50 protein-coding genes, 2 rRNA genes, 2 pseudogenes and 1 riboswitch (2 of these 55 only partly in view) are annotated in these 46058 nt (G+C 34.3%); of the genes and pseudogenes, 46 read left to right on the top strand and 8 right to left on the bottom strand.

Annotation, left to right across the window (positions count from 1 at the left end):
• Both THEWI_RS07355 and rrf read left to right on the top strand, forming a co-directional pair.
• Positions 1-703, top strand: a 23S ribosomal RNA gene (locus THEWI_RS07355) (it extends 2179 nt beyond the left edge of the window).
• A gap of 32 nt (positions 704-735) precedes the next feature.
• A 5S ribosomal RNA gene (rrf, locus tag THEWI_RS07350) occupies positions 736-844 on the top strand.
• Between the two features lie 106 nt (positions 845-950).
• On the opposite strand, the gene THEWI_RS07345 is transcribed toward rrf, so the two are convergent.
• From THEWI_RS07345 to THEWI_RS07330, 4 genes are read right to left on the bottom strand one after another with little or no spacing between them, the layout of a single operon-like run.
• On the bottom strand, positions 951-1601 hold the full coding sequence (locus THEWI_RS07345) for an aspartate/glutamate racemase family protein (RefSeq protein WP_003869565.1): 651 nt from the start codon (positions 1599-1601) through the stop codon (positions 951-953).
• 16 nt (positions 1602-1617) lie between these two features.
• Positions 1618-2442: a MetQ/NlpA family ABC transporter substrate-binding protein gene (locus THEWI_RS07340; protein ID WP_003869564.1), complete on the bottom strand. Its 825-nt coding sequence runs from the start codon at positions 2440-2442 to the stop codon at positions 1618-1620.
• A 27-nt stretch (positions 2443-2469) separates the two neighbouring features.
• Positions 2470-3123, bottom strand: coding sequence for a methionine ABC transporter permease (locus tag THEWI_RS07335; protein WP_014062968.1), 654 nt, complete (start codon positions 3121-3123; stop codon positions 2470-2472).
• Positions 3116-4150 (bottom strand): methionine ABC transporter ATP-binding protein, encoded by a 1035-nt coding sequence (locus tag THEWI_RS07330; RefSeq protein WP_014062967.1) that lies wholly within the window; start codon positions 4148-4150, stop codon positions 3116-3118. Before THEWI_RS07330 ends, THEWI_RS07335 begins: the two co-directional genes overlap by 8 nt.
• Before the next feature lie 70 nt (positions 4151-4220).
• A riboswitch (SAM riboswitch) is annotated at positions 4221-4343 on the bottom strand.
• Positions 4344-4627: 284 nt separating this feature from the next.
• On the opposite strand from THEWI_RS07330, the gene THEWI_RS07325 reads away from it, so the two are divergent.
• Together THEWI_RS07325 and thpR are read left to right on the top strand one after the other, a co-directional pair.
• On the top strand, positions 4628-5197 hold the full coding sequence (locus THEWI_RS07325) for a GNAT family N-acetyltransferase (protein WP_014062966.1): 570 nt from the start codon (positions 4628-4630) through the stop codon (positions 5195-5197).
• A gap of 15 nt (positions 5198-5212) precedes the next feature.
• Positions 5213-5761, top strand: coding sequence for an RNA 2',3'-cyclic phosphodiesterase (gene thpR, locus THEWI_RS07320; protein ID WP_014062965.1), 549 nt, complete (start codon positions 5213-5215; stop codon positions 5759-5761).
• A 24-nt stretch (positions 5762-5785) separates the two neighbouring features.
• Here thpR and THEWI_RS07315 read toward each other — a convergent pair whose 3' ends face one another.
• Positions 5786-7498, bottom strand: coding sequence for an Rqc2 family fibronectin-binding protein (locus THEWI_RS07315; RefSeq protein ID WP_014062964.1), 1713 nt, complete (start codon positions 7496-7498; stop codon positions 5786-5788).
• A gap of 198 nt (positions 7499-7696) precedes the next feature.
• On the opposite strand from THEWI_RS07315, the gene THEWI_RS07310 reads away from it, so the two are divergent.
• The 21 genes and pseudogenes from THEWI_RS07310 (at position 7697) to THEWI_RS07210 (ending at position 26137) form a co-directional block, all read left to right on the top strand.
• Complete coding sequence (locus THEWI_RS07310) at positions 7697-8224, top strand: Chromate resistance protein ChrB (protein WP_004396143.1); 528 nt, start codon at positions 7697-7699, stop codon at positions 8222-8224.
• A 15-nt stretch (positions 8225-8239) separates the two neighbouring features.
• Entirely contained in the window at positions 8240-9370 is a 1131-nt protein-coding gene (locus THEWI_RS07305; protein WP_014062963.1) for an MFS transporter, read from the top strand.
• A gap of 91 nt (positions 9371-9461) precedes the next feature.
• The gene (gene dapF, locus THEWI_RS07300; RefSeq protein ID WP_014062962.1) at positions 9462-10286 is read left to right on the top strand and encodes a diaminopimelate epimerase; all 825 of its coding nucleotides are present in this window, start codon (positions 9462-9464) and stop codon (positions 10284-10286) included.
• 45 nt (positions 10287-10331) lie between these two features.
• Positions 10332-11204, top strand: a complete 873-nt coding sequence (locus THEWI_RS07295; protein ID WP_014062961.1) for a YicC/YloC family endoribonuclease — start codon at positions 10332-10334, stop codon at positions 11202-11204.
• Positions 11205-11216: 12 nt separating this feature from the next.
• Positions 11217-11510, top strand: a complete 294-nt coding sequence (gene remA / locus THEWI_RS07290; RefSeq protein ID WP_003869230.1) for an extracellular matrix/biofilm regulator RemA — start codon at positions 11217-11219, stop codon at positions 11508-11510.
• A 9-nt stretch (positions 11511-11519) separates the two neighbouring features.
• Positions 11520-12143: a guanylate kinase gene (gmk, locus tag THEWI_RS07285; RefSeq protein ID WP_014062960.1), complete on the top strand. Its 624-nt coding sequence runs from the start codon at positions 11520-11522 to the stop codon at positions 12141-12143.
• Positions 12140-12352, top strand: a complete 213-nt coding sequence (gene rpoZ / locus THEWI_RS07280) for a DNA-directed RNA polymerase subunit omega (protein WP_014062959.1) — start codon at positions 12140-12142, stop codon at positions 12350-12352. Before gmk ends, rpoZ begins: the two co-directional genes overlap by 4 nt.
• A gap of 11 nt (positions 12353-12363) precedes the next feature.
• Positions 12364-13563 (top strand): bifunctional phosphopantothenoylcysteine decarboxylase/phosphopantothenate--cysteine ligase CoaBC, encoded by a 1200-nt coding sequence (gene coaBC / locus THEWI_RS07275; RefSeq protein WP_014062958.1) that lies wholly within the window; start codon positions 12364-12366, stop codon positions 13561-13563.
• A 50-nt stretch (positions 13564-13613) separates the two neighbouring features.
• Positions 13614-15812, top strand: a complete 2199-nt coding sequence (priA, locus tag THEWI_RS07270) for a primosomal protein N' (RefSeq protein ID WP_014062957.1) — start codon at positions 13614-13616, stop codon at positions 15810-15812.
• Positions 15813-15831: 19 nt separating this feature from the next.
• On the top strand, positions 15832-16311 hold the full coding sequence (gene def / locus THEWI_RS07265; protein ID WP_014062956.1) for a peptide deformylase: 480 nt from the start codon (positions 15832-15834) through the stop codon (positions 16309-16311).
• Positions 16312-16314: 3 nt separating this feature from the next.
• Positions 16315-17244 (top strand): methionyl-tRNA formyltransferase, encoded by a 930-nt coding sequence (gene fmt / locus THEWI_RS07260; protein WP_041589327.1) that lies wholly within the window; start codon positions 16315-16317, stop codon positions 17242-17244.
• A gap of 20 nt (positions 17245-17264) precedes the next feature.
• The gene (locus THEWI_RS07255; protein ID WP_014062954.1) at positions 17265-18017 is read left to right on the top strand and encodes a DUF116 domain-containing protein; all 753 of its coding nucleotides are present in this window, start codon (positions 17265-17267) and stop codon (positions 18015-18017) included.
• Between the two features lie 5 nt (positions 18018-18022).
• Positions 18023-18706, top strand: coding sequence for a zinc metallopeptidase (locus THEWI_RS07250; RefSeq protein WP_014062953.1), 684 nt, complete (start codon positions 18023-18025; stop codon positions 18704-18706).
• 18 nt (positions 18707-18724) lie between these two features.
• Positions 18725-20059: a 16S rRNA (cytosine(967)-C(5))-methyltransferase RsmB gene (gene rsmB, locus THEWI_RS07245; RefSeq protein ID WP_014062952.1), complete on the top strand. Its 1335-nt coding sequence runs from the start codon at positions 18725-18727 to the stop codon at positions 20057-20059.
• A gap of 15 nt (positions 20060-20074) precedes the next feature.
• Positions 20075-21103, top strand: coding sequence for a dual-specificity RNA methyltransferase RlmN (rlmN, locus tag THEWI_RS07240; RefSeq protein ID WP_014062951.1), 1029 nt, complete (start codon positions 20075-20077; stop codon positions 21101-21103).
• A gap of 7 nt (positions 21104-21110) precedes the next feature.
• Positions 21111-21854 (top strand): Stp1/IreP family PP2C-type Ser/Thr phosphatase, encoded by a 744-nt coding sequence (locus THEWI_RS07235; RefSeq protein WP_014062950.1) that lies wholly within the window; start codon positions 21111-21113, stop codon positions 21852-21854.
• Complete coding sequence (gene pknB, locus THEWI_RS07230; RefSeq protein ID WP_014062949.1) at positions 21851-23728, top strand: Stk1 family PASTA domain-containing Ser/Thr kinase; 1878 nt, start codon at positions 21851-21853, stop codon at positions 23726-23728. Before THEWI_RS07235 ends, pknB begins: the two co-directional genes overlap by 4 nt.
• Positions 23729-24610 (top strand): ribosome small subunit-dependent GTPase A, encoded by an 882-nt coding sequence (gene rsgA / locus THEWI_RS07225; protein ID WP_014062948.1) that lies wholly within the window; start codon positions 23729-23731, stop codon positions 24608-24610.
• Between the two features lie 3 nt (positions 24611-24613).
• Positions 24614-25263: pseudogene (gene rpe, locus THEWI_RS07220) on the top strand (ribulose-phosphate 3-epimerase).
• The gene (locus THEWI_RS07215) at positions 25260-25895 is read left to right on the top strand and encodes a thiamine diphosphokinase (RefSeq protein ID WP_014062947.1); all 636 of its coding nucleotides are present in this window, start codon (positions 25260-25262) and stop codon (positions 25893-25895) included. The pseudogene rpe and the gene THEWI_RS07215 overlap by 4 nt, the downstream one beginning before the upstream one ends.
• A 59-nt stretch (positions 25896-25954) precedes the next feature.
• Complete coding sequence (locus tag THEWI_RS07210; RefSeq protein ID WP_003869214.1) at positions 25955-26137, top strand: hypothetical protein; 183 nt, start codon at positions 25955-25957, stop codon at positions 26135-26137.
• A gap of 36 nt (positions 26138-26173) precedes the next feature.
• Here the strand turns inward: THEWI_RS07210 and rpmB are convergent, their stop codons facing one another.
• A complete protein-coding gene (gene rpmB / locus THEWI_RS07205) occupies positions 26174-26362 on the bottom strand; it encodes a 50S ribosomal protein L28 (protein ID WP_003868220.1) in 189 nt (62 codons plus the stop codon).
• 189 nt (positions 26363-26551) lie between these two features.
• Between rpmB and THEWI_RS07200 the strand changes: the two genes are divergently transcribed.
• From THEWI_RS07200 to THEWI_RS07160, 9 genes are all read left to right on the top strand, one after another.
• Positions 26552-26902 carry an Asp23/Gls24 family envelope stress response protein gene (locus THEWI_RS07200; RefSeq protein ID WP_014062946.1) on the top strand — a complete coding sequence of 117 codons (351 nt, stop codon included), beginning with the start codon at positions 26552-26554 and terminating at the stop codon, positions 26900-26902.
• Positions 26903-26912: 10 nt separating this feature from the next.
• Complete coding sequence (locus tag THEWI_RS07195) at positions 26913-28493, top strand: DAK2 domain-containing protein (protein ID WP_014062945.1); 1581 nt, start codon at positions 26913-26915, stop codon at positions 28491-28493.
• A 12-nt stretch (positions 28494-28505) separates the two neighbouring features.
• Positions 28506-30551, top strand: coding sequence for an ATP-dependent DNA helicase RecG (recG, locus tag THEWI_RS07190; protein ID WP_014062944.1), 2046 nt, complete (start codon positions 28506-28508; stop codon positions 30549-30551).
• A 17-nt stretch (positions 30552-30568) separates the two neighbouring features.
• Positions 30569-31411: a DegV family protein gene (locus THEWI_RS07185; RefSeq protein ID WP_014062943.1), complete on the top strand. Its 843-nt coding sequence runs from the start codon at positions 30569-30571 to the stop codon at positions 31409-31411.
• A gap of 115 nt (positions 31412-31526) precedes the next feature.
• Positions 31527-31754 (top strand): alpha/beta-type small acid-soluble spore protein, encoded by a 228-nt coding sequence (locus THEWI_RS07180; RefSeq protein ID WP_003869210.1) that lies wholly within the window; start codon positions 31527-31529, stop codon positions 31752-31754.
• Between the two features lie 145 nt (positions 31755-31899).
• Complete coding sequence (locus THEWI_RS07175) at positions 31900-32127, top strand: alpha/beta-type small acid-soluble spore protein (RefSeq protein WP_003869209.1); 228 nt, start codon at positions 31900-31902, stop codon at positions 32125-32127.
• Positions 32128-32344: 217 nt separating this feature from the next.
• A complete protein-coding gene (gene rsmD, locus THEWI_RS07170) occupies positions 32345-32905 on the top strand; it encodes a 16S rRNA (guanine(966)-N(2))-methyltransferase RsmD (RefSeq protein WP_279625584.1) in 561 nt (186 codons plus the stop codon).
• Positions 32902-33384 (top strand): pantetheine-phosphate adenylyltransferase, encoded by a 483-nt coding sequence (coaD, locus tag THEWI_RS07165; protein WP_014062941.1) that lies wholly within the window; start codon positions 32902-32904, stop codon positions 33382-33384. The genes rsmD and coaD overlap by 4 nt, the downstream gene beginning before the upstream one ends.
• A 14-nt stretch (positions 33385-33398) precedes the next feature.
• Positions 33399-33863, top strand: a complete 465-nt coding sequence (locus THEWI_RS07160; RefSeq protein ID WP_003868230.1) for an ATPase — start codon at positions 33399-33401, stop codon at positions 33861-33863.
• On the opposite strand, the gene ylbJ is transcribed toward THEWI_RS07160, so the two are convergent.
• A complete protein-coding gene (gene ylbJ / locus THEWI_RS07155) occupies positions 33864-35045 on the bottom strand; it encodes a sporulation integral membrane protein YlbJ (RefSeq protein WP_014062940.1) in 1182 nt (393 codons plus the stop codon).
• A 74-nt stretch (positions 35046-35119) separates the two neighbouring features.
• Positions 35120-36324, bottom strand: a pseudogene (locus THEWI_RS07150) (nucleotidyltransferase).
• A gap of 132 nt (positions 36325-36456) precedes the next feature.
• Here THEWI_RS07150 and pta point away from each other — a divergent pair.
• From pta to fabF, 12 genes are all read left to right on the top strand, one after another.
• Positions 36457-37455 carry a phosphate acetyltransferase gene (pta, locus tag THEWI_RS07145; protein WP_014062938.1) on the top strand — a complete coding sequence of 333 codons (999 nt, stop codon included), beginning with the start codon at positions 36457-36459 and terminating at the stop codon, positions 37453-37455.
• Between the two features lie 19 nt (positions 37456-37474).
• On the top strand, positions 37475-38680 hold the full coding sequence (locus THEWI_RS07140) for an acetate kinase (protein ID WP_014062937.1): 1206 nt from the start codon (positions 37475-37477) through the stop codon (positions 38678-38680).
• A gap of 71 nt (positions 38681-38751) precedes the next feature.
• Positions 38752-39237: a YceD family protein gene (locus THEWI_RS07135; RefSeq protein ID WP_014062936.1), complete on the top strand. Its 486-nt coding sequence runs from the start codon at positions 38752-38754 to the stop codon at positions 39235-39237.
• Between the two features lie 17 nt (positions 39238-39254).
• Positions 39255-39437, top strand: a complete 183-nt coding sequence (gene rpmF, locus THEWI_RS07130; RefSeq protein ID WP_014062935.1) for a 50S ribosomal protein L32 — start codon at positions 39255-39257, stop codon at positions 39435-39437.
• A 120-nt stretch (positions 39438-39557) separates the two neighbouring features.
• A complete protein-coding gene (fapR, locus tag THEWI_RS07125; RefSeq protein WP_014062934.1) occupies positions 39558-40160 on the top strand; it encodes a transcription factor FapR in 603 nt (200 codons plus the stop codon).
• On the top strand, positions 40144-41142 hold the full coding sequence (gene plsX / locus THEWI_RS07120; RefSeq protein ID WP_014062933.1) for a phosphate acyltransferase PlsX: 999 nt from the start codon (positions 40144-40146) through the stop codon (positions 41140-41142). Before fapR ends, plsX begins: the two co-directional genes overlap by 17 nt.
• Entirely contained in the window at positions 41135-42130 is a 996-nt protein-coding gene (locus tag THEWI_RS07115) for a beta-ketoacyl-ACP synthase III (protein ID WP_014062932.1), read from the top strand. The genes plsX and THEWI_RS07115 overlap by 8 nt, the downstream gene beginning before the upstream one ends.
• A 12-nt stretch (positions 42131-42142) precedes the next feature.
• Positions 42143-43084 carry an enoyl-[acyl-carrier-protein] reductase FabK gene (gene fabK / locus THEWI_RS07110; protein WP_014062931.1) on the top strand — a complete coding sequence of 314 codons (942 nt, stop codon included), beginning with the start codon at positions 42143-42145 and terminating at the stop codon, positions 43082-43084.
• A gap of 4 nt (positions 43085-43088) precedes the next feature.
• Positions 43089-44018 carry an ACP S-malonyltransferase gene (fabD, locus tag THEWI_RS07105; RefSeq protein WP_014062930.1) on the top strand — a complete coding sequence of 310 codons (930 nt, stop codon included), beginning with the start codon at positions 43089-43091 and terminating at the stop codon, positions 44016-44018.
• A 2-nt stretch (positions 44019-44020) separates the two neighbouring features.
• Complete coding sequence (gene fabG / locus THEWI_RS07100) at positions 44021-44764, top strand: 3-oxoacyl-[acyl-carrier-protein] reductase (RefSeq protein WP_014062929.1); 744 nt, start codon at positions 44021-44023, stop codon at positions 44762-44764.
• Positions 44765-44806: 42 nt separating this feature from the next.
• On the top strand, positions 44807-45034 hold the full coding sequence (gene acpP / locus THEWI_RS07095; RefSeq protein WP_003866668.1) for an acyl carrier protein: 228 nt from the start codon (positions 44807-44809) through the stop codon (positions 45032-45034).
• 66 nt (positions 45035-45100) lie between these two features.
• Positions 45101-46058, top strand: the 5' portion of a protein-coding gene (fabF, locus tag THEWI_RS07090; protein ID WP_014062928.1) for a beta-ketoacyl-ACP synthase II. 272 nt of this gene lie beyond the right edge of the window; 958 of the gene's 1230 nt are visible here — the first part of the coding sequence; its start codon is at positions 45101-45103; its stop codon lies off the right edge, out of view.

Below are 46058 nucleotides of genomic sequence, written 5' to 3'. Positions count from 1 at the left end.
TAACCTATAGCCGTGGAGCCGGCGTAGGGACAATGGCAGGTGGGCAGTTTGACTGGGGCGGTCGCCTCCTAAAGGGTAACGGAGGCGCCCAAAGGTTACCTCAGCGCGGACGGGAATCGCGCGAGAGAGTGCAAAGGCAGAAGGTAGCCTGACTGCGAGAGAGACATCTCGAGCAGGGACGAAAGTCGGGCTTAGTGATCCGGCGGCAGTGAGTGGGAACGCCGTCGCTCAACGGATAAAAGCTACCCCGGGGATAACAGGCTGATCTCCCCCAAGAGTCCACATCGACGGGGAGGTTTGGCACCTCGATGTCGGCTCATCGCATCCTGGGGCTGAAGTAGGTCCCAAGGGTTGGGCTGTTCGCCCATTAAAGCGGTACGCGAGCTGGGTTCAGAACGTCGTGAGACAGTTCGGTCCCTATCCGTCGCGGGCGAAGGAAACTTGAGAGGCACTGCCCCTAGTACGAGAGGACCGGGGTGGACGAACCGATGGTGTACCAGTTGCACCGCCAGGTGCACAGCTGGGTAGCCAAGTTCGGAGGGGATAAACGCTGAAAGCATCTAAGCGTGAAGCCCGCCTCAAGATTAGGTTTCCCACCCGTAAGGGGTAAGACACCTCGAAGACCACGAGGTAGATAGGCCGGGGGTGTAAGAGTGGAAACACTCTTAGCTGACCGGTACTAATCAGTCGAGGACTTGACCGAGAAGGCTTTGTGCAGTTTTGAAGGTCTAGATTTCCGGTGGCGATAGCGGAGGGGAAACACCCGTTCCCATTCCGAACACGGAAGTTAAGCCCTCCAGCGCCGATGGTACTGCTTTCGCGGAAGAGTAGGTCGCTGCCGGTAAAATTTTATACATATTTAAAAAGAGGTAGTCTGTTTTTAAAATGGACTACCTCTTTTCTAGTTTTTGTTTTTTATGTGGTGGAATTAGTAACTGCAATTAGTTTAACTAAAGGAGTTCAAGTAGCATTTCTTCTGCAGGGTCAATAATATGCATATTTAATTTTTCTGCAAGCTTTTCTTTCAAATAAGGTAAGTGGGTGCAACCTAGTACTATACCATCTGCATTAAAATTTTTAGGTACTAAATCAGCGAGACTAAATTTCTCGATGATAACTTCTGGAATTTCAAAATTTTCAATTGCCCTTATTATAGGAAGCATAGTTATTCCGATAATTTGAACTAACGGGTTATTTTCATAAAATATCTTTTCTATGGCCTCTAAGGATTGACTATTAGCAGCCCAAATTACCAGCCGATTGTACTTTGAAGCTACACTATGGTATACTTGAAGAGGTGTTACAATATTAGTATCTGGGTATTTTTGTTTTACGAGTTCAAGGTCTATTGCAGCTGAAAGAGAATTGCAGTAAATCATTATCTTCTTTATGTTTTCTTTTTTAAAATCCCCGATGATAGAGATTACTTTTTGTGTGAGGACATCAGGTTTTAAAAATTGGAGGATGTTTTGTTCATCCGGGGTTGAAGCCGTGGAAATTCCCAATGCTTCAATCCCGTTTTTTTTCACAAAATCAACTCCCATTTGAGTATCTACTGGAGTACCAGCGATAACCCCAATAATTTTATGAGATTGTGACAATAAGATCGCCTCCTGTTTAGAAAGCAGGTACTACGGCACCTTTATAATTGTCCTCGATAAATTTTTTAACTTCTGGAGAATTTAAGGCTTCGGCTAACTTCTTAAGTTCAGGCCTTGATTCATCACCTTTGCGAACTACCAGTACATTGACATAAGGGGAATTTGCTGATTCGATAAAGAGAGCATCCTTAGTGGGTACAAGTCCAGCTTCCAACGCATAGTTGGTATTTATTACTGCTGCGTCTACATCTGATAATACTCTTGGCAGAGTAGCTGCTTCCAACTCGGAAATCTTAATTTTTTTAGGATTTTCGACAATGTCATTTACTGTTGCTTTAATACCTGCATCTGGTTTTAATTTTATTATTCCAGCTGATTGCAGCAGTAGCAAAGCTCTTCCGCCATTGGTAGCATCATTTGGTATGGCAATAGTAGCACCTTCTTTTAATTCACTGAGATTTTTAATTTTTTGTGAGTATATTCCCATAGGTTCGATATGAACTTTAGCAATGTATGTTAAATTGAGATTATGTTCCTTTGAAAAATCTTCAAGATAAGGAATATGCTGAAAGTAATTAGCATCTAATTCTTTTTCAGCAAGTTTTAGATTAGGTTGCACATAATCTGTAAACTCTACAATTTCTAAATTAATTCCCTCTTTCGCAAGTATAGGTTTTACGACGTTTAAAATTTGGGCGTGGGGCACTGGAGTAGCTCCTACTTTGATGGTTATCTTTGATGTGTCCTGTGTTTGGGATTGGGATGTTTGTTTTGCTCCACATCCTGAGATAAAAAGTGTTATAAGACTAAATAGTAAAACTACGGTTAAAATTTTTTTCACTTTAATTTCCTCCTTTTTAAATATAATTTACCGGTTCCTTGACAGATGTTTTACTAATATATCTCCTAGAAATTGAATTAGTTGTACCATAGCTACCAAAATTACTACGGTATAAAGCATAATGTCAAGCATAAATCGCTGATATCCATATCTTACTGCTAAATCTCCTAGCCCACCACCTCCTATAACACCTGCCATTGCAGAATATCCTACTAAATTTATAGTAGTTATAGTAACCCCTGCTGCTATGGAAGGTAGAGCCTCAGGGATTAACACCTTAGTTATAATTTGAAAAGGCGAAGCTCCCATAGACTGGGCTGCTTCAATGACACCGCGGTCTACCTCTCTCAATGCTGTTTCGGTAAGCCTTCCCATAAAAGGGATAGCTGCTACAGAAAGTGGAACAATAGCAGCAGTGGTTCCTATAGCCTTTCCTACAAGCAACCGGGTGAAAGGTATAAGTACAATTAAAAGTATTACAAAGGGTACAGAACGGAAAATATTTACAATAGTACCTAGTATTTTGTTTAAAGGTTCGTTATGCAGTATCTGATCTTTGTCAGTTACCATTAACAGCACACCAAGTGGTACACCAAAAATTGTTGCTATGAGCGTTGATACCACTACCATGTATATAGTTTGCCACGTTCCGACCAGCAATAAGTTTATAGTTTCAGACATTTTCAATCACCTCCACGTCGAGTCCCAAATCTTTTAGATATTTTAAAGCAGCGTCTGTTTCACCGTTTTTGCCTCTTAGCTCAATTATAAGAGTACCGTAGGGCATACCCTGGATGTGGTCAATGTTTCCATAGAGAATATTGGTGTCAACATCAAATTTTCTTATAATGCTTGATATGACAGGTTCTGTTGTAATTTCGCCGAAAAAGGCAATTTTAATAATTTTGCCTTCCAAGTGTTCGTGGGACAAGTTTTCAATCCTATCTTTTAATTCCTTAGGTATTTCTGATAAAGTTACAGATTTTAAAAAATTTCGTGCGGTTTCTGTTTGAGGTTTTTTAAATACTTCAATAAGAGGTCCCTGTTCTACCACACGACTTTTTTCAATAACTGCTACTTTATTGCAAATTTGTTTAATGACATTCATTTCATGAGTTATGAGAACTATGGTGATTCCCAGCTCCCTATTTATATCTTTTAAAAGATTTAAAATAGAAAGAGTTGTTTCTGGATCCAGCGCTGAAGTAGGTTCGTCACAAAGAAGAACTTTCGGATCATTAGCCAGGGCTCGTGCTATGCCTACCCGCTGTTTTTGACCGCCTGAAAGCTGAGAAGGATAGTTGTCGGCCTTGTCGGAAAGCCCCACGAGCTCTAAAAGATTTTCTACTTTTTTATCGATTGTCCTTTTGTCCAGCCCGGCAATCTCCAAAGGAAAAGCCACATTGCCTCTGACAGTTCTGGATGATAACAGATTAAAATGCTGGAATATCATGCCTATTTTTTTTCGCATTTCTTTTAATTCAGAGGGAGAAAGCCGAGTCATTTCAACACCATCTATCTCAATTGAACCGGAAGTTGGCTTTTCAAGCATATTTATGCAGCGCAGGAGAGTACTCTTTCCAGCACCGCTCAGACCTATAATTCCAAAAATATCGCCTTTTTCTATGTTGAGGTTGACGTCTTCCAAAGCCCTAACATTTCCTGAAGCTGAATGATAAACTTTTGTAAGATTTCTAATATAGATCAAAGAAAAGCCTCCTTTCCCAAAATAAAAATAAAAAATCCTCTTCTGACAGTACGAAGAGGTTTTTTAAATCCTCTTATCTGCCAGAACTCAACGTTCTGCAGGAATTAGCACCGTGCAGCCGCATGTTTAAAACTTTCGGCCACCGGTTGCCGGGTTTCATCGGGCCAGTCCCTCCACCTGCTCTCGATAAGAGTTTTTATTTTATTATTCACTTCAGCAATTTAATTAGATAATAACATCAACATAAACTTTTGTCAATAGGCTAAAAAGCAATTTGTCAATAACCAGCGAAAATGTCATTGTTATCGCAATAATTAATCCAAGAGTGTCTACAATAATATACTAACACCAGTTATGCAAGCCTATGAAATGTTAAATAAACTTAGTGAAAAGCACACTGAACTTTTTAAAAAGGATCACTTTTCTTCTGATTTTTGTGCTATAATAAATTAAAAATTTCTTTGGAGGGTTTTGGTCATGTTAAAAAGTAATAGAATTGAACTTGTTCCATTTGAGAGCAAATATTTTGAAAAATTTGTAGAGTTTCGGAATAGTGATGATAGTAGAAATTTAACGATGCCGGGTATACCATATCCTGTTACAGTAGAAACTGTTGCAGAAAGGTGGAAAACAAAAAAAGATCCAAAAGAAAATGGAGAATTCGCTATAATACTTAGGAGCACAGGTGAATATATAGGAAATGTTTCATATAATAATGTCGACTGGAAAAATAGAAACTGTGAGATTGCGATAATGATTGGGGAAGAAAAACACAGAAATAAAGGCTATGGTACGGAAGCTTTAAATTTACTACTGGATTTTATTTTTAATGAATTAAATTTACATCGAGTAGAGTTAAGGGTTTATGATTTTAATGAAAGGGCAATAAAGAGTTATGAAAAATGTGGTTTTAAAAAAGAAGGGCTATTGAGAAAAGTAGTATATAAGCACAGTAAGTACATAAATGAATATGTAATGGGAATTTTAAAAGAGGAGTTTATTAATAGAAACAATTATTACCAGGAAAATAATAACAATAATAAGTGAACAAGGAGGATAATTATGAGAGCTTTTATTGGAATTGATATAGGCGAAAAAGCTATAGAGCAGATAGTGAGATTTCAGGAAACATTGAAAAATTATACTGTAAAAGGGAGATGGACTTATAAAGATAATTTCCACATCACATTAAAATTCTTAGGAGAAATAGAAGTAGAGGCTATTTCTAAAATAGAAGAAGCGGCAAAAGTTGCAGTAAAAGGCATCAGCCCTTTTTACATACGACTTTCAGAAGTAGGATTTTTTAAAGGTGATAAGGAGATGAGAGTTTTGTGGATAGGAACAGAAGAAAGTGAATTTCTAAATAAATTGCATCACAATATAGATAAAGAATTATATAAAATAGGATTTGCAAAAGATGAAAGAAAATTTACTTCCCACATTACTATTGCCAGAGACATACGTTTAAGCATTGACATAGAAGAAGTAAAGAATCTTTTTGAAAAACAAGAGAAAGAGGCTATTTTAGTAGATACAATTTTTTTGTATGAGAGCGTTATACAAGAAAATAGAAGAAAATATATTCCTATATTTAGTGTGCCTTTAAAATAAGAAATAAGATGCCTAAAAAGCATCTTACTCTGGATTTACATAAAGGGTCTTTTGGTTTGTATATATTACAAAACCTGGTTTTGCGCCAGAAGGTTTTTTTACGTATTTTTTTAAGGTATAATCAACAGGTACATTTGAAGAATTTTTCGCTTTGCTATATTTGGCGGCTAATTTTGCAGCTTCAATAAGAGTTATTTCAGGCACAGATTTGTTATTTGTCTTTATTATGACGTGGGACCCTGGTATATCTTTTGTGTGAAGCCATATATCGTTAGGATTTGCGAATTTTAACGTTAGATAATCGTTTTGAGTGTTATTTTTCCCTATATATATGTCGAAACCGTCTGAAGATACTACATGTAACGGTTGAGAAAGAGTTTGCCGTGATATTTTTTTCTTTTGCTGCTTATGTATATACCCTTGTTCAGACAGTTCATTTTTTATTTCCTCTATTTCTGATGGTAATGTACAATTTTCCAAGTTCACTAGTTGACCTTCTAAATAAGTTATTTCCTCAAGAGTATCGGATATTTGTTTTTCTATTATTTTATTGGCATTTTTTAACTTGCTGTATTTTTTAAAGTATCTTTGGGCATTTTCTGAAGGGGAATATTTTTTGTCAATGGGTATTTCAATTTCTTCGCCAGTGTAATAGTTCATGGTTTTGAAGCTTTCCATTCCTTTTTTTAGAAGGTGCATATTTGCTGTTATAAGTTCGCCGTAAAGTCTAAAAGTGTCAGCATTTTTTGCTTCGTTTAATTCTTGTTGAAGTTTATCTAATTTGTTATAAAGCTTTTCTAAATTGTTGTTGATGATTTTTCTTAAATCCGATGACCTTGCTTGCAAATTTACTATATTTGCTTTTTCACTGAAAAATTTACAAGCAGCTTGGTTTACTGTAGGGAAAAAAGTTTTTGTAATATATTGAGTCAAATCAATACAAGAAAAGTCAATTACTTCATTTTCCTGAAAGGCAATGCAAGGTTTTAAATTTAAGCTTAAAACATCTTCATATATTTTTTTTATGTTTTGATATAGATTTTCAATTTGCTCATCTTCTATTGATTCTACAAATCTGTCAGATACATTACATCTAAAAGCAACTTCTCTTGCTAAAGTGGGGCTAAATCCTTGTAGAATATCTATTAAGGCTTTTTCAATTTTTTTTGATTTGTAGTTGTTAAGTACTTCCTTGAAAGAGGCTAAAAAGAGATTATTTATATTTAACTTTTCTTGCAGTGGTGGGCAGACATATTGCCTTCCCGGTAGTACTTCTCTTACTTTACTCATATCGGAATATACTCTTTTTATGCTATCTATTATCGTTTGAGTAGCTTTGTCAATTAATATGATATTGCTGTGTCTTCCCATTATTTCAATAATTAGAGTTTTAATTGTTTGATTTTCTAATTCATCTTTTGTTTCTATATCGATTTTTACTATTCTGTCAAATTCTACTTGTTTTATATCTATTATCCTGCCGTTTTGAAGAAATTTTCTCAAAAGCATGCAAAACATTGGAGGCTCAGCAGGATTTTCTTTATTTTCTTCTGTAAGATATATTCTTGGATAATTTGCATTAGCAGACAATAGCAGTTTATAGTTTTTACCTTTATTTCGTATTATAAAGATTAATTCTTCTTTTTCAGGCTGATATATTTTATCAATTCTTCCACCAATAATTTCTTCTTTTAATTCTTTTGTTATTGCATGTAAAGTTATGCCGTCCAAAGCCATAGTTATAACCTCCAGATTTTATTGTATATAAAAAGTATACCATGAAATCGAAGGGTTTAATAGTGAAAAATTGATTGTGTTGATTTTAGTTGTAACATTTGTTACAATAAGATAAGATGTAAAAATAGGAATTAAAGTTTAATTGCCATAAGTAGAAAATTGAAAAGCAAGAGAAAGAAAGATAGAGGAGGTGGAAAGTTGAAGTGGTTACTTTTTGTGTATAAGGTCCCAAGTGATTCGTCAACAGCTAGGGTTACTATATGGAGAAGAATAAAAAAAATTGGCGCTTTGTATTTACAACAGTCTGTATGTATTGTGCCTTACATGGAAAGGCTTGTAAAAGAAATAGAAAAGTTAAAGGATGAAATTAAAGGCTTTGGAGGAGATTTTAAAGCCTTTGAAGTAGTGGCCCTTGATGAAGAAATAGAGAAGGATGTGATAGAACAATTTAATCATCAAAGGAGGGAAGAATATAGTGAAATAAAGGAACAATGTGAAGAGTTTTTTAAAGAGATTGAAAAAGAGATAGCAAGAAAAAATTTTACTTTTGCAGAATTAGAGGAAAATGAAGATGAGTTGAATAAGTTATATAAGTGGTTTGAAAAAGTAGCCCAAAGAGATGTGTTTGAGTGTGAAATGAAAAAAGAGGTTAAGGAATTATTAGAAAAAGCCAGTCGAGACTTTGAATATTTTGCTTCATTGGTTTATGAAAATAATAAAGAGTGAAGGGAGGCATTTTAATTGTTAAATGTAATTATTTTGGGGTTGACAAGTCTTCTTACAGATATATCTACTGAAATGGTATATCCTTTGATTCCACTTTTTCTCACTTCTCGACTTGGGGCAAGCCCGGCAATAGTAGGGATTATTGAAGGGTTTGCAGAAAGTCTAGCTAGTATACTTAAGGTTTTTTCAGGGTGCATATCTGATAAAGTAGGTAAAAGAAAACCTTTAGCTATAGCTGGATATTCTTTTTCTACTATAGGAAAAATGTTTTTGTATTTTGCTACTTCATGGGGATGGGTTTTTTGGGGTAGAACTGCTGACAGGTTTGGAAAAGGAATACGAACAGCTCCAAGAGATGCTTTGATTGCTGAAGCTGTAGATAAAGAAAACATTGGGAGAGCATATGGACTTCATAGAGCATTGGATACTTTAGGCGCAACGATTGGAATTGCTTTAGCGTATTATTTTTTGACTTCTTATAAAGGAGATTATAAAGCAGTTTTTATGTATTCTCTAATACCAGCTTTTTTAGGAGTTATTGTGCTGTTTTTTGCTAAGGAAAGCACAATAAAACATGAACTTTCAAAAAAACTTTCATTTTCTTGGAAAAGTCTTGATAGACGTCTTCAAATGTTTTTAATAGTTATTTTAATTTTTGCCTTAGGTAATTCTTCTAATCAGTTTTTACTTTTGAGAGCAAAAAGTGTGGGCTTTAGTGATTCGGATGTTATACTTTTGTACTTGGTGTATAATATTGTTTACATGATATTTTCATATCCAATGGGAAGATTATCTGATAAGATAGGGAGAAAAAAGCTTCTCATTATGGGTTATTTCTTTTATGGAATAGTGTATTTAGGATTTGCTGTTTTTGGCTTTAAAAGTGCTATGTGGATATTATTTTCTGTTTATGGTTTGTACATCGCTTTGACTGAGGGTGTTGAAAAAGCTTTAGTAGCGGAAATTTCTCCACCTCATTTAAAAGGTACAGTTATAGGGCTTCATGCTACTTTTACAGGCATTGGCCTTTTACCGGCTTCTTTTATAGCGGGAGTACTTTGGGATACATTGGGAGTAACTGCACCTTTTTATTTTGGCGGAATTATGGGAGTTTTGGCTGCTATTGGCCTTATGATCGTTTTATGATTGTTTTCCTCATATTTTCTTAAAATATCTAACCAAATTAGCCTTTTTTGTGTTATAATATCCTTGAAGATTAGAAAATGGAGTGATATAGGTGAAATTTACTAAAATGCATGGATTGGGAAATGACTTTATAGTAATTGAGGCTCTAGAAAATGTAGATTATAGTGAATTAGCTATTAAACTTTGTGATAGGCATTTTGGTATAGGGGCGGATGGTCTTTTAGTTGTTGAGCCTTCAGGAATTGCGGATATTAGGATGAGGATTTTTAATGCAGATGGTAGCGAAGCAGAAATGTGCGGTAATGGTTCTAGATGTTTTGCAAAATATGTTTATGAAAGAGGGATAGTAAAAAAAGAGAAAATGGCAGTGGAAACCTTAGCGGGAGTGATTATGCCAGAAGTTTTTGTAGAAAATGGGGAAGTAGAAAGTGTAAAGGTTTATATGAGCAATCCCATTTTTGAAGCTAGCAAAATACCTATAAAAAGTGACAAGCAAAAATTTATAAATGAGCCAGTAAAAATAGATGGGAAAGTTTATAAATTAACTTCTCTAAGGGTAGGAGTGCCTCATACTATTGTTTTTGTAGAATCCTTAGATGAAAATATGATTAAAGAATTAGGTCCTAAAATTGAAAAATCTTCCCTTTTCCCTCAAGGCACAAATGTAGATTTTGTAAAAGTAGAAGATAAAGAAAATATTTCTGTAAGGACTTGGGAAAGAGGTGTGGGGCTTACTCTTGCTTGTGGAAGTGGTGCCTGTGCGTCTGCAGTAGCTTCAGCAGTTTTAGGCAAGACGGAGCGAAATGTCAATGTCCATTTTAAAGCTGGAAAACTTTTAGTAGAATGGCTGGAGGACAATAGTATTTATTTATCAGGAAGTGTGGAAGAAGTCTTTAGAGGTGAGATAGAGCTTTAGTTTAATACAGAGAGAATTTGACTATAATAAGAAAAAGGTGATATGATGATAAAAAGCATGACCGGTTATGGAAGAGGTGAGATTAAGGAAAAAGGCTATTATATAACTGTGGAAATTAAATCTTTAAACCACAGATTTTTAGACATAAATTGCAGAATGAATAAGCTTTTAAGTGGACTTGAAGAAAAAGTAAGAGAATTTGTTTCGCAGCATGTTGCGAGAGGGAGAATAGAATTAAATATTGGCTTTGAAGTGTATGAAAGAAGTATTAATGTTATAGAAATTGATGAGAATCTTTTGTCAGAATATCTTAGAGTTTTTACTGATGTAAAGTCTAAATTTGAATTAGAAGGATTTATAAAGGTAAGTGATTTGGTGTATTTGCCGGAGGTTATCAAAGTAAAGAATGATGATCTGGATTTAGAAGAAATATGGGAGTTATTAAAACTGCCATTGAGTGAAGCTATTAATAACCTCATTGACATGAGAAACAAAGAAGGTATAAAATTATACGATGATGTAGTCAATAGGATAGACAAAATCTCAGATATAGTAAAAGAGATTGAAGATTTGAGTTTTGTAATGGTAGAAGATTATAGAAAAAGATTGGAACAGCGTATAAGAGAATTGGGGGTAGATATAGACCCTAATAGGATGGCAATGGAAATAGCAATTATTGCTGACAAGTCATGTATTGCTGAAGAAATAACAAGGCTTAAAAGCCATATTATTCAATTTAAAGATTCTTTAAAAGAAGAAGGTTCTATAGGCAAAAAATTAGATTTTATAGTTCAGGAGATGAATCGTGAAGCGAATACGATTGCTTCAAAGTCAATAGACTATAGAATTTCTAACAAAGTCATTGACTTGAAAAATGAGATTGAAAAAATTAGAGAACAAGTTCAAAATATTGAGTAGGGAGGAAAAAGTATGTCGATTAAATTAATAAATATTGGTTTTGGCAATATAATTTCGGCGAATAGATTGGTGGCAATAGTCAGTCCAGAATCAGCACCTATAAAAAGAATAATTCAAGAGGCAAAAAATAGAGGTATGCTTATTGATGCTACATATGGTAGAAGAACAAGAGCAGTTATAATAACTGATAGTGACCACATAATACTTTCTGCTGTTCAACCAGAGACCGTAGCTAATCGTCTCAATTCAAATAAAGAGATATTAGAGGACACTTTAGAAGAAGACGAAGAAGAAGAGGAAGAGTAGGGGGAATTTGTGTTGTCGAAAAAGAAAAAAGGGTTACTTATTGTGCTTTCTGGGCCTTCAGGGGCAGGAAAAGGAACTATATGCAAAGCCTTGATGGAAAAAGAGAAAAATTTAAAATTGAGTATATCTGCCACCACCCGTCAGCCAAGAAGCGGGGAAATAGAAGGGAAAAACTATTTTTTTAAATCGGAAGAGGAATTTGAGAAAATGATAGAAAATGATTCTTTTTTAGAATGGGCAAAGGTATATGGCCACTACTACGGTACACCAAAGGATTTCGTGTTAAAAAATTTAGAAGAAGGAAATGATGTAGTTTTAGAGATAGATATTCAAGGAGCTTTAAAAATAAAAGAGAAGTTTCCAGAAGGAGTGTTTATTTTCATATTGCCTCCTTCAATGGAAGAATTAAAAAATAGGATTAAAAAACGGGGGACAGAGACAGAAGAGGAGATAATAAAAAGATTTAAAAGTGCTTATGAGGAATTAAACTATGTTTCCAGGTACAATTATGTAGTTATAAATGATAGTGTAGAAGAAGCGGTTGAAAAAATTAGAGCTATAATTATTGCAGAGAAATGCAGAGTTGATAGAAATAAGGATTTGTACTTAGAAATCAAGGAGGGGTTGGCATGATTTTATATCCATCAATTGTAGATTTAATGGAAAAAGTAGATAGCAAATATACTTTGTGTTCTTTAGTTGCAAAAAGAGCAAGACAGCTTATTGCTGGTGACACTAAATTAGTAGACATAGATTCTGATAAACCTGTAACAGTTGCTACAGAAGAAGTAAATAAAGGACTTATTACTTATGAAAGACCGCAAAAATATGGAATAAAATAGAGGGTGTTGAAATGAATACAAGCAAAAAAAATGTAGTATTAGGGGTTACAGGAGGTATAGCAGCTTATAAAGCTGCAGACCTTACATCTCGACTAGTAAAAAAAGACATAAATGTGGATGTCATAATGACAAAGGAAGCTACAAATTTTATAAGCCCTCTCACTTTTGAGGCTTTAACTAACAATAAAGTAGTTGTTGACATGTTTACAGACAGGAAATATTGGGAAATTGAACATATTTCTTTAGCAAAAAAAGCTGATGTATTTGCAATAGTTCCTGCAACCGCAAATATTATTGCTAAGATTGCTCATGGCATTGCAGACGATATGTTAACTACTACTATTCTTGCTACAAAGAGTCCTGTATTAATTGCTCCCGCCATGAATACAAACATGTATACCAATCCTGTAACTCAAAAGAATATTAAAATTTTAAAAGAATATGGTTTTTTATTTGTGGAGCCAGCTGCCGGAAGGCTTGCTTGTGGAACTTATGGTGCAGGAAGATTGGCTGATGTAGAGGAGATTGAAAAAGCTATTTTAGAATTATTGTACAAAGAGAAAAAAAGAGATTTTGAAGGGAAAAAGGTATTAGTAACAGCAGGGCCTACTCGAGAGCCTCTTGACCCTGTAAGATACATTACAAATCGCTCTTCGGGTAAAATGGGCTATGAGATTGCGAAAGCTTTAATAGAAAGAGGAGCACAAGTGATTTTAGTTTCTGGCCCTACTTATATAGAGGTACCTAAAGACGTGACTTTTATCCCTGTAGAAACAGCGGTAGATATGTACAATGCTGTCATGATGCACCTTAATGAAGTAGACATTGTCATAGGGGCTGCAGCTGTTTCTGACTACAGACCTAAAGAGATGAAAAAAGAAAAGATAAAAAAAGATGATGAGAAATTAACTATTGAGTTGGTTAAAAATCCAGACATAATGTATGAAGTAGGACAGAAAAAAGGAAACCAGATTTTGATAGGCTTTGCTGCTGAAACTACTAATTTAGTAGAATATGCAAAAAGAAAGTTAAAGGAGAAAAATATGGATTTAATAGTTGCAAATGATGTATCTCAAGAAGGAGCAGGTTTTGAAGTAGACACTAATATAATAAAAATCATAGACAGAGATTTAAACGTAAAGGAGTATCCTTTGATGACAAAGATAGAAGCTTCTCATGTGATATTAGATGAAATAGCTAAATTGTTGTAAGGCCTTTCGGCTTTTTTTATTTGGTAAATATTTAATAGGCGGAGGTTGCCATGTTTGCCGAGGTCGTTGTAGATATTAAATCTTCTAATACTGACAGGGTATATACTTATCGGATTCCTGAAGGAATGGATATAAAAGTTGGAATGAGGGTATCTGTTCCTTTTAATAATAGGTTTATAGAGGGTTATGTAATAAGTACTACTGACAAGGCGTCTTATTCAGTGGATAAAATAAAGGATATCCATAGGATTTTAGACAGCTATAGCATATTTGATGAAAAAATGATTGAACTGGCTAAGTGGATGAAGGAATATTATAAATGTTATTTTTCTGAAGCTCTCCAGACTATAATGCCTGTAGGGATAAAGCAAGGGGAAAAGAAAGTAAAGGTTGTGAAAATAAATATTGATGAGATACCTTTCCAACTTTCTAAAAGAGCCCCTAAGCAATATGAGATTTTACAATATTTAAAAAATAGAAGTCCTATTAGGCTTTCTGAGCTTGTCAAGGTGCTCAATATAGACTATGGAGTTATAAGAAGTTTACAAAATAAAGGGTATATAGAAATTTATGAGGAAGAAGTTTTGAGATTTAATATAAAAGATATTGAAAGGACTAAACCTTTATCTTTGACAGAGGAACAAAAAAGAGCTGTAGAAGAAGTTAAAAAATCTATCTTGACAGGTACTTTTGATAAATATTTGCTTTTTGGAGTTACGGGAAGTGGCAAAACTGAAGTTTATCTTCAATTAATAGATGAAGCTATAAAAATAGGCAAAAGCGCTATAGTTTTAGTACCAGAAATCTCATTGACGCCTCAGACTATTGAAAGGTTTGTGGGTCGATTTGGCAATAGAGTGGCTGTAATTCACAGTGGCCTTTCACCGGGAGAGCGTTTTGATGAATGGCGAAAAGTAAAAAATGGTTTAGTGGACGTAGTAGTTGGTGTGAGAAATGCAGTTTTTGCCCCTTTTAATAATCTTGGACTTATTATAATTGACGAGGAGCATGAGACTACCTACAAACAATCAGACTTAAGACCTAAATATAATGCTAAAGAAGTGGCAGAAAAGCGGTGTGAAATAGAAAAAGCAGTTCTGGTTATGGCCAGTGCTACTCCTTCTTTAGAGACCTATTATAAAGCTAATAAAGGAGAATATAAACTTATAAGACTTACAAAAAGGATTAATGTTTCTATGCCGCAGATAGAAGTTGTCAATATGAGTGAGGAATTGGCAAGCGGAAATACTTCAATATTCAGTCGTAAATTATTTTCCTATATAAAAGAAAATCTTAAAAGGAAAGAGCAAACTATTCTTTTTTTAAACAGAAGAGGATACTCTTCATTTGTTTCCTGCAGAGATTGCGGTTATGTGCCTAAATGTCCTAATTGTGATATTTCTTTAACTTATCATTTTGAAGATAAAAAATTGGTTTGCCATTATTGTGGTTATGAGGAGACTATGAAAGAAACATGCCCTAAATGTGGAAGTAAAAGGATTAGGTATTTAGGCATAGGGACCGAAAGGGTAGAAAACGACATAAAAAAGTTTTTTCCTAATGCAAGAGTTTTGAGGATGGATGTAGATACCACAAGAAAAAAAGGGTCTCATGAGAAAATTTTTTATGACTTTAGAAATGGTAAGGCAGACATTCTAATCGGTACGCAAATGATATCTAAAGGCTTTGACATTCCAAATGTTACGTTGGTGGGAGTAATACTTGCGGATATAACTTTAAATCTTCCTGATTTTAGGTCCAGTGAGAGGACTTTTCAGCTGCTTACTCAGGTAGCTGGAAGGGCAGGAAGAGGTGAAAAGCCTGGAAGAGTAGTAATACAGACCTATGAAGATGACCACTACAGTATAGTTACTGCAAAACAGCAAAATTATGTGAAGTTTTACAACGAAGAGATAAAATACAGAGAAATTTTTAGATATCCTCCCTTTTCACATCTAATGAATATAGTGATATCAGGAGAAGAGGAAGAAGAAGTTAAAAACACTGCTGCAAACACTTATTTAACTTGTCAAAAGCTTATTAACAAACTTCAAAATAAGAGTTATAATAAAATACTAGGACCTGCTCCAGCTCCTATAAGTAAAATAAACAACCGATATAGATGGCAGGTCATTTTAAAAAGTGAAGATAGAAATATCTTGACAGAGATAGCAGAAGAAATTCAAAAGATGAAATATCCTAAGGATATAAGGATAGCTGTAGACATTGACCCTTTGAATATCATGTAAATTTAAGGAGGTATTTATTTTGGCAATAAGGTATATTAGAAAAAATGGAGATGAGGTCTTAAAGAAAAAAGCAAAACCTGTTACAGAGATAAATCCTCATATTCTCACTATATTAGAGGATATGGCACAAACTATGTATCTCAATGATGGAGTTGGATTAGCTGCTAATCAAATAGGAGTTTTGAGAAGGTTAGTTGTCATAGATGTGGGAGAAGGACTTTTAGAGCTTATAAACCCTGAGATTGTGTATGAAGAAGGAGAACAGGTAGGGGCCGAAGGCTGTTTAAGTATTCCGGGAGTAGTAGGAGAGGTTAAAAGGCCTAAAAAAGTAAAAGTAAAATATTTGGATAGAGAAGGTAAAGAGAGAGAAATTGAAGGAGAGGATTTACTGGCAAGAGCTTTATGCCATGAAATAGACCATTTAAACGGGGTTCTGTTTATAGATAAGGCTATAAGATTTTTAGATGAAGAAGAGAAAGAAAATGTCAAGGAGGTATGATTGTTGAAAATTGTCTTTATGGGGACGCCTGACTTTGCCGTCCCCTCTTTGCAAAAACTTTTTGAAGAAGGGTATGATGTGGCTGCAGTGGTTACGCAGCCAGATAAACAGAAAGGAAGAGGAATGAAACTTAGTTTTTCCCCTGTCAAAGAAGTGGCATTGCAAAAAGGAGTAGAAATTTTACAGCCGGAGAAAATAAAAAACAACCCAGAGTTTTTAAACAGATTAAAAGAGATAAATCCCGATGTCATAGTTGTTGCAGCTTATGGAAAGATTTTGCCTGAAGAGGTTTTGACACTGCCCAAATACGGCTGCATAAATGTCCATGCTTCTCTTTTGCCAAAATACAGAGGAGCTGCTCCGATTAATTGGGCTATAATCAATGGTGAAAAAGAAACGGGTATTACTACAATGCTTATGGATAAGGGATTGGATACAGGAGATATGCTTATCAAAAAATCTATTCCTATTTTAGATAAAGATGATGCGGAAACACTTCATTATAAGCTTTCTCGATTAGGAGCAGAGGTTTTGATAGAAACCTTAAAGGCGTTAGAACAAGGTACTTTGCTTCCTGTGAAACAGCGGGAAGAGGAGGCTTCTTATTCACCAATACTTACTAAAGAAATGGGACATATAGATTGGAATAAAACGGCAGAAGAAATACGAAATTTGATAAGGGGAATGAAGCCTTGGCCTGGTTGTTATACTTTCTATGGGGATAAAATGCTAAAAATCTGGAAAGGCGAAATAGTTGAATACAATGGGAATGAAGAAAATGGAACAGTTTTAAAGTCAAAAGGGGACTTAATCGTGAAATGCGGTAAAGATGCCCTAAAGATAGTAGAAATTCAACAAGAAGGTTCTAAAAAAATGGGTATTAGTGAATATTTAATAGGTCACAATATACCTGAAGGGACAATCTTTAGATAATTTAAAAAGGAGAATTACTTTTGAAGGGGAAAAAAAGAGTTTTTTTGGGGATATTGGCAGTTACCTTTTTGGTTTTTACTTTAATTGTTTTGGGAATTTTATACGTAATAAATAGAGGTAGAATTGAACTTTATAAATATCTACTTATGACGTTAATGATTTTTGTTCTCTTTTTGATGGCTTTAATTGTAGCTGTTATTGGAGCAACTTTTTATGTGGTGGTCAGTAAAAAATCTAACAAATTTTTAAGCTCTTTCATAGCAAATTTTTTAGACCTTTTTTATCCTTTAGTGGTATTTGTAGCAAGAGTTTTGGATTTAAAGATTGAAAAGGTAGAGCAGTCTTACATTGAAATAAAGAATTTTTTGTTTAATAAAAATATAAAGAGATATGCTCCACAAGACATATTGATATTGGCACCTCATTGCATACAATACAGCGGATGTAAATTTAAAGTGACTTATGATATAGATAATTGTAGACGATGTGGGAAGTGCCAAATCAATGATTTAGTAAACTTTAAAGAAAAATATGGTGTAAATGTGGCAGTTGCTACAGGAGGTACTCTTGCAAGAAAAGTAGTAAAGGACACAAAGCCAAAGGTAATAATAGCAATTGCTTGTGAAAGAGATTTGACAAGTGGCATGCAAGACGTGAAGCAAATCCCTGTTTATGGTATAATAAATGAGAGACCTAATGGTCCTTGCTTTAACACTCGGGTAGATGTGCAAAAAATTGAAGAGACTATAAAAAAATTGTTAAATGGAGGGTGAATAATATGTTTTGGGATACCACAATAATACTTTTAATACCTGCTTTAATATTTGCTATGTATGCACAAGCTAAGGTGCAGAGCACTTTTAGCAAGTATGCTCGCGTCAGAAATAGATATGGATATACCGCAGAGGAAGTAGCGAGAAAGATATTGGATAGTATGGGGCTTTATGATGTTAGAATTGAAAGGATACCGGGCAATTTGACTGACCATTATGATCCAAGAGCAAAAGTTTTAAGACTTTCTGAATCTGTTTATGGGAGTGAATCTATAGCTGCAATAGGAGTAGCTGCCCATGAAGCAGGGCATGCGATACAACACGCAAAAGGCTATGTGCCTTTGACTGTAAGAAACAGTCTTGTTCCTGTAGCTAATTTAGGGGCTAATTTAGCTTGGCCTTTAATAATTTTGGGATTTTTCATGGGTGCTCCTGGATTACATTTGATAAATATAGGTATACTTCTTTTTAGTGCAGCAGTGCTTTTTCAGGTTATTACTTTGCCTGTGGAATTTGATGCAAGCAATAGAGCAATAGCGCTTCTTCAATCAAATGCGCTTTTTACAAGAGAAGATATTGAACCCGCTCGGAAGGTTTTACAAGCTGCTGCTTTGACTTATGTAGCTGCAGCATTAGTTTCTATTATGCAGCTTTTAAGATTGATTATTATAAGAAATAGCAGAGAGTAAAGGAGAAAAATACAATAAATGAAACCAAGAGAAATAGCGTATAAAATACTTCAAGAAGTGTTGTCAAAAGAAGCTTATGCGAATATTTCCTTTAATAAGCATTTAAGAAGTCAAGAATTAAAAGAAATAGATAGAGGTTTTACTAAAGAGTTGGTATTTGGTGTTATTGAAAGAAAGTACACATTAGATTTTATACTTTCTTTTTTTGTAAAGAAGGCTCCGGATTTAAAAACCATGATTTTTCTTGAAATGGGATTATACCAGCTTTTGTACATGGACAAAGTTCCTTCTTATGCAGCTATAAATGAGACAGTTAATATAGCTAAAAAAGTATTAGGGATAAAGAGAGCAAATTTTATAAATGCAGTTTTAAGAAACTATGAGAGAGAAAAAGAAAAAGTAATTTTCCCTGATAAAGAGAGGGATTTAAAGCAATATTTGAAGGTAACATATTCTTATCCTGATTGGATTGTGGAAAGATTACTAAATAATTATGATGAAGAGAAGGCAGAGGCGCTTTTAAAAAGTTTAAATGAAAGGCCTGAAATTTGCTACAGGGTTAATACTCTAAAGATTGATATTGAAGATTTGAAAAGGCTATTAGATTCTGACGGTATTGTTTATAAAAAAGGTTATTATCTAGAAGAAGCACTGTATATAGATATTAAAAACCCTGAAAGGCATCAATTGTACAAAGAAGGGCTTATTTACATTCAGGATGAGGCTTCTATGTTGGTTTCTAAAACTTTAAATCCTAAAGAAGGAGACACAGTATTAGATGTGTGTGCTGCTCCTGGTGGTAAAACGACTCATATAGCACAATTGATGAAAAATAGTGGTGAAGTTATCGCTTTTGATTTGCATCCTCATAGATTAGAGTTGATAAAAGAAAATTGTAAAAGATTAGGAATTACAAACGTAAAAACTGAAGTCTTTGACTCTACTTTTGTCAATGAAAAGTATTTGGAAAAGGCTGATAAAGTCTTAGCAGATGTTCCTTGTACAGGTATCGGTATAATCAGAAAAAAACCCGATATTAAGTTAAAGAATTATACGAGAAAAGAAATTTCAGAATTAATTGAAGCTCAATATAAAATCTTAGACTCCAGTTCAAAATATGTAAAAAAAGGTGGATTTTTGGTGTATAGTACCTGCACTATAGGAAAGGAAGAAAATCAAAATGTAATAATGAAATTTTTAAAAGAACACCCTGATTTTAAATTGGTTGATATAAAAGCTGAGATGCCAAGTGGATTAAGCATTGAAACTGATTCTTTAGGATATGTACAAATTACACCTTTAGAACATGAAATTGATGGCTTTTTTATAAGTAAGTTGAAAAGAATAAAATAGTGGAGGTATTTTAAGTTGTACAATTTAAAGGATATGACCTTGGAAGAAATGGAAGAATTTTTTGTAAATATTGGAGAGAGTAGATATAGAGCTAAGCAGATTTACAAGTGGATTTACGACAAAAAAATTACAGATTTTGACGAAATGACAGATATCTCTAAGAATTTGCGCTCAAAATTAAAAGAAATTGCTTATATTTCACAACTGAAAATTGAAGCAAGAAGGGTTTCTGAAGTAGATGATACGGTGAAATACCTTTTTTTGCTGGAAGACAACAATATTATTGAAGGAGTTGCTATAAAATACAGGTTTGGAAATACTGCTTGTGTTTCTACTCAAGTAGGGTGCAATATGAGATGTAGCTTTTGTGCTTCTGCTATTGGAGGTAAAGTTAGAGATTTGAAAGCTTCAGAGATGATAGACCAAGTTATTGCTATAGACGGCGACTATGGCAAGATTTCTAATATTGTTTTGATGGGAAGTGGGGAACCTTTTGACAATTATGATGAAGTGATGAAATTTATAAAAATAGTGAATAACCCCCAGGGTTTAGGAATAGGCGGCAGGCATATAACTATATCTACTTGTGGAATAGTTCCTAAAATTTATCAATTTGCAGATGAAAAACTACAGGTTAATTTATCTATTTCATTACATGCTCCTAATGATGAATTGAGAACTCAACTAATGCCAATAAATAAGGCTTATCCATTAGAGGAATTGATGAAAGCTTGTAAGTATTATGTAGAAAAAACAAGGCGCAGGATAACTTTTGAGTATTCTTTAATTGAAGGAGTAAATGATAAAAAAGAACATGCGTATCAATTGGTTGATTTATTAAAAGGGATGTTGTGCCATGTCAATTTGATACCTATTAATTATGTAAAAGAAATAGGCTTTAAAAAGGCAAACAATGAAAAAGTTATGATGTTTAAAAAAATTATTGAAGATGCAGGGATATCGTGTACAGTGAGAAGGGAATTGGGAAGCGATATTGAAGCTGCCTGTGGACAGCTGAGGAGAAAGTATTTAAAGGAAAGGTAGGGTTTTTATGATTGTAGCTGCCCTAACTGATATTGGCAATGTGAGAGAAAAAAATGAAGATTATTATTATGCCTCAGAGGAAAAAGATTTGCCACTGTTTATTGTAGCAGATGGAATGGGAGGCCATAATGGGGGTGAAGTTGCAAGTAAGTCTGCAGTTGAAGCCACTGTTGATTATTTTAAAAAGAATTATTTTAAACTACATGATAAAGAAATTTTCTCTATAGAAGGTTTTATAGAGAAATCAATTAAATATGCTAATAAAGTTGTTTATTCTCAAGCCTGTTCAGAGTGTGAATTAACTGGGATGGGTACTACCCTTACTTTGTTATTTTTTGAAAAAAATCATTTTTTTATAGGACATATTGGAGACAGTAGGGCTTATTTAATAAGAGATAACCACATAAAACAAATTACAGAAGACCATTCATTTGTAGAAGAACTTGTAAAAATGGGTAAAATAACTCATGAAGAAGCCCGAGTTCATCCTCAAAAAAATATAATAACCAGGGCTTTGGGAGTTGATGAGGATGTAAAAGTAGATATATTTCATGACACTGTTATGCCAGAAGATATTTTGCTTTTATGCACAGATGGGCTTACTAATTTGGTGACAGACCAACAAATTTTAGATGAATTTACTAAGAATGAAGATATAAATACCTCTTGTGTTAATTTGGTAAATCTTGCAAAGGCTAACGGTGGATACGATAACATAACTCTTATTGCTGTTAAGGAGGTGACATCATGATTGGACGTATATTAGGTAACCGCTATGAAATATTAGAGAAAATTGGCGAAGGCGGAATGGCTAAAGTTTACAAAGCAAAGTGTCATCTCCTTAACAGAATAGTGGCAATCAAGATTTTGAGGCCTGAATTTGCAGCAGATGAGGATTTTGTAAAAAAATTTAGAAGAGAATCTCAGGCAGCAGCAAGTCTTTCTCACCCTAATATAGTGAGTATATACGATGTTGGGCAAGAAGGGGATATTTACTACATTGTGATGGAATATGTAAAGGGACGTACCTTAAAAAAGCTTATAAGTGAAAATGGTGGGCCATTAGAGGTAGGTAGAGCGATAGAAATAGCACGACAAGTTTGCAAGGCATTGGACCATGCCAATAGGAATCGCATTATTCACAGAGATATAAAACCTCAAAATATTCTTGTTACTGATGACGATGTGGTGAAAGTTACTGATTTTGGAATTGCACGAGCTGCGAATGGTTCTACTATAACTTACACTGGAGATGTAGTAGGGACTGCTTATTATTTTTCGCCTGAACAGGCAAGGGGTGGAATAGTAGATGAAAGGACGGATATTTACTCTTTAGGAATCGTCCTTTATGAAATGTTAACGGGAAAAGTGCCTTTTGAGGGCGATAGTCCTATTTCTGTTGCTTTAAAACACATTCAAGAAGATATAATCCCCCCTTCAAAGCTAAATGACAAAGTGCCGAAAGAATTAGATCAAATAGTTTTAAAAGCTACTCAAAAGGATGTAAATCTAAGGTATCAAACTGCAGCAGATTTTCTTAAGGACTTAGACACTTTTTTGCGAAACCCTAAAGAACTAAATTTCAAAGAAGAAGAAATCACAAAAACACGAGTGATTCCTTCTAAAGATGTAGAGGAGTTAAAGAGAGCGGCACAAAGGAAGGAAAAAGAAAAGAAAAGGAGAAATGTCATAAAAAGAATAGCAACTGTTTTATTAATTCTCTTGCTACTGGCTTCTTTAGCTTATGGTACGATGTATGTCCTCAATAACTTTTTCAAAGTAAGCGATGTGGTAGTTCCAAATGTGGTGGGTTCGTCATTAAATCAGGCAAGTAAAATTTTGTCAGACCATAATTTAAAAATGGAGATAAGTGAAGAGCGGTATAGCGATAAACCTGAAAATACTATTTTATCTCAAGACCCTCCACAAGGGAGCGTAGTAAAAGTTGGAAGTACGGTCTACGTGGTGATTAGTAAAGGTAAGCAAGTTGTTGTGGTGCCTAATGTGATAAATAAAGATTATTTAGAGGCTAAAAATATTCTTGAGAATATGGGCCTCAAAGCAAATATTATAGAACAATATAATGACCAGTTTCCTAAAGAGTATGTTTTTGACCAAAATCCAAGACAGGGAGTACAGGTAGAATATAACACAGTGATTGATCTGTATGTTAGCAAAGGTCCACAGCCTGCAATAATGCCTAACGTAGTTAATATGACATTGGAGGAAGCGACAACTGCCTTAGAAAATGCTGGTTTAAAATTAGGTAAAGTCATTTATAAAGAGACAACTGATGTACCAGAAAACATTGTGTTAGAGCAAAGTGTTCCTCCAAATAGTGAGGTTCAAAAGGGAAGTCCGATAGATTTAATTGTTAGCAAGATGCCTCAAGATTCTTTACAACAACAAACTAAAAATGTTATTATTAAATTGCCCGACAAACCGGGTACTATGAAAGTGGATGTGTATGTAATACAAAACGGACAAAAGAATCTAGTATATTCTGCCGAGCACACTTATCAAGACAGTCCACTTACAGTGCCTGTTACGGCATATAAAGGTAAAGCTACGCTTGAGGTGGATATAGATGGACAGGTATATAGTACAGTGGAGGCGAGATTTTAATTGACAAGGATTGAAGGAAGAATTGTACGAGGGATAGCTGGATTTTATTACGTAGCTACAGAGCACGGCATTGTAGAATGCCGTGCTCGTGGAAAGTTTAGAAAAGATAATATTACTCCCTTAGTAGGTGACATTGTAGAAATTCAAATGATAAACGATAGTGAGGGGTATATTCTAAACATTTTACCACGAAAAAATGAACTTACAAGGCCTCCAGTAGCTAATGTAGACCAAGCGATAATAGTATTTGCTATTGTCAGGCCAGAGCTTAATCGAGTTTTGCTAGATAAAATGATTGTTTTAGCAGAGAGCAATGATATTGAACCTGTAATTTGTATCAATAAGGTGGATTTAAAAGAGGATAGAGAGGCTTTTGATTTGGTGACTATTTATCAGAAAATAGGATATAAAGCAGTGGCTACTTCTACAGTTACAAAAGAAGGAATTGAGGAATTAAAATCTTATTTAAAGGACAAGGTTTCATTTTTTGCAGGCCCTTCTGGAGTTGGGAAATCCTCTTTGATTAATTCTATTCAGTCAAATATAAAATTAAAGACAGGGGAAGTCAGTGAAAAGCTTTTAAGAGGCAGACACACTACAAGAAGTGTAGAACTTTTATCTCTTGATTTTGGAGGGTATGTTTTAGATACGCCAGGTTTTACTGCTTTGACGTTGGATATTGCTAAGGAAGACTTACGGTATTATTTTAAAGAATTTTTAGAGCTTCAAAAGGGATGCAAGTTTTCTTCTTGTCTTCATGTAAATGAGCCAGATTGCAATGTTATAAAGGCTGTGGAAGAGGGATTAATAGATAAAAACAGATATTTGAGTTATCTTTCTCTGCTAAAAGAATTAAAGGAAAAAGAGAAGAGGAGGTACTAAAAATTGAAAATAGCTCCTTCAATATTATCTGCAAATTTTGCGAATTTATTAGAAGATGTAAAAAAATAGAAAAAGATGCTGACCTTTTACATATTGATGTAATGGATGGCCATTTTGTTCCAAATATCACCATTGGACCAGTAGTTGTAAAGTCCCTTAGAAAATTTTTTTCTCTTCCTTTTGATGTCCATTTGATGATTGAAAATCCGGATTTGTACATAGAGGAGTTTGCAAATTCAGGAGCGGATATTATAACTGTCCACCAAGAGGCTTGTATACACTTACATAGGACAATACAAAAAATAAAAGGCTACGGCAAAAAAGCTGGGGTTTCTTTAAATCCAGCTACCTCCTTAGAGACTTTAAAATATATATTGCAAGATGTTGATATGGTGTTGATTATGACAGTAAACCCCGGCTTTGGAGGACAAAAGTTTATAGACTCAATGCTTAAGAAAATTGAGGAGTTAAATAAACTTAGAGAAACTTTGAAGCTAGATTTTAAGATTGAAGTAGATGGGGGAATAAATATTCATAATGTGAAAGAAGTTGTTAGAGCAGGAGCTGACATAATTGTAGCCGGTTCTGCAATTTTTGATTCTTCAAATCCTGCCCAAACTATAAAAGAATTTAGAGAGGCAATAGAAAAATGAAAGTTTTAATTATTTCTAATGGAGATATAAAAGATTATAATTTTTATGAAAAGCTATTAAAGGATGTAGATATGGTAATATGTGCAGATGGTGGAGCGAATCATGCTTACCAAATGAAGATAAAACCAGACCTTATAATAGGAGATTTTGATTCAATAAAAGAAGAAATTTTAGAGTTTTATGAGAATGAAGGGGTAAGAATAGAAAAGTTTCCTCCTATGAAGGATGAGACAGATACGCAACTGGCAATGTTAAAAGCTATAGAATTGGGGGCAACAGACGTTACTTTTATGGGGGTGATTGGAGAAAGATTTGACCATTCTTATGCAAATCTTTCACTTTTACTCTATCTACTAAATCGCAATATTAAGGGTAAAATTGTAAATGAAAAGAATGAAATATATTTGATAAATAAATTTATAGAGGTTGAAGGTAAAAAAGGAGAACTTTTGTCTTTACTGCCTTATTCAAAGGAAGTAAAGGGAATATACACTAAAGGTTTGTTTTATGGTCTTTCAGGTCAAAGTATGGATTTAGAGATGCCTTACGGTATAAGCAATGTTTTTACAGAGGATAAAGCCACTATAGAAATAGAAGAAGGACTTTTATTAGTGATAAAGCCAAGAGAATAGTTTCAAAATCCCCTTCCAATGAATAGTATATAGTAACTAAAGAGGGAGGGGGTGTTTTTATGGATAAATTTTTTTATAAGCTGAAGCGATTAAATAGGCAATTGAATTATTCGCTGGGATATATACTGATGGCTTTGGGTGTATTGATATTTGTTATGTATATTCCTGCCTGGTTGTGGATGATTTTTCTAGGAATTTTTCTTGTAATAGCCGGTTATTATGTAAACATATATTTTAAGTGAAAAAATAAAAAAGCGTGCAAAAATGCACGTCTTTCTTTATAATGCTCTTTGTACTTTTCCTGCTTTTAAGCATTTTGTACATACATGGAGTCTAACAGGAGTACCATCTACTATAGCTCTTACTTTTTTTATGTTAGGTTTCCACTTTCTTATGGATTTTCTGTGGGAGTGGCTATATTGATAGCCTGCTAAAGGCCCTTTTCCACAAATATCGCACTTAAGCATAGTTGCACCTCCTTTGAAAGACAATAATATTTTATCAAAAAATAATTACTTGCACAATAGAAAAATTAACACAACGATATTATTTTATCATCATCTTTTGTAAATGTAAATACCTTTACAATAAAGTTTAGTTGATGTTATTAAAATATTCAGGTAAAATATAAGTTAAGATTGATTGGAGGGGTATTAATGATTCAAATAAAAAACAAATATGGCACAATAAATATTTCAAATGATACAATTGCTGCTATAACCAGTAGAGCAGTATCTGAGTGTTATGGAATAGTAGGGCTAGGGAGGAAAGGAGCAAATGGATTAATTGAAATATTTAAAACAGAAAATTCAGGGAGAGGAGTCAAAGTTTTAGCTACAGAAGATGGTGTAACACTGGAAGTTTATATAGTTGTCCTATACGGTGTAAATATAAAAACTGTTTCAGCGAATGCTATTGAAAAAGTGAAATATGCTGTCGAGAAATTTGTAGGAGTAAAAGTGGAAAATGTAATAATAAATGTTCAGGGAATTAAAGTTGATAATTGAGGAGGAAGTTATGTTGAAGTACTTAGATGGAAAAACTTTAAAGAACATGATGATTGCAAGCTCTAATTATCTTTTTAACAATAAAGTAGAAGTTGATAAACTTAATGTTTTTCCTGTTCCAGATGGTGATACTGGCTCTAATATGGCGTATACAATGCAATACGCTGCCAAAGAGTTAGAAAAATCACAAGATACGATAAAAGACGTTTTAGATGCTATTTCTAAAGGCACCTTGATGGGGGCAAAAGGTAATTCTGGAGTTATTTTGTCCCAGATTTTTAGAGGCTTTTCTAAACGACTTAGAGATACAAAAAAGATAACTCCTTGCGATTTTGCAGAAGGCTTGAAAGCTGGTGTAGAGGTAGCTTATAAAGCAGTTATGAGACCTGTAGAAGGTACTATTCTCACAGTATGTAGGGAAACTGCAGAAGAGGCTGAAAAAATATGTAAACAAGTTGAAAATTTTGAAGAATTCTTCCCGAAGATTATTGAAGCTGCAGAAAAGTCCTTAGAAAACACCCCCAATCTCTTACCAGTTTTAAAAGAGGCTGGAGTAGTTGATTCTGGTGGAATGGGATTTGTGTATGTATTAAAAGGGATGTTTGAAGGGTTTAACGGAAACAAAATTGAGCCGATAGAAGTTTTAGAAGGGATAGTAACAAATAAGCAAGTTGTGGAGGATTTAAGATTTTTATATTGTACAGAAATATTAGTCAAAACAAAAAAGACTTATGCAGAAGCTATTTTAAAAGAGAAATTTGGCAAATTTGGAGATAGTTTGGTGTTAGTTTCAGATGATGACATTTTAAAAGTCCATGTGCATACCAACAATCCTGGATTAGTATTAGAAGAAGGACTTAAAATAGGTGAACTTATAAAAGTAAAAATTGACAATATGAAAATACAACATGAAAGTTTGGTAAGTGAAGAGCGAAAGCCTGAAAAAAAATATGGGGTTTTGGTTGTAGTTAACGGAGAAGGAATTAAAAATCTTTTTTCAGAACTGGGTTGTGATGTTATTATAAATGGTGGACAAACGATGAATCCTAGTACAAATGACATTTTAGAGGGTATAAAAAAGATAAATGCGGAAAATATTTTAGTTTTTCCTAATAATAAAAATATAATAATGGCTTGCGAACAAGCAAAAGCCTTATCAAATAAGGAAGTAGAAATAATCCCAACAAATAATTTTAATGAAGCTATATCTGCCATTGTAAATATTGATACTGAAAAAAGTTTAGAGGAAAATGTAACTAGAATAAAAGAAATATTAAGTAATATAAAGACAATTGAAGTGACTTATTCAATAAGAGACACGCAAATAAACGGTTTTGAAATCAAAAAAGGAGATGTGTTAGGTTTTATAAATGACAGTCTGGAATCAGTAGGAAAAGATTATAATAAAGTAGCACAAGAATTGATTTATAAAGCTTTAGATGAGGATTCTTCATTAGTTAGCATATATTATGGGGAAGAAGTTACAAAAGAAAAAGCGGAGGAATTGAAAAATTCTCTTTCCGTAGAGGCAGATGTGGAAATTTATTTTGGAGGTCAGCCGCTTTACTATTATGTTATATCAATAGAGTAAAGGTGAAATGAAATGCCTTTAAATCTGGATATTCAGTACGTAAAAGGAGTTGGACCTAAAAGGGCAAAACTTCTTAAAAAATTGGGAATAAACACAGTAGAGGACTTATTATTCTATTTTCCCAAAGATTATGAGAATAGAAGCGATATTTTAAAGATTGAGGACCTAAAAGTTGGGGAAAAACAAACTTTTAGAGGTTATATTGCAGGTAGTCCCCGAGAAATAAAGACTTCAAAAGTTATCATAACTAAAGTGCCTGTAAAAGATGGAACAGGTGCAGTAGAATTAGTTTGGTATAATCAACCCTATATAAAGAATAATTTTAAAATTGGTGAAGAATATATAATAAACGGCAAATTGCAATTTAAATATGGGCAGTTAATAGTAGAAAATCCTGTTTTAGAAAAAAGTGAAGATCTTAAATTAAACACTGGAAGGATAGTTCCTATTTATGGGCTTACAGAAGGGTTGACGCAAAATGCTATCAGGAAGATAATGTTTAATGCGCTTCATGATTATGTACAGGAAGTGGAAGAGTTTTTTGATGAAGAATTTTTATCTGAAAAAGGATTAATGGATATAAAGAACGCACTAATTAATATAAATTTCCCCCAAAATGAGGCATATTTAGAACAAGCAAAATACAGATTTAAATATCAAGAACTTTTTTTGCTGCAAATGGCCTTATTTTTAATGAAAAGGTCTGTCAAAGAAAAAAAAGGAATAAAATTTGAACGGATAGATTTAAAGCCTTTTCTCATGGGATTGCCTTTTAAATTGACTTCGGCACAGATAAAAGTTTTAAAAGAAATAATTGCAGATATGAATTCTCACAAAGTGATGAATCGATTGGTGCAGGGAGATGTGGGCTCTGGTAAAACGGTTGTTGCAGCGTGTAGCATGTACATTGCTGTCAAGAATGGCTATCAAGTGGCAATGATGGCTCCTACAGAAATACTGGCAAAACAGCATTATTATACATTAAAAGAGCTTTTTAAAAATACTGATATAAAAATTGGACTTTTGTCTGGAAGCATTTCACCTTCTAATAAAAAAGAAGTATTAGAAAAAATCAAAAGTGGAGATTATGATATTGTAGTAGGGACACATGCACTAATAGAGGATGACGTGATTTTTAACAATTTAGGACTTTGTATAACTGATGAGCAGCACCGTTTTGGAGTGAGACAGAGGGCGCTTTTGACACAAAAAGGTGAAAATCCTGATGTTTTGGTTATGACAGCTACACCAATTCCTCGTACATTGGCTCTCATTCTTTATGGAGATTTGGATATATCAATAATTGACCAATTACCTCCTGGAAGAAAAAAAGTCAAAACCTATGTTATTTCTTCTTCTGTGAGAAAAAAAGCCTACGAGTTTGCAATGAAGGAAGTGAAAAAAGGAAGGCAAGTTTATGTAGTGTGTCCCCTAATTGAAGAATCTGATAAAATAAATGCGATGTCTGCCGAAATAGTATATAGAGAAATTTATAAAGATGCTTTTAAAGAAGCTAAAGTAGGACTTTTACACGGTAAAATGGCGGACAGCGATAAAGAGAAGATTATGGAAGAATTTGTGAATGGAAAAATTGATATTTTAGTTTCGACTACAGTAATAGAGGTGGGAGTAAATGTACCTAATGCAACAGTGATGATTGTAGAAAATGCAGAAAGATTTGGACTTGCACAGCTTCACCAATTGAGAGGTAGAGTTGGCAGGTCAGAATTTCAGTCTTACTGTATTTTGATTAGTTATTCTAATTCCGACATAGCTAAAAAAAGACTGGGTGTTTTAGCTCAAACTTCTGATGGATTTAAAATTGCAGAAAAAGATTTAGAAATAAGAGGGCCAGGTGAATTTCTAGGATTACGACAGCATGGACTTCCTGAATTTAAAATTGCTAACATTTTTGAAGACATAGATGTTTTAAAGAGAGTGCAAAAAGATGTAGAAGAGTTACTGGAAAAAGACCCTAAACTTGAAAACTATCCAAAGCTAAGAAGTATTTTACTTAATCAATTTTATCAAAAATTAGAAGGAATAATATTAAATTAGAGAAGGAGAATAGTAGTATGGAAAAGATAGCAATTGTAACAGATAGCTTGTCTGACATACCTGAGGATTTAGTGAAAACTTATAGGATATTTATAGTTCCTCTGACTATCAATATTGATGGTGTAAGTTACAAGGATGGGGTAAATATAACAAAAGAAGAATTCTATGGACTTTTAAAAGAGGGGAAAATGCCTACAACTACTCAAGCTTCACCAGTAGAATTTATGGAAGTTTTTAAAGATTTGTTAAAAAGTTATGATTACATAATTGCTATAATTTTATCTTCAAAATTAAGTGGTACTTATCAATCAGCTGTGATTGCAAAAGATATGGTGGACCCAAAAAGAATTGAGGTTATCGATTCAAGACATTATTCTTTAGGAAATGGCATGTTAGTTCTTCAAGCTGCTAAAATGGCAGTAGCAGGAGCTTCAAAAGAAGAAATTCTTCAAAGAGTATACGAATTAATTCCTAAAATTAGGTATATAATGGCTTTTGATTCTTTGGACTATCTATACAGAGGAGGACGTCTAGCTAAATCACAGGCTTTTATAGGAAATATTTTAAATATAAAGCCTATTTTAATGAATGATGATGGGGAATTAAAAATAGTAGATAAGGTTAGAGGTCAAAAAAAGGTTATTCGCTGGATAATTGATTATATGAAAAATACAGGAGTAGATTTTACAGAGAGAGAAGTGGGATTAATTCATACAGATAAAGAAGAATTTTTAAATGAAATAGAAGCCGCCTTAAGAAGTGAGTTAGGAATAACTAAGTTTTTAAGGTCAAGAGCTGGCTGCGGAATAGGTACCCATGCAGGGCCTGATGCGGCAGGAGTGTTTTTTGAGGAAAAATAAATTTTTATTATTTGCCATTTCAATCACTTTTATACATTTTTGAAAACAAATTTATAGTTTATAAAAAAGCAATTTGGTTAAATTAATAATACAAACACAAATGGAGGTGATTGAAATGGCAGCAGGATCAGAAACCAAAAATCCTCTTGTGGTAAAAGAGGCAAAACAGGTTATGAGCCAATGGAAATATGAAATAGCAAGAGAATTAGGAATAACTCCTCCAGCTGATGGCTACTGGGGCAACCTCACATCTCGCGATTGCGGTGCTGTAGGTGGCCACATGGTAAGAAAGATGATACAAATGGCAGAAAGCCAAATGGCTAGCAAAGGAACTTGGAAATAAATCATATTATTAATATAAAAAAAGGATATCCCTTTGGGATATCCTTTTTTTATATTAATAAGGTATATATAGCAATAGTTTACAGGTATATAACCTAAATAGCGGGTTAAATTAATAATGGAACATGATTTAGGAGGTGATTAAAATGGCTGTAGGATCAGAAACTAAGAATCCTCTTGTGGTAAGAGAAGCAAAACAGGTTATGAGCCAATGGAAGTATGAGATAGCTAATGAATTAGGGATAACTCCTCCAGCTGATGGTTACTGGGGCAACCTCACATCAAGAGATTGCGGTGCTGTAGGTGGCCATATGGTAAGGAAAATGATACAAATGGCAGAAAGCCAGATGGCCAGCAAAGGAACTTGGAAATAAAATAATTTATAATAAAAAAGGGCAGTCCTTGTGATTGCCCTTTTAAAATTTTAATCCAGGTAGTTGCCTACCTGGACTGGGAGAGGAGAAATTGAAGGAAGAATTTTGGGGAAATTTCTGTTCCCATAAATATTATTTGCCATTTTGAAAAAATTTTATACATATTTTTTGTGATATTTTTTAAAAATATGCTAAAATAATTGTTGAAGTGGGGGTAATGTCTTTGAGAGTGATAGCAGGTAAGTTAAAGGGAAGAAAGGTAAAATCTTTAGATGGCAGTGAAGTGCGGCCAACTGCTGATAGAGTTAAGGAATCACTGTTTAATATATTGATGAATAAAATAGAAGGAAGTATTTTTTTGGATTTATTTGCGGGCACAGGTAATATAGGCATCGAAGCATTAAGCAGAGGGGCCCAGTTTTGCTATTTTGTAGATAAAAGTTTAAAAAGCATAAAATGCATAAGGGAGAATGTAGCTGAATTAAATTTAATACCTTTTGCTAAAATACTTCACCGAGATGTGTTGAAAGTTATTGAAATATTAGACAAAAATAACACAAAGTTTGATATAATATTTTTAGATCCCCCTTATTATCAAAACCTTGCCGAAAAAACTCTTATAAAGCTTGGAGAGGCTAAAGTTTTAAAGGAAGACGGCATTATCATAGCAGAACACCATAAAAATGATAAAATAAGAGAAAGGTATGGAAATTTAGTAAAGATAAGGGAAAATAAATATGGGGAGACGATATTATCATTTTATAAGGAGGAAATATGAAAACTGCAATTTATCCAGGGAGTTTTGATCCAGTTACCTATGGACACATTGATATTATAAAAAGAGGAGCAAATCTGTTTGATAAGCTTATTGTAGCTGTGCTTTTAAATCCGTCGAAAAAGCCTTTATTTTCAGTGGAAGAAAGGGTAGAGCTTTTAAAAGCGGTAACTTATGATATTCCTAATGTAGAGATCGATTATTTTGATGGTTTATTGGTAGATTATGCTAAGAAAGTCAATGCTAATGCTATAATAAAAGGCTTAAGAATGGTATCTGATTTTGAATATGAGTTCCAAATGGCGCTAATCAATAAAAAATTAAACCCTTCTGTTGAAACTATTTTTTTAATGACTAATGCAAAGTATGGATATTTAAGTTCCAGTGTAGTAAAAGAAATTGCACAATTTGGCGGTTGTCTTTCTGAGTTTGTGCCTGATATTGTGGCTCAAAAATTAATGGAAAAATTTTCAGATAATTAAAGGGGGTTTTATTTTTGTCAAATTTTGATGGTTTAGAAGTTCTTAATCTTTTAGAAGAATTAGAAGACATTATAGAAAACAGTTCTTCTATTCCTCTTTCTAACAAAGTTTTGATAAACAAAGAAGAAGTTTTGGACTTAATAAGACAAATCCGAATAAAATTGCCAGATGAATTTAAAAGGGCGGAATGGATCAAACAAGAAAGGCAAAGAATTCTTTTAGAGGCACAACAGGAAGCAGAAATGATAATAAAAGAAGCCGAACAAAAGATTAAGGAAATGGTGAGTGAAAGTGAGATAGTTAAAAAGGCGGAAAAGACGGCAGCAGAAATAATCTCTACTGCCCAAGCTAATGCAAAGGAAATAAGGTTAGGAAGTAGAGAATATGCTGATGAATTACTTGCTAAAATTGAGTCACAGGTGTCTGAAATATTAGAAACTATTAAGAGAAATAGAGAAGAATTAAAAGGCAACAAATAGTTAATGTTGTTGTAGATATTGTTTTATAGCTATTGCAAAAAGTAGAATGGTCAAAGTGACAATTATAAAAATTATTGAAGAAAATTGAAATATGTCCCAGGAATTTTTGTAAGTATATAGGTTGAAAACGTGGGAAATTGCATTTTCTTCTTGAATTTTTATTACTGAGAGTAACCAATAGGAGTATAAAGCGGCAAGAAAAAATTGGATTGTTTTTGCAATGAAATAAGGAAGATATTTTATTTTTGTTTTTGCTATTACTCCTAACACTTGTCCATGTATCGATATTCCGCCCCATGCTATTATAGCGCTTACTAATACTACTTTTTGTTCTAAAGGCGCAGAAACTTGGCTTATTAAGTTTGAACCTACTGTTATTTCTAAGAAGCCACTTAAAAAAGCAGGTATTAGACTTTTGTCAAAACCTAATAATAAGAATATAGGAGATATGAAGTAAGAAAGAAAATCCAAAATTTTATACAGTTTTAAAAATTCTATTACCACTGAAAAAAGTATAACATAACCTCCTATCATGATAATAGTATTTGTTGATTTGGAAACAGCTTCTGACAGGATAGTACTTAAGCTTTTTTTGTTCTGCTCTCTTGTATAATACATTTTTTTGATGGCAGCATTTAAAAGGTTTTTTGTTGAAAGGGACTTTTTATAAGAATTTTTCTTGTAGAGACGAAAGAGAAGTCCAGTGGTTATAGCTGCTAAGTAATTAGAAGCCATGATTATGTATCCGGCTTTTGGACTACCGAACATGCCAATTGCGACGGCTCCTAACATAAAAAGGGGGCCTGAATTATTGCAAAAGGACATGAGCTTTTCTGCTTCTTCTGTTGTGCATAAATTTTCTTCCCAAAGTCTTGATATCACTTGAGCCCCCACGGGATAACCGGAAGTGTATCCGATTGCCATCGCAAAAGAGCCACTTCCCGGCACGTTAAATAAGGGCCTCATTATAGGCTCTAAAAAAGTGCCTAAAAAATGTACTACTCCTAATTGTAAAAGAAGCTCTGAACCTATGAAAAAAGGAAGTAGAGAAGGAGTAATGGTAAAAAGCCAAAGGTTTATACCGCCTTTGGCGGCTTCTAATGCTTCTTTAGGGAAAAGTATTAAAGATAGTACCATTAAAATTAAAAAAGAAATAAAAATATTTAAAAAGGTGTTTTTCAAGATTTATCCCCACCTTGTTTTGGTATCATTACTATATTATTTAGAAAGTCCTTTAAAAATGAATGGTGGGGAATTTAAAGTTTTATTAAAGGATGTATAAAGTCTAAACCGGCGATAGAGGAGTTTTTATAAGCTAAAGTATAGACATCAGTAGCAAATAAATCTTTTTCAAACATTTTAGTATTAGATAGTTTGATTTTATATTGTGATACTTTTGTAATTATAGGGAGGGGAGATTTTTTCTTTATTTCTCTTAGCATTTCTTTGCCCTTTTCATTAAAACCCAAAACCCTTATATAATTAGGGCCATCAAATTCTTTAAAAATTTGTTTATCTATATTAAGTAATAGATGAATAAGTATATGCCTTATTCTGCTTTCTGTGTATCGCTTTGATTTTACAAGTTTTATAAGTTCTTCAACATTATTAGTTTTATAAGAAGCTTTGTAAATTTTATTTTCTAAGCCTTCAGAGACATCAAATATGTGATTGAGAGGAATGTGATTTCTCAACAGATAAATTAAAATATTAGAAAATTCCTCTAAAGATATGGGACCTTGTTTTTTTCAAAAGAACTTTGCAAAATTTCTTTTGTAAAGTCCGGTATATATTTTTCTAAACCTTCTAGTCCTTTTTCAAAAATATGCTTTCTTATAGAAGAGGCACTGGCAAATTCTCCTTTTAGTTCTAACGAAGTATACAAAGAGCCTTTTCGCTTTATAGTAAAAGGTGTAATAGAACTACCTATTTTCTTTAAAGATTTAAGGTATTCTATTGCCAATATGTTATTGGATGTTTGTAAAATCTTTTCTATTTCATTATTATTTATAACTTTTTGTAATGCTAATTCCCGTGCTTTTGCAAAGGTTATGCCGCTTTTTAAATATTCTTTTAATGCTTTTCTATAATAAATTGGCTCTTCTAAAAGTATTTCAGCAATTTTTGTGAGTTCGCTTAAATCGCCTTTTTCACTCCCAAAGGAAATACAATCTACTATTTTTAAAGAATCTAATAGTTTCACCGCTCCATAAGCGAAATTTTCAGCTGTAGAGGTAGCATAAACTACTGGTAACTCGATTACCAAATCTATACCGGCTTTTAATGCCATTTGAGTTCGCTTCCATTTGTCTACAATAGCTGGCTCTCCTCTTTGTACAAAATTTCCACTCATTACTGCTATAGTATAATCGCATTTGGTTAATTTTTTTGAAGTTTGCAGATGATAAAGGTGGCCATTGTGAAAAGGATTATATTCGACAATAATTCCTAAAATTCCCATATAACTTCTTGTCCTTTCAAAAAAATTTTTAAGATATACTTATTATTTTACATAAAATATGATAAAATGTAAAAGGGAGATCGTGTATACAATATTATAGTGATAAAATTAAAAAAGGAAGGGAGATTTTAAATGGCAGTAATGGATAGTATCATACAAAAGGCTAAAGCTAATAAAAAAAGGATTGTGCTTCCTGAGGGAAGTGAAGCGCGGACTTTAAAAGCTGCCGAAAAGGTTATTAAAGAAGGTATTGCTGACGTGGTTTTGGTAGGAAAAGAAGAAGAAATAAAAGAAAAAGCAAAGGGATTGGATATCTCAAAGGCAGAGATTATAGACCCTGAAAAGTCACCTCTTTTACAAAAATATGCTGAAGAATACTATAATTTGAGAAAAAACAAGGGAGTTACAGAAGAACAGGCATATCAAATTATGAAAGACCCTATGTACTACGGGGTTATGATGGTCAAATTAGGCGATGTGGATGGTATGGTATCAGGGGCAATTCACGCTACTGCTGATGTTTTCAGACCGGCTTTTCAAATTGTAAAAACTGCTGCAGGCGTTAAAGTAGTGTCAAGCGCCTTTATAATGGAAGTACCTAATTGCACTTATGGAAGTGATGGAGTATTTATTTTTGCTGATTGCGCAATAAATCCTAATCCTAATGAAGAGGAATTAGCGGCAATTGCTATTGCTTCTGCCCATACTGCAAAAGTCCTTGCTGGAATTGAACCGAGAATTGCTATGCTGTCATTTTCTACCAAAGGAAGTGCAAACCATGAATTAGTAGATAAGGTGAAAAATGCAACAAAAATCGCAAAAGAATTGGCGCCTGATTTGCTAATTGATGGTGAGCTTCAATTAGATGCTGCGATTGTAAAAGAAGTTGGAGAGTTAAAGGCTCCAGGAAGTCCTGTAGCGGGTAGTGCAAATGTACTTATTTTCCCAGATTTGCAAGCGGGAAACATTGGATATAAGCTAGTGCAAAGACTTGCTAAAGCTAATGCTATCGGACCAATTTCTCAAGGTCTTGCAAAACCTATCAATGACTTGTCAAGAGGTTGTAGTGTAGAAGATATTGTTAATGTTATAGCAATAACTTGTGTACAAGCTCAAGGGGTGCAAAATTAACTTTAAGGAGGCAGCGATTATGAAAATTTTAGTCATGAACTGTGGAAGCTCGTCATTAAAGTATCAATTGCTAGATATGGATAATGGGAAAGTGCTAGCGAAAGGATTGGCGGAAAGGATAGGTATCAATGATTCTCTTTTAACTCATCAAGTAGAGGGCAAAGATAAAATAAAAATACAAAAAGATATGAAAAATCATAAAGAAGCTATACAAATTGTTTTAGAGGCTTTAGTAGATAAAGAAATCGGAATATTAAAAGATATGAAAGAAATAGATGCAGTAGGACATAGAGTTGTGCACGGGGGAGAGTTTTTTACTGATTCCGTATTGATTGACGATGAGGTAATCAAAAAATTAGAAGCATGTATTGACCTTGCGCCTTTGCACAATCCTGCTAATATTGAGGGGATAAAAGCTTGTCAGCAGATAATGCCAGGGGTGCCGATGGCAGCAGTTTTTGATACGGCTTTCCATCAAACAATGCCAGATTATGCGTATATTTATCCCATTCCTTATGAATACTACGAAAAATACAGAATAAGAAGATATGGATTCCATGGGACTTCTCATAGATATGTATCTTTAAGAGCTGCTGAAATATTAAATAGGCCTATTGAAGAGTTGAGAATCATTACTTGCCATTTAGGAAATGGTTCTAGTATTGCTGCGGTTAAAGGCGGTAAGTCGATAGATACAAGTATGGGATTTACACCATTAGAAGGGCTGGCTATGGGTACAAGGTCAGGAAATGTTGATCCTTCAATTATAACTTTCTTAATGGAAAAAGAAGGATTGACTGCAGAACAGGTTATAGATATACTCAATAAGAAATCAGGTGTATACGGAATTTCAGGAATAAGTAATGACTTTAGAGATATAGAAAATGCAGCTTTTAAAGAAGGGCATAAAAGGGCTATGTTGGCATTAAAAGTTTTCACTTATAGGGTGAAAAAGACAATAGGTTCTTATGTAGCTGCTATGGGTGGTGTTGATGTAATTGTATTTACTGCTGGAGTTGGAGAGAATGGACCAGAAATGAGAGAGTTTATTTTAGAGGATCTAGAGTTTTTAGGCTTTAAACTGGACAAAGAGAAAAATAATGTGAGAGGAAAAGAGGAAATTATATCTACAGAAGATTCAAAAGTTAAAGTTATGGTTATTCCTACAAATGAAGAATATATGATAGCTAAAGATACTGAAAAATTGGTAAGGGGTTTAAAGTAGATAATCTTGACAACGGGTTGTGGGGTTAGTATAATAGGTGATGTCAATTATTTTAAGGTGTGTGAAGAAAAATGAAAATCGATCTATTAAAAATCAAAGGACAGCTTGGCCGCAGCATAAATATAGACTATGTAGAGGACATAGAGAGCATTGAATTTAAAGGGGAAGAATACAAAATTGTAACTCCTCTACATGTAAAAGGTACTATTACCGCGCAAAAAGAAGGGCTTTTGGCAGAACTTGATATTACAGGTAGTATAAATGCCGTCTGCGACAGATGTTTGGATGAGTTTATTTATAATTTAGACCTTAAATTACGGGAATATGTAGAGGAGTCAGTAGACGAAGAAGTAGATGACAGTTTTTATGAAAATTTTGATTTAACTACTTTTGTAGTCCATTTTGTGATATTGTCATTGCCAATGAAATTTTTGTGCAAAGAAGATTGCAAAGGCTTGTGCCCTGTTTGCGGTACTAATTTAAACCATCAAACCTGCAGCTGCAAGCGGGAAGATATTGATCCGCGGCTTACCGTCCTTTCAAAACTACTGCAATAGATGTAGGAGGTGTTAAGATGCCAGTTCCAAAGAGGAGGACATCAAAGGCTAGAAGAGATACCAGAAGGAATAATAGTTATAAAATAGCTGTACCGGCTTACGTTTTGTGTCCAAGATGTCATGAACCTAAACTACCTCATAGAGTATGTCCTAACTGCGGCTATTACAAAGATAGAGAGGTAATAAAAGTAGAAGAGTAAGAGCAAAAAAAGTAGTAATAGGAAAAGACCTATTACTACTTTTTTTAGTTGATTTTACAAAAAAAATAATTTATAATTTTGGGTAGGTCATAAAAACAACTAATATCTGGAGCTGGTAATATGGCTGTGCGAATGAGTAAAGTAGAAAGACAAAGACTTTTAAAAGAAAAAATAAATACTAACCCCTTTTATACTGATGACGAGTTAGCAGAAATGTTTGGAGTGAGTGTACAAACTATAAGGCTTGACAGGATGGAATTAGGAATCCCCGAAGTTAGAGAGCGTATAAAAACTGTTGCAGAAGAAAATTATCAAAAAGTGAGAACTATTACAGGCACTGAAGTAGTTGGAGAACTAATAGACTTAGAATTAGGTAAAAGGGGTATTTCAATTTTTGAGCCTACAGAGGATATGGTTTTTGTCAAGACAAAAATTGTGAAGGGGCAATACATTTATTCTCAGGCTGAGTCTTTAGCTATGTCTGTTATTGATGCCTCTGCTGCTTTAATTGGAGTGGCAAACATAAAGTACAAGTTTCCCGTTAAAATAGGAGATAGACTTGTGGCGAAAGCCGAAGTGATACGTCAAAGAGGAAACAAATATTTTGTTTGGGTTAAGATAAAAGTTAAAGATAAGGAAGTATTCAGAGGTAAGTTCATTTTAGTAGCTATTGATGAGGACTTTCTAAAAAAAAGGAGTGACACTGTTGAGGTTAGCAATTGATGCTATGGGTGGTGACCATGCTCCAGAGGAGATAATTAAAGGCAGCTTAGAGGCACTAAAGTATTTTCAAGATATAGAAATTGTCCTTATTGGGAAAGAAGAAGTTTTACGTGGTCTCCAAGGAAGGGAGAAACGGCTTAAGCTTGTTTATGCCTCAGAAGTTATTGAAAATGATGAAGCACCTGTTACGGCAGTTAGAAAGAAAAAGGATTCTTCGATGATAGTAGGTTTAGAACTTCTTAAAAAGGATGAGGTAGATGCTTTTTTGTCAGCTGGCAATACAGGTGCTTTGATGGCAGGAGCACTGCTTACTTTAGGGCGCATCAAAGGAATTGACAGACCTGCCCTAGCTCCAATACTTCCTACTTTAAATGGGGCTACTGTGTTATTAGATGCAGGTTCTAATACTAATTGTGATGCTCAAAATTTGGTACAATTTGCTGTCATGGGACATGTCTATGCAGAGAAGATGTTTGGAATAGAAAGACCAAGAGTAGGGCTTTTTAATATAGGAGCAGAAGAGGAAAAGGGAAATGAAGTAGTAAAAAAGGCTTTTGAAGAACTTAAAAAATCAAAATTAAATTTTATAGGGAATGTGGAAGGAAGAGATATTCCTTACGGCGTCTGTGAAGTTGTAGTTTGCGATGGATTTGTGGGAAATGCGATACTAAAGTCTATGGAAGGAATTGCTTCTGTGATTTCTCAACTTTTAAAGGAAGAGTTGACCCGAAATATTTTTACTAAACTGGGTGCTCTTTTGATAATGGGGGGACTAAAGAGAATAACTAAAAAAATGGATTACACCGAATACGGAGGAGCCCCTCTTTTAGGAATTAAAAAGCCAGTCATAAAAGCCCATGGCAACTCAAAAGCAAAAGCTATTTTTAATGCGATAAAACAAGCTAAAAATTTTGTAGATAATGATGTCTTAAATCACATAAAAGAAGAAATTGAGTCAATGGGAGATGAGTTAAGTGTGTGAAAAGATTGCTGCAGGAATTTTAGGTACAGGAAGTTACGTTCCCGAAAAAGTTCTTACTAATTTTGATTTAGAAAAAATGGTGGATACTTCTGATGAATGGATTACTACAAGGACAGGAATTAAAGAAAGGCGCATTGCAGATCCTTCACAAGCTACTTCTGACTTGGCTACTGAAGCCGCAAAGAAGGCTTTGGAAGATGCTAAAGTTGACCCTTCAGAAATTGACATGATCATTGTCGCAACTGTTACACCTGATATGAATTTCCCATCTACTGCTTGCATAGTTCAAGCTAATTTGGGTGCAGCTAACGCTGCTGCTTTTGATATCTCTGTTGGATGTTCAGGCTTTATATACGGACTTGCTATTGCTCAGCAATTTGTAGAGACTGGTATGTATAACAAAGTATTAGTTATAGGAGCAGAAACTTTGTCTAAAATTACTAATTGGAAAGACAGGAACACTTGTGTCCTCTTTGGAGACGGAGCAGGAGCAGCTGTGGTAGGAAGAGTAGAAAGTGGATATGGAATATTAAGTACTTATTTAGGAGCTGATGGAACTGGAGGAAAATACTTGTACATGCCAGCAGGAGGTTCTAGAATGCCTGCCAGTGAAGAGACTGTAAAAAAGAATTTACATACTATTTTTATGGAAGGGCAAGAAGTATTTAAGTTTGCAGTAAAAGTAATGGATAGTGCTACTATTGAAGCCTTAAACAGATGTGGTTTAAAACCAGAGGATATAGATATGCTTATACCTCACCAAGCAAATACAAGAATAATTGAAGCGGCAAGAAAAAGACTTAAACTTAGCAATGATAAAGTTTATATAAATCTTGATAAATACGGAAATACTTCTGCAGCCTCTGTTGCTATAGCATTAGATGAAGCCTATAGAAAAAGACTTATTAAAAAAGGCGATATTATACTTACAGTTGCTTTTGGTGCAGGTTTGACTTGGGGCTCAAGTGTTATAAGATGGAGTAAGTAAGGAGTGAAAAATATGTTTAAAACGAAAATAGTAGAAATGCTCAATATAAAATATCCGATATTTCAGGGTGGAATGGCATGGGTCGCAACTGCAGAACTAGCTGCTGCAGTGTCAAATGCAGGAGGTTTAGGAATAATAGGAGCAGGTAATGCACCTGCCAGTTTTGTAAGGGAACAGATAAGGAAGGCAAGAGAACTTACTGATAAACCTTTTGGCGTCAATGTAATGCTTTTGTCTCCTTTTGTTGATGAAGTTATGGAGGTTATTTTAGAAGAAAAAGTAGATGTCATAACTACTGGAGCAGGGAATCCAGGTAAGTACATACAAAGACTTAAAGAGCGGGGTATTAAAGTTATTCCTGTTGTGCCTTCAGTAGCCTTAGCAAAAAGAATGGAGGATATTGGGGTAGACGCTGTAATTGCTGAAGGAACAGAATCGGGAGGTCATATTGGAGAACTAACGACTTTAGCATTAGTCCCTCAAGTAGTAGATGCTGTTAAAATTCCAGTTATCGCTGCAGGAGGAATTGCTGATGGACGTGGTTTTGCTGCAGCTTTTTGCTTAGGTGCTTCGGGAGTTCAAATGGGAACTCGGTTTGTATGCTCTACTGAATGTACTGCTCATCCTCGTTATAAAGAATATATTTTAAAGGCAAAAGACAGAGATGCCGTTGTTTCAGGAAGAAGCACAGGTCATCCGGTTAGGTCATTAAAAAATAAACTGACAAGAGAATTTGAAAAGTTAGAACAAATGGGTGCTCCTAAGGAACAATTAGAAAAATTAGGAGAAGGAAAATTAAGAGCAGCGGTAGTAGACGGTGATGTAGAATATGGCTCTGTGATGGCAGGTCAAATTGCGGGTCTTATAAATGACATTAAACCTGTAAAAGAGATAATAGAGGACATAATGAAACAAGCCAGTGAGGTTATTGATAATTTGTATAAAATGAGGTGAAAGGATGAAAGTTGCTTTTATTTACCCCGGGCAAGGTGCCCAATATGCTGGAATGGGCAAAGAAATATACCAAAAATACCAAGAGGCAAGAGAAATTTTTGAAAGAGCAGATGAAGCTTTAGGGTTTAGCATATCTGAACTTTGTTTTGAGGGACCAGAAGAAGAACTTATGAAAACAGAAAATACTCAGCCGGCCATTTTAACGGTTTCTGTTGCTTTAACAAAGGTTTTGCAAAAGAGAGGAATAAATGCTGAGGTTACTGCAGGATTGAGCTTAGGAGAGTATTCCTCTTTAGTATTGGCTGAAGCTTTAGATTTTGAAGATGCGGTTCGTTTAGTGAAAAACAGAGGAAAGTATATGCAGGAAGTAGTACCCCAAGGAGTGGGTACTATGGCAGCAATACTGGGACTTGAAAATGAAGTAGTAGAAGAGATTTGCCGTACTGTATCACAAGTTGGAATAGTAGAACCTGCTAATTACAACTGTCCTGGACAATTAGTTATATCTGGAGAAGTAAAAGCTGTGGAAAAAGCTGTCGAGCTAGCCAAAGAAAAAGGTGCAAAAAGAGCAGTAGTATTAGCAGTCAGCGCACCTTTCCACTGCAGCATGTTAAAAAAAGCAGGAGAACTCCTAGAGAGGGACTTAGAAAAAATAGAAATAAAAGATTTAAAAATTCCAGTAGTATCAAATGTAACAGCTGATTATGCGTCTAAAGACCAAGTGAAGGACCTGCTCATAAAACAGGTGAGTCATCCTGTGCTATGGGAACAATCTGTAAAAAGAATGATTGAAGATGGTGTAGATACTTTTGTTGAGATAGGACCAGGAAAGACTCTTACAGGTTTTGTTAAAAAGATTGACAAAACCAAAAATGCTTATAATTTTGAAGATGAGGAGTCCCTTTTAAAGACTCTCTCTGCTTTGGGGGTATAAGTATGGAAGCTGAAAGAAAAACTGCTTTTATAACAGGTGGGTCAAGAGGAATAGGACGTGCTATTGCTTTACGCTTGGCAAAAGATGGATTTAATATTGTCGTTAACTATTCAAAAAGCGATAAAAGTGCTGAAGAGGTTATAAGAGAAGCAAAAGAATACGGTGTAGATGCAATGGCTGTCAAATGTGATGTCTCTAAATATGATGAGGTAGAAAAAGCAATAGATAAAATTGTAGAAGAATTTGGTAGTATAGATGTTGTGGTAAATAATGCGGGAATTACAAAAGACAATTTAATTTTGAAAATGGATGAAAGCGAGTGGGACCAAGTAATAGATGTAAATTTAAAAGGCACATTTAATGTAATAAAATTTGCATCAAAGTATATGATAAAAAAGAGAAAAGGGAAAATAATAAATATTACATCAGTTGTGGGAATAATGGGAAATGCAGGTCAAGCTAACTATGCTGCTTCTAAAGCAGGAATAATAGGACTTACTAAATCTGTTGCAAAAGAATTAGCAAGTCGGGGAATAACAGTGAATGCTGTAGCTCCTGGCTTCATTGAAACAGATATGACAAGTGTATTAAAAGATGAAATAAAAGAAAATATGTTAAAGAGCATTCCTTTGAAAAGGGCTGGAAAACCAGAGGAGGTAGCTGAATTAGTTGCTTTTTTGGCTAGTCCTGCTTCAGATTACATTACTGGGCAAGTAATAAATGTTGACGGAGGAATGGTTATGTAATATTATCATAATGTATAATTTTTGAGAGGAGGTGAAGCAGGTATGATTTTTGAAAAAGTAAGGGACATAATAGCCGAACAACTCGGCATTGATCCAGAGGAAATAACGATGGAGTCATCTTTTATAGATGATTTAGGAGCAGACTCTTTGGACATAGTAGAGCTCATAATGGCTCTGGAAGAAGAGTTTGATATTGAAATTCCTGATGAAGATGCTGAAAAGATTAAAACAGTAGGTGATGTAGTAGAATATTTAAGCAATCTTGAATAATTGAGGTCCCGCGTTGCGGGACTTTATGCAATATAAAATTTTACTCTATTTTGGGGGTTTTAACTGATGAACAGAGTAGTTGTAACGGGAGTAGGAGTTATTACACCATTAGGTAATACTGTAGAAAAATTTTGGAATTCTTTAATAAGTGGTGAGTCTGGAATAGATATTGTTACTAAGTTTGACGTGTCTGAGTTTCCTACTAAGGTAGCAGCAGAAGTAAAAGATTTTGAACCCACTTTATACATAGATAAAAAAGAAGCAAGAAGAATGGATAGGTTCATCCAGTTTGCTGTTGCCAGCGCGAAGTTGGCGTTAGAGGATTCACAAATTGACCTTTCTAAAGTTGATTTAAACAGGTTTGGTGTTATTTACGGTACAGGCATAGGAGGAATTGAAACTTTTGAAAATCAGATGAAAATTATGTATGAAAAAGGTCCCGGAAAAGTAAGTCCCTTCTTCATACCTATGATGATAGCAAATATGGCAGCAGGTCAAATTGCAATAACTTTTGGGCTAAAAGGGATAAACGAGACTATAGTAAATGCCTGTGCTTCCAGTACTAATGCTATAGGAGAAGCTTTTAAAGCTATTCAAAGGGGAGATGCAGACCTTATAGTCACAGGTGGTACTGAAGCAGCTATAACTCCCATGTCTTTTGCAGGCTTTTGTGCAATGAAAGCTATGTCCACAAATGAGGACCCTAAAAAAGCCTCCCGTCCTTTTGATTTGAATAGAGATGGTTTTGTAATGGGAGAAGGGTCTGCAAGCTTAATTTTAGAATCTTTAGAACATGCGCAAAAAAGAGGAGCTAAAATTTATGCAGAGATAATAGGTTATGGTGCTACAGATGATGCTTACCACATAACTGCTCCTGCGCCAGAAGGAGAAGGAGCTGCTCGTGCAATGGAAGCAGCTTTAAAGGACGGAAAAGTAAGTTTTGACATGATAGATTATATCAATGCTCATGGAACTTCCACTGAATATAACGACAAATTTGAAACAATGGCTATAAAGAAAGTCT

This window comes from Thermoanaerobacter wiegelii Rt8.B1, assembly GCF_000147695.2.
GTDB classification, from domain to species: Bacteria; Bacillota; Thermoanaerobacteria; order Thermoanaerobacterales; family Thermoanaerobacteraceae; genus Thermoanaerobacter; species Thermoanaerobacter ethanolicus.
The sequence above is the reverse complement of the archived record's forward strand: the minus strand, read 5'-3'. Positions and strand labels throughout refer to the sequence as shown.

Excerpts from the sequence above, each read along its gene's own strand:
- THEWI_RS07335 (WP_014062968.1), bottom strand. The coding sequence starts at position 3,123 with ATGTCTGAAACTATAAACTTATTGCTGGTCGGAACGTGGCAAACTATA.
- THEWI_RS07325 (WP_014062966.1), top strand. The coding sequence starts at position 4,628 with ATGTTAAAAAGTAATAGAATTGAACTTGTTCCATTTGAGAGCAAATAT.
- thpR (WP_014062965.1), top strand. The coding sequence starts at position 5,213 with ATGAGAGCTTTTATTGGAATTGATATAGGCGAAAAAGCTATAGAGCAG.
- THEWI_RS07315 (WP_014062964.1), bottom strand. The coding sequence starts at position 7,498 with ATGGCTTTGGACGGCATAACTTTACATGCAATAACAAAAGAATTAAAA.
- THEWI_RS07295 (WP_014062961.1), top strand. The coding sequence starts at position 10,332 with ATGATAAAAAGCATGACCGGTTATGGAAGAGGTGAGATTAAGGAAAAA.
- remA (WP_003869230.1), top strand. The coding sequence starts at position 11,217 with ATGTCGATTAAATTAATAAATATTGGTTTTGGCAATATAATTTCGGCG.
- rpoZ (WP_014062959.1), top strand. The coding sequence starts at position 12,140 with ATGATTTTATATCCATCAATTGTAGATTTAATGGAAAAAGTAGATAGC.
- coaBC (WP_014062958.1), top strand. The coding sequence starts at position 12,364 with ATGAATACAAGCAAAAAAAATGTAGTATTAGGGGTTACAGGAGGTATA.
- priA (WP_014062957.1), top strand. The coding sequence starts at position 13,614 with ATGTTTGCCGAGGTCGTTGTAGATATTAAATCTTCTAATACTGACAGG.
- THEWI_RS07250 (WP_014062953.1), top strand. The coding sequence starts at position 18,023 with ATGTTTTGGGATACCACAATAATACTTTTAATACCTGCTTTAATATTT.
- rsmB (WP_014062952.1), top strand. The coding sequence starts at position 18,725 with ATGAAACCAAGAGAAATAGCGTATAAAATACTTCAAGAAGTGTTGTCA.
- THEWI_RS07235 (WP_014062950.1), top strand. The coding sequence starts at position 21,111 with ATGATTGTAGCTGCCCTAACTGATATTGGCAATGTGAGAGAAAAAAAT.
- pknB (WP_014062949.1), top strand. The coding sequence starts at position 21,851 with ATGATTGGACGTATATTAGGTAACCGCTATGAAATATTAGAGAAAATT.
- THEWI_RS07215 (WP_014062947.1), top strand. The coding sequence starts at position 25,260 with ATGAAAGTTTTAATTATTTCTAATGGAGATATAAAAGATTATAATTTT.
- THEWI_RS07210 (WP_003869214.1), top strand. The coding sequence starts at position 25,955 with ATGGATAAATTTTTTTATAAGCTGAAGCGATTAAATAGGCAATTGAAT.
- rpmB (WP_003868220.1), bottom strand. The coding sequence starts at position 26,362 with ATGCTTAAGTGCGATATTTGTGGAAAAGGGCCTTTAGCAGGCTATCAA.
- THEWI_RS07200 (WP_014062946.1), top strand. The coding sequence starts at position 26,552 with ATGATTCAAATAAAAAACAAATATGGCACAATAAATATTTCAAATGAT.
- THEWI_RS07195 (WP_014062945.1), top strand. The coding sequence starts at position 26,913 with ATGTTGAAGTACTTAGATGGAAAAACTTTAAAGAACATGATGATTGCA.
- recG (WP_014062944.1), top strand. The coding sequence starts at position 28,506 with ATGCCTTTAAATCTGGATATTCAGTACGTAAAAGGAGTTGGACCTAAA.
- THEWI_RS07185 (WP_014062943.1), top strand. The coding sequence starts at position 30,569 with ATGGAAAAGATAGCAATTGTAACAGATAGCTTGTCTGACATACCTGAG.
- THEWI_RS07180 (WP_003869210.1), top strand. The coding sequence starts at position 31,527 with ATGGCAGCAGGATCAGAAACCAAAAATCCTCTTGTGGTAAAAGAGGCA.
- THEWI_RS07175 (WP_003869209.1), top strand. The coding sequence starts at position 31,900 with ATGGCTGTAGGATCAGAAACTAAGAATCCTCTTGTGGTAAGAGAAGCA.
- rsmD (WP_279625584.1), top strand. The coding sequence starts at position 32,345 with ATGTCTTTGAGAGTGATAGCAGGTAAGTTAAAGGGAAGAAAGGTAAAA.
- coaD (WP_014062941.1), top strand. The coding sequence starts at position 32,902 with ATGAAAACTGCAATTTATCCAGGGAGTTTTGATCCAGTTACCTATGGA.
- pta (WP_014062938.1), top strand. The coding sequence starts at position 36,457 with ATGGCAGTAATGGATAGTATCATACAAAAGGCTAAAGCTAATAAAAAA.
- THEWI_RS07140 (WP_014062937.1), top strand. The coding sequence starts at position 37,475 with ATGAAAATTTTAGTCATGAACTGTGGAAGCTCGTCATTAAAGTATCAA.
- THEWI_RS07135 (WP_014062936.1), top strand. The coding sequence starts at position 38,752 with ATGAAAATCGATCTATTAAAAATCAAAGGACAGCTTGGCCGCAGCATA.
- rpmF (WP_014062935.1), top strand. The coding sequence starts at position 39,255 with ATGCCAGTTCCAAAGAGGAGGACATCAAAGGCTAGAAGAGATACCAGA.
- fapR (WP_014062934.1), top strand. The coding sequence starts at position 39,558 with ATGGCTGTGCGAATGAGTAAAGTAGAAAGACAAAGACTTTTAAAAGAA.
- fabK (WP_014062931.1), top strand. The coding sequence starts at position 42,143 with ATGTTTAAAACGAAAATAGTAGAAATGCTCAATATAAAATATCCGATA.
- fabD (WP_014062930.1), top strand. The coding sequence starts at position 43,089 with ATGAAAGTTGCTTTTATTTACCCCGGGCAAGGTGCCCAATATGCTGGA.
- fabG (WP_014062929.1), top strand. The coding sequence starts at position 44,021 with ATGGAAGCTGAAAGAAAAACTGCTTTTATAACAGGTGGGTCAAGAGGA.
- acpP (WP_003866668.1), top strand. The coding sequence starts at position 44,807 with ATGATTTTTGAAAAAGTAAGGGACATAATAGCCGAACAACTCGGCATT.